The organism is Lentzea sp. NPDC051208 (genome assembly GCF_040682435.1).
In the GTDB taxonomy this organism is placed as follows: Bacteria; Actinomycetota; Actinomycetes; order Mycobacteriales; family Pseudonocardiaceae; genus Lentzea; species Lentzea kristufekii.
This window is the reverse complement of record NZ_JBFBAW010000004.1, coordinates 314,819-372,489: the sequence shown is the minus strand read 5'-3', so window position 1 is coordinate 372,489 and position 57,671 is coordinate 314,819. Positions and strand designations below refer to the sequence as shown.

Below are 57,671 nucleotides of genomic sequence, written 5' to 3'. Positions count from 1 at the left end.
GGCCGCGGGGGTCGGCGCGATCTTCTCAGCTGGTTGAGCGGGTACAGCGGTTCCCGGCTCGGGCACCGCGGCTTCGGCCGGGGTCTGAGCGAGCGCGACGACCTCCTCGACCGGCGTCACCACCGGTGCGACTTCCTCCACGACCGGCAGCGACTCGACCGGCGAGATGACAGGCGTGACGACCGGTGCGGCTTCCTCCACCGGCGTGACCACCGGTGCGACCTCCTCCACGACCGGCAGCGGCTCCACCGACGAGTCAGCAGGCGTGTCGACCGGCTCCGCTGGGGGCACCGCCCACCTCTCCGCCGATGCCGAGGTCGCGCCGGACGCACCGCCGACCCCGCCGGCGTTCGGCGCACCAGCCCAAGGCTCGGTGAACCCGCCGAGCAGGCCGGACGAGTCCGGACGCTCCCCCGTCGCACCGGGCGGCTGACCACCCGCCATCGGCGGAGGCATCATCGGCGGCGGAACCTGCGACCCCAGGCCCGCACCGGCACCTCCGCCCAAGAGCTGCTGAGCCACCGGCTCCGCGGCCTCCGGGGTCTCCTCCATCACGGGCGGTTCCGTCGCGGTGGGTCCACCGACCACCGGTACGCCGGCGCCGATCCCGGCGGAGTCGCCGGTCGCCGCGGCCCACTCCTCCGGCTTGATCGACGGCGGCGGCGAGGCCGCGTCGAGATCGGCGACGGGCAGCCCGGGCCCTTCCCACGGCTCCTTCTCACCACCGAGCAGGCCGGACGAGTCCGGACGCTCCCCCGTCGCACCGGGCGGCTGACCACCCGCCATCGGCGGAGGCATCATCGGCGGCGGAACCTGCGACCCCAGGCCTCCGCCCAAGCCGCCGCCCGTGCCCGTCGACGGTGAGGCGGCCCAGTCCTCGGGCTTCGCCGCGGGCGGTTCGGTCCCGCTGGGATCGATCGCGGGAGGCGAACCCGCAGCCCACGGCTCGGTGAGTCCGCCGAGCAGGCCGGACGAGTCCGGACGGTCCGCGTTCCCACCTGTCGGCGCACCGCCTGCCGGAGGCATCATCGGCGCGGCAGGAGGCATGTTCATGCCACCGCGGTCGTTGCCGACACCGGCACCGGGCGGCGCTTCGATGTCGAGCTGCGGCGGACGGCCGGCAGAGTCGCCGCCCAGCCCGGAGTCGACACCGGCACCGGGCGGCGCTTCGATGTCGAGTTGCGGCGGACGGCCGACAGAGTCACCGCCCAACCCGGATCCACCTCCGGCCGGCGGGGTGATGGACAACGGCGGCGGCTTCGGCAGAGCTGTGCCACCACCGGTGCCACTACCCGTACCGGCACCCGTACCACCGCCACCACGAGTACCGCCGTCCGTCACGGGGGGCGGAGGGATGTTCAGGCTCGGAGGCAGTCCGAGGCCGCTCCGTCCACCGCCGGTGTCACCGCCGGCACCGGGGGGCGGGTCCAGGTTCAGGCTCGGCGGCGGACGCAACCCGGTGTCGGCACCGTCACCGCCCGACAGGTCCAGCCCGGGCGGGGGCTCCACGTTCAAGCTCGGCGGCGGACGCAACCCGGTGTCGGCACCAGTACCACCACCAGAACCACCGTTCGCGTCCGTGCTGGGCGGCGGACTGATGTCCAGGTTGGGCGGCGGGTCGTCCCCCCCGGTCCCGGCACCATCGGCGTTGTTCACGTTGGGCGGCGGACCGATGTCCAGATTGGGCGGCGGCTTGTTGTCACCACTCGGCAGGTCACCGAGGTCGGGCCCGCCCGGCTTCGGCTGGAAGTCGACCGCACTGGGCACCACCACGCTCGCGGTGCTGATCTCGTACTCGCTGGCGAGAATCCGGACGACCTTCTTCATGTCCTCGGTCATCTGCGCCACGATTTCGGGGTAGTCCGACATCTTGGTGAGCGCGTTGGGCATCCGCACGCCGCCCTGCGACCTGACGTAGCGGGCGTACTCGCCGTCGATCCACTTGATCGTGTTCTGCGCCCACTCCAGGTAGTTGCCGGCGTTCCACAGCTGGGCCGGAACGCTCCTCAGCCCCATGACCTCGCCGCCGTTGATCTGATCGGCCTTGGCCTCGAGGTTCGCCGCGAGGTGGAGGTTGATCGACCGGAACACCTCGGAGGCGGGACTTTTCCACGCCCCGTTCTCACCGGCGAGCGCCTCGACCTGCAGCCGGAGGTTGTCACTCACGAACTGGAGGGTCTCGCGCGCACGGTTGAAAACCTGAGCCGCATGACGGATCGAGTTGGGATCGGCGTGGGGCACCGAGGTCGGCCGGGACTCACGAGGCGTGGCGGCGTGACCGACCACGGCCGCCCGGATCTGCTTCCAGTCCCAGCTCTCGAAGTCCCTCGAGTCCGTCATCTCGGCCTCGGGGTCCGCCCAAACCCCGCCACCTGGGCCGGGCTTGAACCCGTCTTTGTCATACACGCCGGGAGGCATCGCGCACACCCACACCTTTACTGAGGAAGAGCCAGCACGGCTGGCGACGACTCCTGGCAAGCACGGACTGATCACCGCCCGGAAGCAGATGCCGGGCTCGACCCGGCAGAGAAACCCCCGGGCCCCGGTCGAGGGGAGGATCAGCCGCCGGTACCGAGGTTCATTCCGGCGACGCTTCCCTTGACCTTGCTCACCATGCTGTTGAACTCCTTGGCGTCGAGTTCGGTGAGCTCTTCCGCCGTCCGATAGGACTTCACGATCTCGTCGCACCTCAGGCAGATCGACTCGAGGATGGAGTGCGTGTCCTCGAGCACGTTGAGCGTGGAGGCGTGGAGGGTGGTGGCGTTCTCGGTGCCTCCGAAGACCTTGCTCCTGAAGTTGTGCGCGGCACCGAAAGTGCCCGGACCGAACGGCTTCAGCCCCTTCAGTTCCGCGATCGCCTTCTCCACCTCGGGAATCAGTTGTCTCACGCTCTTGCCGAAGTAGATGACGGCGTCGACACTGATAGTCGTCACACCCTTGCCCGGGGTGTCGACACCTCCCGGAACCTTGGGGCCCTCTCGAGACGGGTCCAAGCCCAGCTTGTTGTCCCACTCGATGGGACTCGAACTGCTGGTATCTGGCTGCCAGTGCGGATCCGGCCGCTCCACCTCGGGAGCGTTTTCGATGACCTTGGTACCGTCGTTGTAGGTGACGAGGGTACTGCCGTCCGCCTGGAGCTCCCTTTTGACGCCAGCGTCGCGCGCGGCGTAGTTGAAGGCATCGTTGACCATCGTCACACCTTCCTGATCTTCGATGAAGGGGATGCGAAAACGACGACCGGAACGAGCAGCACGTGGACCCCGGCCGGGAGGACCGGGCTCCGGCCGCGGTTCCACGCACCGTGCGAATGCTCAACCGGCCATCGGCGAAGCTATCCCTCCCAGCCTTGGGTGAGAGAGTTCTCGGTGTTGTTCATGCGGGTCGTGATGTTCTGGAGCGTGTTCGACGCGGCCTGCAACGAAATCGGCATCGAGTTCGCCGCACTGTCCCAGCGCGCCTTCCGCGATTCGTACTGGGACTTCGAGGTGGGAGACTGCCAGAGACGCAGGAACTGCTGGAGATCGGCGTGCATGGTGTCCAACTCCGTCTTGACCCGCGAGTTGGCGTCCATCATCTCCGCGGCGACGTTGTTGTTCATCGCGCCGCTGTAGGTGTACGTGGCCTCACTCATTGAACGATCCTTTCCGGATGTGGGAGCTGTGCGGGAGGTGCTGCGGTCACAGGTTGCCGAGGCCGACCGGGCCGGCGGTGATCCGGACGGCGCCCTCCGCCGCATCGGCTTCGGTGTCGGCATTGCTCTTGCCGACTGCCGCAGCGCTGTCCCGCATGATCCTGATCATTTCGGACAGTGCGGACTCGATCTCCTGAACGTTGTTGTACCAACCGTTCATGGCCTGCCGGTACGTCGTCGCCGCGCCGCCGGTGAAGGTTCCGAAAAGGGCGGTCACACTGCTCTCGACCTGGCCGCGCTCGGACTGCACGAGGCGCAGCGTCGCCTCCATGCGGTCTGCCGCCCGGACCATGCCCTCCTGAGTGACCGAGGTTTCGGCACTAGTCATCGCCACTCAACTCCTCATTGTGATTTCACGAAATTCTCAGATCAGCGTGCAGTACGGACAGGAGCCGTCGGAACATCATTATGACGCAAACCCAGGCATTCGGTCCGACAAAGCGACACGGAGGGCCACCACCACAGACACGCTTCGATGACAGTGGTTTACCACACCCGGAAATAGACGGTAATCACGAAAAAGGCAATTCGCAACGACAGTGCCCCGAGGTGACATGATTGTGGGCACCTGCGGCCCCCTGTCCCTCCCGACCGCTCGACACGTCCGGCTCGTCGGGCGGGGCACCGCGTTCGCCTGTGGCAACGGACCTCCGACCACCTGCCGTCGTCTCAGTTGGCGCTTGATCGCGGATCGTTTCTCAGCCGTGATGACGAACAGAGCGCAGGACGTGCATGGCCCACTTGTGGTCGTCGGGGTCGGTGTAGAACGCGCCCATGCTCAGTGCGGTGCCTCGGCGCACCACGTGCGCGTAGAACTCATGCTGCGAACGCCCGTCCGCCGCCGTCTCCACCCAGAAGGCATGGGTGATGTCGTCAGCGGTGGGGACGTACAGCGACTGGTCGCGCGGCACCTCGGGGGCGTTCTCCAGCAGCCCGCTCAGGTAGTCGCCGGCGGAGCGCTGCGAGGCATCGGTCAGCACGTCGACGAACACCGAACGACCGGGACCCCCGAACCGCCAGCCGCCCTTGCCGAGCCCTGCCACCATGCCTTCGCCGCGCTCGACGCTCCAGTGCTCGCCGACCCTGACCTGGATCGGTAGCGGCAGCGGGCCGGGGAACCAGCTCAGCAAGCTGTCACGGTCCCACGCCTCGGTGAGTATCCGGCGGATCAAGGGGTGTTCGGAGTTCGTGATCGTCGGAGGCTCGTCCGCCGCGCGCACGGTCGCCATGACCTCCGTGCCGCGCAACGCCTCCGTCCACGGCTTGAGGTCGTTGCCCAGCTTGCCGTGCAGAACCGTGCCGTCCCAGGAGGAGCCCTTCCAGGCTTCGACCGCGCGTTGGAAGTCGGCTTGCGGTGTCTCCATCCACGCCATGTAGACCACGGTCGTGCCACCGGTGAGCGCGACGGGCAGCAGGCACCGCACGAACGCCTGCCCGGTGGGAACCCGCAGGAAAGCCGCGTTGACGTTGGTCTCCTCGGTGGGAACGACGCCGTCGGGGAGCCGCACGGTGACGTCGACGCGATCGGGGTTGCTGATCGCGGCACCGCAGCAGGCGCACCGCTCACCAGTTCGTGTGGTCACTCCGGCGAGGCTATGGCGGGGTCACACGACTCCCGTTCGCCTCACAGGCCAGGGGACCCGGAGACCATCGGACGATGCCCTTTCGTGTCGTGACCAAACCCAGGCCGCCCGCTGCGGAAACATCTCACGGAGTTCCAGACTTCTTCGTACTGCACACGGAGACCACCAGGAGAAGGACGAAGATGACGACCACACCCAAGATCATCGAACGGTACTTCGAACTCGCCCCGTCACAGGACACCGAGGCCTACTTCGCCCTGTTCGCCGACGACGCGGTCGTCGAGGACGAGGGCGAGGAGCACGTGGGCATCGAGGCGGTCCGCGCCTGGCGGGCCGAGGTCCCCCGCGTCGAGTACGCGATCACGGACGTCGCCCCCGGTGAGAAGGGGGTCGTCGTGACGGTCACGATCACCGGCGACTTCCCAGGAAGCCCTTTCGCGGGTCTCAAGCACCACTTCGAGGAGTTCGATGAGGAGAGCATCGGCGTCCTGCGGATCCGCGCGTGAGACGGGAATCTCGGCCAGGACAAGACGATCCGGCGCCACCTCCATGAGGAAGCACGTCGGGCAAAGCGCAGACGCCGCCATCATCTGTCCTTGGCGGACTTCGACACCGTTGTTGCGGAACTGTGACACGCTCACCTCACGGCGCGCACACGGGTGCACCATGTTGGAGCGCATGCGAAATCGCCTTCTGTTCCTCGGCGTCGTGCTCACGCTGCCCGTGATCGGCACGAGCGCTCCACCGGCACAGGCCATCGTGGGCGGCACCGAGTCCGCCCACGCCTACTCGTTCATGGGCTCGTTCCAACCCTCGTTCCCCGCGCCACCGCGTTCGGACGGGCACGGCTGTGGTGTGGAGGTCCTCGCGCCGCAATGGGTGCTGACCGCGAGCCACTGCGCGGGGAAGAACCCGACCGGCGCGAAGGCGGGTGTGCCACGGGGCTGGAAGGTGCGAATCGGTTCTCTCGACACGACTTCCGGCGGCGAGGTCGCCGAGGTCGACCACTACTACCGTCTCGCGAACTACCAGGACGGACTCTGGGGCCAGGACCTCGCCTTGATGCACCTGAAGACGCCGGTGAAGGCCAAGCCGATCCGGGTCGCCTCGCGTACACCAGAGGAGAACACCCCTGTTCGCATGCTGGGCTGGGGCATGACGTGCGCAGAAATGAAGCCGGAATGCTTCCCCACGCGGCTGAGGGAGGCCGACACGGTGGTGCAACCCCTCTCGGTCTGTCCGTCAGCGTCGCCCAGCGGAGAACTGTGTGTCGGCAGTCGCGACGGCAGTGTCAGCGCGACGAACATGGACTCGGGAGGTCCGGCCCTCGTCCGCGAGGGTGACGACTGGGCGTTGGCCGGGGTGGTGAGCACCGATGGCGGGGCCGGCGCGCCGGCTCTCTACACCGACGTGACGAAGCACGCCGGCTGGATCAACGGGATCATCTCTGGCACCGACGTGCCCCCCGACGACCAGATCCCGAACGTCGAGGGCGCCGTCGGCCTGTCCGGCTGCGCCGGCTCCGTGGTCCGCACCCCGGCCTCGCAGCAGGACGATCCCGCACTGCTGCTGACCAACGGTCACTGCGTGGAGGGGCAGCGACCCGCTCCCGGCGCAGCACTGGTGGACCAGCCCGCCGACCGCCAGGTGCAGATCGCAGATCGTCAGGGCTATCCACAGGCGACCGCCAGGGCCGACCGCCTCCTGTACGCGACGATGACCGGTACCGACGCAGCGCTCTACCGACTGGACAAGACCTATGGACAACTGGAAGCCGAAGGCGCCAAGGTCTTCCGGCTGGCCACCAGCCCGGTTCGCGCGAATGACGCCCTGAGCCTCGCCTTCACGAGCCGTCGCTTCGCCTGCACCGCGGAGGCCGTTGTCCCTCAGCTGCGGGAGGGCGGGTATGAGCAGCAGGATGCGATCCGCTACGCCAGCAGCAAGGACTGCGCGCCGTGGCAAGGCACGTCGGGCTCGGCACTGCTGGCCGAGGACGGCACCACGGTCGTCGGGATCCACAACACCCACAACGTGGCGGGTGAGCCATGCACCGACGACAACCCGTGCGAGATCGGCCAGGACGGTGGCGTGACGTCGGTGCAGGGTCGGGCCTACGGGCAGCAGGTCCACATGATCGCGGGTTGCGTGGGCGATCGGTCCGAAGTGGACCTCGCCCTGCCGGGCTGCGCGCTCACCGGAGCGACACCCAGGTCCTGACCGGCACGGCGGCCAGACGGTGCCCTGTCCCGGCTTCCAGGGCGGGGCACTCGGCATGGAGCAGGCCACCTTCGCACGAGTCCCTGTCGTCCGGCTTCGCCGTGGACGGACAGCGCCGGGTACTGCGCCATCGGTGACCGCCTCGACCTGTGAAGAAGCCAGAAGTGCACCAAATCCGACACCTCTGGCCACCGGGCGGCGCACACGTTGCTTTCTTGTTCGGCGCCACCTCACTCTCGGCGGCGTGAGGGAAACGCGCACCGACGACGCCGCAACAGGTCCGATGGTCTCCGACCTGGTCTGCTTCAACCTGTTCGCGGCAGCACGCGCCGTCACGGGCCTCTACCGCCCGGTCCTCGACCGGGCGGGCATCACCTACCCGCAGTTCCTGGTGCTCGCGCTGCTGTGGGAACGGGACCGGCGCCCGATCCGCGAGCTGGTGCGGGAGCTAGGCCTCGACTACAGCACCTTGTCACCGCTCGTCAAAAGGCTGGAGAGTCACGGGATGCTGCTGCGCAGGAGCCTGCCAGGGGACAAGCGCTGGGTGCTCGTCGAGCTCACCGACGAGGGCAACGCACTGCGGTGGATCGTCGCCGAGATGGTGGAGACGCTGCACTCGGCACTGGACATGGACGACGAGGAGCTTGTAGTTCTGCGCAGGGCGTTGCAAAGGCTTCAGCAACGCACCCCACGCTGAGAAGCCTTGCAACGCACCGCTGACGGGTACTCCCGCGTCAAGAAACAGAACACGTCACAGCAGAGCAAGATTTACACCGCTTTTCCCGCCCGCACACCAGGCACCACTTCAAAACGCATCATCACCGGCGAGCTTCAAGACTTCGCCGAGTCCGACAGTCCACGAACGCGGTGGGCTCGCGGCTCGTCGCGTCGCCTCAACAGGTTGGCGCGCACTACCATTGCGCGCATGTGGCCTCTCGTTCGATCTTCTGACGAAGAGATCGCTGCTCGCCGACCAGGTCTCGCGTTCACCGTGTTCGGCACGGTACGAGCATGGTGGGACGAAGCCGAGCTGGATCTCGGGTCACCGCAGCAGCGGCTCACCCTCGCTGTCCTCCTCCTGGCTGAGGGCCGCGTGGTCCAGGCACCAGAGATCATCCAAGCGCTGTGGGGAGAGAAGGCTCCTCAAGCGGCGAGAGGAACAGTGCGCACCTACGTCTACCGGTTGCGGAAGCTGCTGAACGGTGACGCCGATCCGGATGGCGCCGTTCTCCGGTCGGAGGGCAACGGGTACCAGCTCGTCCTGGCGGAGGACCAGCTGGACCTCAGCCGCTTCCTGGGCCTGGTCCGCGCCGCGGAGGCGACGGCCACCGCCCACGACCGTCACCGCGCGGTGACGTTGCTGCAGGCCGCCACGACCGAGCTGAGGGACGAGCCGCTGAGGGGGATCCCGGGCGACTGGGCCGACACGGAACGCCGCCGGCTCGGCCAGCTCGCCGTGCGGACCGTCGAGCTGCTGTCCGAGTACCAGCTCGATCTCGGCGCACGGGTCGGAGCTTTGGACCAGCTGACGGCCGTGGCGGAGGCGGAACCCCTCCGCGAGCGCGTGCACGAGCTGCTCATCCGCGCGTTGTGCCGCGAGGGAAGGCCCGCCGAGGCTCTCGCGGTGTACGAGAAGCTGCGCACGACACTGCGGAAAGAGCTCGGAGTGGATCCGAGCCCCTCGCTACGCGAGTTGCACGCCAGGGTCCTGAGGGAGGACCCTGCCCTGTCGTCCGCCACCGCGGCTTCTCCCGACCACGGTGTGCCGACAGCGCGTTCGGCGCTGATGCCAGCGGCGTTGCCGGTGTTCGCCGGCCGGGAAGCCGAGCTGGAGGAGCTGAACGCCGTCCTGGACGACACGACGGCACCGAGGACCGTGATCGTGCACGGTACCGCGGGCGTTGGTAAGACCACGTTCGTGGTCCAGTGGGCCAGCCACGTCGCGTCGTCCTTTCCGGACGGTCAGTTCTTCGTGAACCTGCGCGGGTTCGAAAGCGAGGACGCCGCGCGCGACCCGGCCGAGGTGCTCCACGAGCTGCTGGACGCTCTGGACCTGCCCTCCGCGAACAGGCCTTCCGGGCTGGACGGCCTGATCGCGCTGTACCGCCGCGTCCTGGCCGAACGACGTGCTCTGGTGGTGCTGGACAACGCCAGGGACAGCAAGCAGGTGGTCCCCCTGCTGTCGGCGGCGCCCGGCTGCGTGGTGGTGATCACCAGCAGGAGGGAGCTGACCTCGCTGGTCGCGTCAACGGGAGCGCATTCGATCATGATGGGTCTGCTCGACATGGAGGAGTCGGTGGCGCTGATGACGCACCGGCTCGGCGAGCAGCGCGTTCGGCGGGAACTGTCCGCTGTGCGGACGATCGCCACGATGTGCGCGCACTTGCCGCTCGCCCTGGCAGTCGCGACCGCCCGCATCGCGAGCAACCCGAAGCTGCGGCTGTCGGACATCGCGAACCAGCTCACCAGTGAGGTCGAGCCCGGCCTGGACTTCCTGTCCACGGACGATCCGCGCAGCGACGTCCGCACGGTGCTGTCGTGGTCCTACCGCGCCCTGAGCCCGGAGGCCGCGCGGACGTTCATGCTGCTCGCGCTGCTTCCGCTGAGCCAGACCACCACGCCCGTCGTCGCGAGCCTGACCGGGTTGTCGGTGTCCCGTGCCAGGGCGGTGTTGCGAGAGCTGAGCGCGCTGTGCCTGATCAACGAGGACGGGCCCGGGCAGTTCAGCTGGCACGACCTCCTGCGGGAGTACGCGGCCGAGGTCCTGGAGGAGACCGTCGGGGTCGAGGAGCAGCGAGCGGCGTGCCACCGCCTGCTGAGCCACTACCTCATCCTCACCCGGAGCGCGTCGTTGCAGCTGCTGTCCACCGACGACATGCCCGATCTCCCGCAGATCCCGCCCGGCGTGACGGCGCAATCCGTCAAGGACCTGCTGTCGGCCTTCGACATGTTCACGTTCCAGCGCGGCACGTTGCTCTCGTTGTTCGACTTCGCCACCAGGTGGGGTCTCGAGTCGTTGTCCTGGCAACTGGCGTGGTACCTGCGCTACTACCTCGATCTGGCGTTCCTGTGGGACGAGATGGCGGCGATCAACAAGCTCTGCCTGGCCTGGGCGAGGAACGCCGGCGACCAGCTGGCGGCCGGATACGCCCACAGGAGCCTCGCCAGGGCCGCCGCCATGCTCGGCGACGTGAAGTCCGGCGCGCGGCACCTGAAGGCCGCGATCGAGGCGTTCAAGGCGAGCCGCGACGGCCAGGCAGAGGGCTACGCGCACGTGCAGGCCGCCAACTGGCTGATCTACATCGGCCAGGCCGAGGCCGGTCTCGACCACGCCGCGCAGGCATGCGCCTTGTTCCGCAAGACCGCCTCCCACCACCAGGAGGAGGCGTTGAGAGAGGTCACCGCCCTCTCTCACGTCAAGGCCGGGCGCTACAGCGACGTGGTGAACACCTTGCGCAGAAGTTTGACCGCGGACTACGACTCCGGCGCGACGCTCAAGCTGTTGCGCAAGGTCGAGCACCTGACCGACGCGTACGAATGGCTTGGTGAGTACCGCAAGGCGGCCGACCTGCACGAGTCTGCGCTGAAACTGATCCTGGGACTCACCGACGCCGACTGGGTGCGACTCCCCTACAGCTTCGAGGAGCGGTTTGTCACAGAGAGCTTTCTGCTGGCCCGCACGCTCTACCTGGCCGGGGAGACCGACCGGGCGCTGACGGTACAACTCGAGGCGCTCAAAGGACTTCACTCTCTCTTCCAGAAACACCACATGTCCGTCGCCTTCCAGCAACGCGATGCGACTACCGCCAGGCAGGCGTTCGCCAGGCTCGAGAGCGTCCTCGCCGACCACAGGGCGGACCACCAGTGGTTCACGGCGAGTCTTCGTGCGCTGCATGAACTGGCTTCCGTGATGGCGCGGATGGGGACGTCTCGCTATCTCTTCGACCTGCAGGACAGGAACCAGGTTGCTCTTCGGGCTGCACCGGCACCCTCGGGAGGTGACGGGACCACCTAGGTCAGGCTCTAGCAGTGAGGCTTTTCCATCTTGTTTTCGCTGGTGAGCAGTGTGGGCGGCGCAGGTTTCGGGAGGTGTTCCCGCGCGCGGGCTGGATCTTCCTGGTAACGCTCTCACGGGTGGTCACCGGCAATTTGGTCACAGCCGACTCGGCCGCAACGCGTTGTGGAAGCGATCCCGCGTGTGACCGTTCGCCTGGGAGAAGCGCACGTCGGCGTTGCCCGGACCACCCCTGGACAGACGACCGCCCGAGGAAGCGTCAGAAGACGCGATCTTCTACAGCCAATTCACCGCCACGGCGGCGTAGAGCGTGCGTCCACGCCTCTGGGCCAGCCAGGACAGGATGGAAAAAGCTGGGTCTGCTGCACGAATTGGTGACATCTTGACCTGCGCCATCGGCCGGATCGACTTCCGCTTCCCGTCCAGCAGCCCAGGCAGATACGTCTCACCCTTGGCTCGCTGATCAGACCGAGCTGAGGGCGCGACACTTCCGCCGCGAAGTCCCCAAGGCGTTGCCGGGCATGAGCAAGCTCGTCAGGGGGTCCCTGGGACGTGAAACCGCCCAACCTGCGCCGGCGTCTCCACGACACGCCGAAACCTGACGAAGCACTACTAGTGTCCTGAGTTCTTAATTCGTGTGCAGTAGCGTGCGATGGAGTCGAGGATCTGGTCGGCGGTCTTGGTCAAGACGTAGGGCCGTGGTTCGTCGTTCCAGGTCTCGATCCATGCGCGGATGTCGCGGTTGAGGGCGCGGGTGCTGGTGTGGCTTCCGCGCCTGAGTTTCTTGGTCGTCAGCTCGGAGAACCAGCGTTCGACGAGGTTGAGCCAGGAACTCGAGGTCGGGGTGAAGTGCACGGTGAACCGCGGGTGAGCGGCCAGCCAGCGTTTGATCGCCGGGGTCTTGTGGGTCGAGACGTTGTCCATCACCGGATGCACCGCCAGGTCGGCGGGCACCTCTGTGTCGATGGCGATCAGGAACTTCTTGAACTCGATCGCGCGGTGGCGTGCGTGCAGCCGGCCGATGACCTTGCCGGTCGTGATGTCCAGCGCGGCGTACAGGCTGGAGGTGCCGTGCCGGGTGTAGTCGTGCGTGGCGCGCTGCGGTGTTCCGGGCATCATCGGCAGCACCGGGGCGGTGCGGTTGAGGGCCTGAATCTGGGACTTCTCGTCCACGCACAGCACCACCGCCCGCTCGGGCGGTGCGAGGTAGAGCCCGACGACGTCGCGGACCTTGTCCACGAACAACGGGTCCTCGGACAGCTTCCACGCCTCACGGCGATGCGGCTGCAGACCGAACGCGTTCCAGATCCGCGTCACCGCGGTCTGGGTCAGCCCGGACTCGGCGGCCATCGACCGGGTCGACCAGTGCGTGGCGTTGGCGGGGACCGACTCCAGGGTCTTGGTGATGACCGCCTCGACCTGGTCGTCGGTGATCGTGCGCGGACGCCCCGGCCGTGGCTCGTCCAGCACTCCGTCGAGCCGGTCGGCCACGAACCGGGAACGCCATTTCGCCACGGTCGCCCGCGAGATCCCCAGCTCCGCGGCGATCTCACTGTTCGAGCCGCCTTCGGCGCACCGCAACACGATCCGCGCCCGCAACGCCAACGCCTGTGCGGTCTTCCGGCGCCGCGTCCAGCCGCGCAGCACACTCGACTCGTCGTCAGACAGCACCAATACGGGCAGCTTCGAGTCCGGCATGCCGCCGAACCCTACGCCTGCACACGAACTAACGACTCAGGACACTAGTCGCCGGTGAGCACGCCGATCGCGATGCCGAGCGTGATCGTGTTGTAGATGAACGAAAGCACGCCGTGTGCCAGCACTCGCACCCGAATCGCCGGACCGTTCGTCTCGACGTCCGACACGGCGAACGTCGTGCCGACCGTGAAGGCGAAGTACGCGAAGTCGGCGTAGGTGGGCTGCGAAGATCCGGGGAAGACCATGAGCTCGTTCGGCAGAGCCGCGGAGTAGGCCTGGGCGTACCGCTCCGCGTAGCCGAAGTGCAGAATTGCCCACGCCAGGAGCACGGCCGGCACCGAGATGAGCTTGTTCACCAGGTCGGCCTCTTCTCCGGCGTCACCGACCCCCATGACGATGAAGACACCTGCGGTGATGCCGACGATGCCGCTGAAGACGGTGAACAGCATCCCCACACGCGGGCCGAGCGCCAGGTGCAACCAGTCGTCGGACTGCTTGCCCCGCCTGCTGGCGCGGACACGCGCAACGCGGATGCCCAGGTAGATGAGAGCGAAGACGTCCCACGCCGCCGTCCAGACCTGCTCGGCCGTGAGGAAGACCATGACGCCGAGGGCGATGAGTGCTACTTCGATCACGCGGGACAGCACGAACTTAACTTTCTTGATCACTTGGATTCCCAGCCCACACGGAAAACGACCTCCACAGTGAAGCGCGCTAGTGATCAGCAGAGTCCATTAAGGACACAAAGGGCCGCATATTCGTCGCTATAGGGCAGTTTCAAGTGCACGAACATGGTTTCTTAGATGGCACATGCCCTGTCGAGCATTGATCATGACCCGTTGCGGATACCACCTCGCCGGGTACTTGTGCGCGACTTCCCGCATTCGACAATTTTTACCACCTGCCCAGATGTCCTGCGCGCTGTTCCCCTCCCCTTGCAGCGCGCAGGGCTCGCGGGATGGAGCCGACACAACGAACTCCACCCCGCGTCACGAACTCGACCGCACCGTTCTCGCGAGAGGTGCACCGGCGATCGTCAGAGAGCGCGGAACATCCTCACCTCATGGCTCGGGTAGCTGTGGAAGCTGTTGGCGGGCTCGACCAGGATGAGCTGCGTACAGGCCGTGTCCTTGTAGAGGGCGATTCGACGCTCGGTGGCGTTGATGAGCGCCTTGGCGACGAACGGCAGAGCCGTGCAGCTGGTGCTCGGGTAGCTGTACTTCTTCGGCACGGTGTTCGCCCAGACGGAGTCGTAGAAGCAGGCCACACCGGACTCACAGGCCGTCGAGCCCGAGGGCGACGCCTGCGCGGTGGCAGGCGCGGCGACCAGCGCAAGACCCAGTGCGGCGAACGCGGCAAGAACTCGCTTCTTCACGTAGAACCTCCAGGTGATGTTGACAAATCCTTGTGCCCGTCAGCTGACTGTCGATGTGGACGGTCGCCTCCGAGGCTGTTGCCCTGCTTGAGGGCACGTGCGATACCGACGACACGGTTGGCTTGGTGGCGGTTGTCGTCGGCGGCGGAACCCGGTCCGGCACCGGCAAAGATGCCACCGAAGGAGTGAAAGGTCTTGCGCAGAGCCAACATTGTCGGCTCATGTTCGCGGTGCGGTCTGTCGACCGAGGAGAGGTGAGTGACAGCGAGGCAGACCGTGACAGACACCGGCAACCACCTCTAGTAGTTGAAAGTTCAGCTAATGCACCGTATCAGCGTCAAGCTGAAGTTTCAACAACGTGGAAGTGACCGGTGTCAAGGGCGAAGTGGTTGAGCGAGGACGAGTCGCGGACGTTGCGCGGTTTCGTGCTCAGTTACCTGTCGCTCCAGCCCCACCTCGAGCGCGGCCTGAAACGGAGTGCTGATCTCTCGTTCGCCGACTACGGCCTGCTCGCCCGGCTGCCGGAGGCACCCGGCCGGTCCATGCGCGGCCGACCTGACCGACGACGCCGTCCCTCGACCGCAACACGTTGTGCCACATAATCAACCGCATCGCGCACAGCGGCTGGGTCCGCAGGTCACGATGCGAATCAGATCACAGAGGCTGGCTTGCGGAACTGACAGACGAGAGCATGGCCGTCGTCGAACGGGCCGCACCGGCTCACGTCGAGTACATGCGGCCGTTGCTGTTCGACCGGCTCACGTCTGAACAGCGATGCTGGCAGCGGCCGTCACGTCACTCGCCCGGCCAACCCATCCTGACGAGCATCGCGTCATCGGCCATCCCGGTCGCCAGCACCGTGCTGATCTCCCGCAGCGACTGCTGCTGCTCGTGACTGAGACGGTCGAAGACGAGTTCGCGGACCTGCTCGACGTGCTGTTTCGCGGCACGTCTCACTTCTTTGACACCCTCCGCGGTGAGCACGGCGCACTGGCCCCTGCCGTCGCCCCCCGCCTCCTCGCGGCGGACCCAGCCGTCGCGTGCCAGGCGGTCGATCGTGTGGCTCAGCCTGCTGCGGTCGAACACGCACGCCGCGGCCAGGTCCGCCATGCGCATGGATCGCCCAGGAGCTTCGGACAACCTCGACAGCACGTCGTAGTAGGCGAACGAGAGCCCCGACTGCCGTTTGAGGTCGCGTTCGACCCGGTCCATCATGAGCTTGCTGGCGATGAGAAAACTGCGCCAGGTCGCCTGTTCCTCCTCGTCCAGCCATCGGGTCTTAGGCATGGTCGTCCTCCGCCGCCGGATCCTCCGTCTCGCGGAGGACTGTACCGCACCCGCTGAAGTTTCAATTACACGTCCGAAGGCCGGCGCCTCCCGGCTCGCGGACACGCCGCACCCTCGATCCATGCGCCTCCCGCCCCACAGCCCCCGCCGCCGCGCCGCGCGGGCGGATGACCGCGGCGAGCCCCGGTCATGGACAGTCGCCGGACAGCCGACACTCCGCAGATCAGACGGTTGCGGGCAAGCACGGTCCCAGGCGACGTTCCCGCAACCGCGGGTTAGGGCCTTGCCCTTCCGACCAGGCAGCGCCCGGAGTCACTCATGCCACCCGACCGGTGGCACGGAGACATCGCGGACCGCGTCGTCCTGCACTTCACCCCGCGGGGCGCGTGGCTGTTCCGGACGGAGGGCGAAGGCCTCCCGAGTGGATCCGGCAGACTGTGTGCACGGAAGAACCGCGCAGGACACGGCGAGACCTGTTCCCCCGATGGCGCGGTCCGAGGTATTCCAGGCACCGGCGGTCCTGCATGACCTCCTCCCATCGAGGGCTCCGCCCGCGCTCACAGGCGGACAGGCACGCGCGTCCTGCCGTTGAAGATGAACGTCGGAAGCGGCTCGAGAGCGTCGAGGTCTTCCGCCAGCCGGAGCCGGGGGAAGTGCTCGAACAGCGCCGCCAGGGCCAGTGAGGCCTCCAACCGGCCGAGCGACGCGCCGATGCAGTGGTGCACCCCGTGCCCCAGCGCCACGTGCGCCTTGTCCAGGCGGTGGACATCGAACCTCAGCGTGGTGTCACCGTGCAGCCGAGGGTCCCGCCCTCCGGCCCCGAATCCCATGAGGACCGGGTCTCCGCGGCGGATCACGACACCCTCGCCGAGATCGATGTCCTCGACGGCGTACCTCAGCGGCATGTGCTGCACCGGCGCGTCGAACCGCAGCGTCTCCTCGACGACCTCCGTCCAGGTCACCTCTCCACTGAGGGCGGCGGCGAGCTGGTCCGGGTGGCCGAGCAGGTCGACGATCGCGTTGGCGATCAGGTCGGTGGTGGCCGGAAGCCCTCCTGCGATGGTGACGGCCAGCGCGAGCACCCGTTCCTCGTCGGTCATCGCGGGCTCGTGCGCCAAGGTGCTCGCCATGTCCGCCGTGGGTGCGTTCCGCTTGCTTTCGACCAGCCAGGCGAGGAATCTCATCGCACTGTCGAGCTGACCGGCCGCCACCTCGGCGTCATCGGAAGGGCTGAGGAGGTCCAGCATCGCCTTCCGCGCATCCGCCCACTTCGCCTGCGGCACGCCGAACAGGTCGCACAGCGTTTCGGCGGCGATCACCTGGGCGAAGTCCGCCCGGAGGTCGACGACCCGGCCGGTTCCGCGCTCATCCAGCTCCGCCAGCAGCTCGGGCAGCCTCTTGGCCAGGTTCGCGCCGAGCTCCTCCAGGCGCTCCGGAGCGAACGCGGCCTCCATGACGTCGCGGAGGCGGCGGTGATCGGCACCGTACGCGTTGAGGACGGTCGGCGCGATGAGGAACGGAGCGAGCGGCCAGCCCTCAGGCACGGCCGCCAGCCCGGGCCAGTGCTGCCGCGCGTCGCGCGACAGCCGGTCGTCCTCGGTCAGCTGCTTCAGCACGTCGTACCTGGTCACCGACCAGGCGATCACACCGCCGGGCAGTTCGACGCGCGCGGCGGGACCGGAGGACCGCAAGCGCGCGATGTCCATCTGGGAGAGAGGGCCAGCCGGGTCGAGTGGACACACGTCTGTAGTCATGGAGCAACCATTCATCGAGTTCAGCGGGCTCATGAGCCACGTGGAAAGAAAATAATATATTGGATATCACGCCCGGTCGAGCAGATCGCTCATCCCGCTCGAACCACGACCTTCTGTCCCCGGTGGATCACATCGCCACCCGCCGGAGGGGACTGCCTGGAAGCCGCCACGCACATCCTGATCAACCTCACATCGTCTCGAAGCTTTCTGGTGACCACCGGCCTGCGGCTGGAGGCGGGGATACGTGGTCGAGCACGGTCTGCACCCGACGAAGTACGGACCGTACGAGCACCTGCGCTCCGAGGCTTGTACCTCTCTGCGCCAGGGATGCCGTACCGCCGCTTCACCGTATTCAGCACTCACCCTCGGTTACGGAGAAACGGCCGCCGTCTACAAGTGACCGATCATCGGCGACTGCCCGGACATCTCGTCCTCCTCGATCGCCTTGTGCGATCGACCACCACACGGGCAGGACGCCACTTCGGTTCGAACATGAGTTGAGAACGCGACGATCGGCCGACGCCTGAACGGGAAATCCTGAAATCCGTTCAATCTATTGAGGACTGAACGGGCGTCACCTTGGCTGCTGGCCTCCGGTCGTCCGGCGATGGGCAGCGCCGGAAACCGAAGACCGCGTCTCCCTGGGCGAGCCTCCCGGCGGATCGGCCGTGTCGAACCGAATGCGGGCTTCGGTCCCTTCGGTGCCCTGATCCGCGCACCGCAGCGCACAACTACAGGTGAGCCGGAACACCTCCGGCCGTCCCCTTGGCCACAAGGTAACTTCGGACCATGCTGGTCGACCGTGGATGTGAACTGCGCATGTTGACGCACGCGTTGAATCGGGCGATCGCAGGACACGGGATGTCACCGTGCTCACCGGTCCGCACGGTGCGGGCAGGACGTCCGTGGCCGACGCGGCGGTCGGGCTCCTGTCACAAGGGCTTTCTGTGCTGCGCGGGCGAACTGACCGCTCATGTGGGTGCAGCTGGCCAGGGACCACGGCGCCGGACGAGCTCCTGGCCCCTCCCCTGCGCTCGGCCACGCCCCTGGAGCTCGGCGACGTGGCGCGGCCGGTGGTGTCGAAGGACCCACTGCTGATCGTCGTCGACGACGTCGACCGCGCGGGCGGTGTAGAACTGCTGTCCGTCGTGGCGGACCGGGTGGGCGCGACCGGGACGTCCCCGAGGCCAGGCTGCACGCACTCCGGGACCCGTTCGCGGCGCAGGACCGCATCGACGCCGGTCAGCGCATCGCCGAGCTGGCGACTTCCGGTGCGGTGGCGGGTAAGGGTTTGTTCTGGCAGTTCATCGGTCTGATGGAGCTCGGCCGCGCGTCACCGCCGCCGAGTCCGTGCTCGGCCGCACTTCCGACGCCGCCGGCCACCTCAGGTCGGCGGCTGCCCAGGCGAGCGCGGCGGGTGCGTTGCCCGCGCTGGAGCGCGTGGAAGCCGCTCACCGCACTGCCCCTCGCCGCGGACGATCCCTCCCCCGGCAACTGGCGCCTGATGCGCGGGACGGTGAAGGCTGGCTGCTCATCACCGACGCCGAGTACGCCAGGAAATCAACGTATTCATCGACTTCTGGTGCATCGTCGACGGCCCCGGAGCGGGCACGTCACCGTTGCCGTTTTCGCTCGCTGACCGGAAAATCGTACGTCCCGATGCCGGCGAGGAGCCGTTCGAGCAGCTCCGCTTGGAAGGTGGCCGCGTCGTCGTCCCGCCGTTCCACCGCGGCATCCAGCTCGTCGAGCGCTACGCTGGCCGCGATCAGCTCCGCCGCGGCACCGGCGCCTTCGTCATTCCCGCGGCGAAGCAGCTCACTGTGCACCGCCTGCAAAAGCTCTTCCAGCGACATGTCGATCGGAACCCACCTCCACGTCTCAACGGGTGAGCCAAGAACAACCGGCGCCGGACGCGCGGGGCATCCTGCCGGGAAGGCACCTGGAGGCGCGCGGTGCGGCCCTGGCGAGCCCATCCGCGCGGTCCCGGCCCTCACGTGGTGTCACGCATGGCATCGGATGGGGCCGCCGTGCAGCTCCATCATGTCCTTCCACACGCCGGCCACGTCCAAGCGTTCCGCGAGCGGCTTGCCGTCCAGTTCGTGGTAGGCACGGTGCAGGTTGCCCACGAGGCGCTCGGACTCCCGCCACGCCGAGAAACGGGACACCCCTGCCTGTTCGACCACCTCAAGAGGCGCCTTGCCGGCCTTGTGCCCGGCCTCCGCGAGCTCGAGGACGTAGGTCGTGTACTCGTCGAGGTCGTCGAGCACACCGTTGATCTCGTCACCGCGCAGCAATGGTCCGTGGCCGGGCACGAGAACCGATGCACCGAGTGAGCGAACGAACGCCAACGACCTCGAGTAGCCTGAGACGCTGCCCTCTGCGAGGAACGGCTGCCCACCGGCGAAGACCAGATCGCCCGCGTACAAAACCTTCTCCTCCGGCAGCCAGACGACCGTGTCGCCGCGAGTGTGTCCCGCCCCGGGGTGATGGAGCTCGACCGTGCGGGTTCCGAGGTGGACGGTCAGGGACCTGGTGAAGGTGAGCGATGGTGGCCGTACTTCCAGATGCCCGTAGTCCGGTCCCGGGAACACGTGGGATGCGATCAGGCCCGCGTTCAAGACCTCCTCGCGGCAGGCCGCGTGCCCGATCACCGTGGTCGATTCTGGCAGGAGCCAGTTGCCGTAGGTGTGGTCGCCGTGGTGATGAGTGTTCACGACATACCTCGGTTCCAAAGCCGAAACGGTGGCGACTGAGGCAAGCAGCGCCCGGTTCCGCGCCTCGGTGGAGGTGGTGTCAACGAGGAGCAGGGAGTCGTCGGATCCCTGGACCACGCCGGTGTTGTTGATCATCCACGACCCGTCGGGCTGGACGTAGGCGTGGACTCCAGGCACGATCTCGACCAGTTCAGGCTTCACCCGTTGGAGCTTAATGACGCTCGGACGAGTTCGACGCGCTGACGTGATCGGTGCTCGGTCAGGCATCGTTGAGCACCCTTGGGGACACACTCTTCGAGTGTCGTGTCACATTTCCTGCGGACTCGAAGCCATGTCAGACGATCCGGTGCTCGATCGTACCCACGCCGTCGATGTCGAGGCGCAGGAAGTCACCGGGTTTCAGCCAGCGCCCGATCTCCATGCCGGAGCCTCCGACGAAGGTGCCCGTGGCGAAGAGCTCTCCCGGCAGCAATTGTTCGCTCGCGGACGCGTGAGCGAGCATCTCGCCAAGGGACCAGCGCGGACCGGAGGCGTCCGGCTTCGCGACGGACTTCCCATTGATCGTCACCTCGGACCGTAAGTCCGTCCAGTGTGGAAGGATTTCCGAGGCACTCACGGCCGTGCTGGACAATGACGTCAGGAAGTGCTTCGCCTTCTGCGGGCCGAAACCGCTGTCCATCTCCGGGATCTGCACGTCCCTGGCGCTGAAGTCGCACAACACGACGAACGCGGCGATGGCCCGCTCCGCCTCGGCGGGAGACGCGTTGAGCAACGGGCTGCCCAGCACGAACGCCAGTTCCAGCTCGTAGTCCAACGCCTTCGTGTAGTCAGGCGTCCGCACCGGCGTGCGGCTCGGCACGATGGTGGTGGCGTTGCTCATGTAGTAGATCGGTTGCCTGTACCACAGAGGCTTGGGCCGGAACGCCGGGAAGACCAAGCGGGTGACCGTCTCGTACACCCGCGCCAGTTTCGCCACTCCACGCCTGTAGCGACTGACGTAGCCACGGGCCGCACCGATGTTGTGCTGCTCGTAGAGCATGAAGTCCCGGAACGACAACGGCTGGAACGGCAGGACGAAGTCGCCTTCGACCACACCGAGGGCGAGCGCCCGCTCCACCTCCCAGGACGGCGTGAACGCGGACCGGTGGCCGAACACCGTTGTCGCATCACTGATCTCCCACTCGTCACCGGGTTGTTCCCTGGTCTCGAGCACGATCGACTCTTCCGCGGCAAGGCGGCGCCGGATCTGCATTGCACCTTCTCGACTGAGATGATCGTTCGAGATGCCGTGGAACCCACTGGCCGATACAGCTCGCGATCACGGCACCCCATCACAACGTCCTGACGACCGTCGAACACCACTATGGGTCTTCCGTCCAGTGCGCTCCCACGCGAGCAGCCCCAGCATGCACGAAGAGGCTCAGTTTGCGACCCTGGGCGCCTGCGGCCCCTGGACCGTCACGAGGTGAACCCCGGGAACACGGCCCGATTTTCGTCGGACACGTTGACCATGTCGGTCACGACTCCGGCCTCCTCCACTAATGCCGTGGTGGCGATGCCAAAGACCCTGACGCTCTCCACGAACCACTCCGCGTCCTGTCTGCGGTCCCCCGGCAGGACGTCGATGCAGGAGCTGGTCCAGCCGACCGCCTTCCAGCGGCCAGAAGTCGCTCCCGGACTTCGGCGCCGCGAGGAAGGAGCGCAGCCGCGAGAAGGCTTCCCGCTGAACCGAAGCCGCGCGATCGTGCCACCATGCAGGGAAGAGGAACCGGGCGAGCATGAACATCGCCAGGTTGATCATCTCGCCGAGGAAGGTGTCGTGGACGCCGCCGAAGACCTTCTGCTGCGAAGGACCGCGATCTCCCGTTCGTGTGCAGCGACCGACTCGTCGTACTCGCCGAGGCGTTCCTGGGCGTCGCTCAGCATGTCCAGCCGGAAGACGATGTGAGATACAGTCGCCGCGAACATGTCGGCGACGGGCACCATCCGCCCGTCCGCCAGCAATAAAATCGCCAGAGCAAGCTGTTGCTGAGGAATCGAGTTCGACCTCGCTCCTCCAGGCGCGCAGTATGGTCAGAACGCTGAAGGTCAGGCCGGAGAAGTCCGGTTCACCTTGCTCCGATCTGCGCGAGATGTGCTATACACCCAGGCTATCGACCTGAGCACAATCGCCTCACGACCGCTCCGCCATCGTCAATGGGATCTCGACCGGTATCCGCGTCATACTGCATTCCCGACCGCCTCGAAAGGCATGAGGGGGAACGTTTGCCGGCCCTCGCAGACATCTTGTGACATCAATTAGACACGTAGAGTTCCTGACTTGAGCGGGCAATCGAAGTGCAGTCCGACGACATTCGGAGCTCATAAATGCGTGTTCTGTTCACGGTCGTGCCCGCTGTCGGGCATCTTTACCCGACCCTGCCGCTGGCCCGCGCCTTCCGCGGCCGCGGCGATGCGGTCGCGTACGCCGGACCGCCGTCCTTCGGTCAGATCATCGCCGATGAGGATGTCGAGGTGCTCACCGCCGGCAGCGAGGTGCCCGACCTGGGAGCGGAGCTGGCGGCCAGAGTCGATCTCTCCCCCGTGCCCGGCGAGATGCCGCCCGCCACGGAGGCGGAGCTGTTCGCCGGGGTCCGGGTCGACCTGGACTTCGACGTCACGCTAGCCGCCGCCCGGCAATGGCGCCCGGACCTGGTCATCGGTGACACGTGTGACCACGTCGGTCCTATGGTCGCGGTCACGCTGGGCGTGCCGTACGGCAACGTCACCCTGGGCCAGCAGTTCGAGCCCGCACGCCGTGAAGCGCATCGAGCCAGGACCGCATCCCAGCACCGGCAACGCGGACTGCCTCAGCGTGCGCCGGCCTTCGTCGCCGACATCTGCCCGCCGGCGCTGCAGTTCGACGACTGGCGGGAGCCGGAGATGTGGTTGCCGATGCGACCCGGGGCGCATCGCGCGCCCGGAAAGCCCGCGACGGCACGCGCCACGGCCAGCCGGGGCATCCCGGAACGCCCACGGGTGCTGCTGACCTTCGGCACGCTGTACGCGGCCACGAACGTACTCTCACCGCTGATCAAGGAGATCACGACGCTCGACGTCGACCTGCACGTGACCGTCGGGCTCGCGGCCACCGCGGAGGACTTCGACGTCGACCGAACCCAGGTCACCTTCGAGCCGTTCACACCGATCGCGGAGCTGCTGTCCGGAGTGGACCTCGTCGTCAGCCACGCCGGGGCCGGCACCACGTACGCGGCGTTGTCCGCCGGCATCCCTTTGGTCCTGCTGCCGCAGGGCGCGGACCAGTTCTCGGTAGCAGATCGGGCAGTGACCACAGGAGCGGCGCTGCGGCTACTGCCGGACCAGGCAACGCCGGACAGGATCCGGCGGGCGATCACCACCATCCTGGCCGAACCTGGCCATCGCGATGCCGCGGCCGGAGTGGCCCGGCAGATCGCGGCTATGCCACCGGCGACCGCGGTCGCCGAGAGCATCGCGACGATCGTGAGCTGAAGGTCTCGAGCGGGAGGCATATGATGGCCGGGGGATACGAGGGCTTGCTTCGCGGCCGTGGCAACGCTGCTCTGCGGGGCGGCCGGTTCCGCCGGTGCGGATGAGTCCGATCAACAGTGCCAGGTCGAGCAAGCCTGGGCGGCGCAGAAGAAGAACGCGTTGCCGTTGAACCCTGTCGAAGAGCGCGGAAGCCAACGACACCTACTACGCGTTGCCCGCCGCACGGCAGGCGATGCCCCGGCTCGGGGCGCGGCGGAAGCACGGCGGCGTCGGGACGGACTATCTCGGAGCGGTCGTCGTGGCAACGGCGTCAAACTTGGCCGGCTCGGGCGTGAGGCTGGCGTCGTTGCCGCAGGGCGCGGGATTGGTGCCCATGATGGTCAAGGGAACGCGTGATGAGGTCGACGTCCTGACGCCGGCCGCGCTGGCCCGCTTGAGCACCTGGACACCGGGTGCCTGAATGTGACCGGTGCGGTGTACAGCGATCTGACCAGTGAGCGGCTCGTTCGGCCGGAGAGCCGGCGATCGCACACCTGCTTCTGGACGACGCGCCGGAAACCGGTCCGGTGGCAGGGCCGATCCTCCTCAGCGGGAAACCACCGACGTCCTCGTCATCGAACAGGAAACCGCTCGCCTCGCGGACCGGTTGAGCAGCAACGGCGGTTCGGTGACGTACCCGACCTACGCCGGGCTGGACCACAGCGGGGTGCTCATCCCGTCGCTGGCCGACGCACTGGCCTGGATCGCGGACCGCTTCGCGAACAGCCCCTCCGAGGTGAGATGGTGGACCGATCCGTCTCTTTCGGGCTGAGGACCGTTGAAGCCGCACGGGGACGAATATCGTACCCAGGCAGTCCGCTGCGCCACTTCCCCGTTCTGTCCCATGGTGAAATCCAGGCCATGCTCAAAAGCGTCCTGCTCGTCTCCGCACTCCTCACCTCGGCCCCGGCGCCGGCCGCGGCCGAGGAACCGGTGCGCTTCCTCGGTGAACACGTGCTGCCCATGGGCCTTCAAGTCGGTGGCAGCGCTGTCGGTGGCCTGTCCGGCCTCGACTACGACCACCGAACCAGGAAGTGGATCATCATCAGCGACGACCGGGTGTCGCCCAGGTTCTTCGAGGCCGACCTGTCGCGCAAGGGCGTGGAGTTCACCGGCGTCCGGCCCCTGAACGCCGAAGGCGGTCCCTACGCCCCAGGAGTCGTCGACCCTGAGGACGTGCGTGTCGACCGGTGGACCGGTGACATCGTCTGGAGCCAGGAGGGCAACCGGACCGCTGACGTCCTGTCGGACCCGTTCGTCCAGTTCACCAAGCGCGACGGCTCGTTCCGGCGCACGTTGCCGACACCGGACGACCTGAAGATGCGGCCCGAGTCCGGCCCGCGTGGCAACGCGTCACTGGAAGGACTCACCTTCGCCGCGGGCGGCACCCGCGTGGTGTCAGCGGTCGAAGGTCCGCTGCTCCAGGACGGGCCGCCGGCGGACGAGCGACACGGCGCCGTCTCCAGGGTGGTCGTCCAGTCACGACACGGCCACGTCCTCGCTCAGTACCGTTACCAGCAGGAGCCACTCTTCGCACCGGGCGCCGACACCGGCGTCGTCGCGATCCTGGAGAAGCGCGGCGGCGTCTACCTGGTGCTCGAACGGTCCTTCGCCCAGGGCGTGGGGAACAAGGTGCGGTTGTTCGAGGCACGACCGGACGGGTCGTCGCTGCGCAAGCGCCTGCTCGCCGACCTGGACGACTTCCCGCTCTCCAACGTGGACAACGTGGAGGGGATGGCATGGGGACCCGACGGCACGCTGTGGCTGGTATCCGACAACAACTTCTCCTCCACTCAGATCACACAGTTCATCGCACTCGACGTCCGCTGAAACGGGCCTGGACCGCCGCCCGTGCCGAAAAACCCGGACCAGTCGACGAGCGCAACAGCTTTCTCACCTGGGTGTCGCCGTTGTTGTCGCCACCTGCGGCACGGCGTTCGTGCTGGGGTGGAGCTCCAGCCCACGTACTGAACTGAGTCGACGAACGGGGTGTGCTCCTTGCGGACACACCCCGTTCTGCTCGACATGCCGGCCGGCACCGGTACGGTCCGCAAAGAACAGGGGGCGAACCAGTCGTGCGACAGCTCACGCGAGACGAGCGCCTGGGCGCGTTGTGCGACCTGGTGGCCAGGCATGCGATCCCCAGCGGGACGACGTCCATCGACGAGGTCCGCTTGGTCATCCGTGCGGCGCGGTGAATTCGTGGCAACTACGCCGTGCCGTTCCGGATCGCGGACCTTCGCCGAACTCGCAGGGCTGAGCGTCTCGTCCTTCCAGCGCGAGTTCCAGCTGGTCACGGGTCCGTCCGATCCAGTTCCAAAAGGCAGCTCAGGCTGTGCGACGCCCGCCTGATGCTGGCGACCCGCGCGAGCAACGTCACCGAGGTCGGGCGGAGCGCCGGGCACGTCAGCCCGGCGCAGATCATCCGCGAGTACCGGTGGCTGTTCGGCGCGTCCCCGAAGCAGGACGCCGCCCGTCTGCACGAGATGTCGTCGGGCTGGCAGGCGGCTTCGCGGACCGGTAGACGACGCGGTCTTCGACGAGCCACAGCGTGAGCGAATCGGGACAGTAGCGTCGGAGGAGCGGCACCTCAGGTCGGCGTGCGGCCTGGATCTCAACGGGCGTCCGCAGCACCACAGGTTCGGCGCCGAACTCGCACCGAACCGACTCCTCGAGTCGAGGACCTCCGCCGTGTCGATCTTCTACACGCGAGTACCGGCAGCAGCGGCGGTTCGCCGCGGATTTCGAGATCATCCGGACAACAGCGCGACCTGGGGATACCAGCCGCACCCTGCGGACGGTCGAGAGCGCGGGTCGAGACCGTTGAGCCGCTGCCCCGGTACCGGATCTCACCGGCCCACTCCGGCCGGTCCGCACTGATCACCCGCTCCACTTCAAGATCATCGATCTCACCGGGACAGCGTTACGGGACAACCTTCAATCTCCGCAAGTAGATGCGAACTGGTCGACTTCAACCACAAGATACTGGACCACAACGCAGCGGGGACCGAAATCGCCCCGGCGATCGCGATCGCCCAACTAGCCGTCACGGCTTCGGCGCCGATACCTGCCAAGCCGATCCCCAGGCCCTGGGCAGTGACGTTCATGGAGGAGGCAATCCCCATCCCCCTGGACCGATGGTCATCGGGCAACAGCTTTGCCAGGAATGAAGCCGACATCACCACCGACGCAGCCCAGAGAGCACCACTGACAGCGAACAACGCCATTGCACTATAAAGTTCACGACAAAACGGCACCAAAACCAGCGGCAAACCCGTCGTCAAGCAAAGAATCGGAAGTGCGACTCGCTGACGATCCGGCGCCACGAACCACGCAAAAAGCGGAAGCAGGATCACCGCACCGACACCGCAACTGGCCAGAACAATTCCAACGAACTCAGGCCGGTAACCCATTTCGTTCACATACGAGACCGCGATTCCTTCGGGAACCACGTAGAACAAGCCCAGAAAAGTCATGGCGAATATCGCGCGACGACGAGGATCCTGCCACACCAACCTGACACCGGTCGTGACGGGGCTACCAGTTGACGACAGCGACTCCGAGACTGGTCGCGAGCGGATGCACAATCTCATCACCAGCGCAGACACGGCGAACGTGAGCGCGTTGACCGCCAAGCAGATTTGAGGGCTCAGCGCAGCGGAGAGGAACCCTCCTGCCGCGAATCCTGCGATTTGCGCCGCCTGCGCGGTGATCTGACGCAGGGTCATGCCCACTGGATACCGCTCCGCGCCAAGGAGATCCCGCAACAACGCAAGCTGCGCGGCGCCGTAGGGGCCGCCAACGAAAGACAACGCCGACACCAGTACGCACAACCAGGACAGGCCGATACCGGGAATCACCATGACCGCGACCACGAGAGCACGAAGGGCATCCACGAAGACGATGACTTGACGACGTGAGCGCCGATCGGCCAACTGAGACAAGGTCAGCGCGCCAATTACACTGGGAACTAATGTCAGAGCGTAGGTCAAACCAGCGATCGCGGCAGAATTGGTGTGATCGAAAACCAGGACGACCAGCGCCACCCGCGCGAATTGGTCGCCCGCGAAGGACAGCATCTCAGCCAGCCACATCGCGCGAAACTCGCCGACGGCCAGTACCTCACGAAACGTGGCTTCATTCGCGCCTTCCACCGCTGCCACCCAACACCTTCCGACCTCACCCGCTTGGGCGATCACACCCACAGTGACATGCCCCGTATCTACAGGGCAGCTCCCGCAAATCCACCTCACGATCGATCAAAGGGCGCGGACGGCCATCTTCTACAACACTTTTCGCCACCACGGTTGCCTACACAGGATCAATGATCTTAGGTACTACCGCAGGACCAGCTGAGACAAGGAGGCCCGAGTGTTCGCAGCCGAACCGCCGCCGTGGATCTGACGCGGCAGAGCTCAAAGTGACAGGCGAGGCATGCGGATCTGACCGGTTCGCATGCCCAGCCCTGTCGCAGGCTCGACCTGCCATGCCCGCGACGATCTTGGGCTTCAAGCGCGCTCCCGATCCCAAGGCACGCGGATCTAAGCCATACCGATGTCGGACAGCATGGTTGTCGAGGGAATTCCGTTGTGCGAATCGCACGCCTGCGTCGTTCTCCGTCCAGGTTTGATCCTCGATACGTCAGTCCTATAGGACCGTCGCCCTGGATCGCGGGTCTGACATGCAGCGCCCCGCGGATGCGCTTACAGCCGACTCTGCCTTGCCACTGCGCGCCCAGATCGAGGCCGAGATCGCCGACGCTAGCGGCCACGTCAAGCGTGCGTGCGAACTGCTCCAGGTCTCCCGGCCCGTGTGCTGCAACCAGCCCACCGCGGATCCACGCCGAGTTCGCCGGCCAAGGGCAGCAGGCCTAGCCGGACGGGCGCCGAAACGCTGGCGCACCACCACGATCCCGAACCCGGCCGCGACCACACCCGCCGACCTGCTCGAGTGGGATTCTCTTGCAGCGCACGGGAAATGAACATTCGATGGCGCGGGGGACACCATCAACCTCCGGGAAGGCTGGCTCCACCTCGCGACCGTGAGCGACCTCGGCTCCGACGAGTGATGGGCCACCGCCGACCACCCGCGCGCACCGACCTGGTCGAACAGGCCCTGCACACGCCGTCGTCCAGCGCCGGCCCGCTCCCGGCGTGATCTTCCACTCCGACAGGGGCTGTCAATGCACCTTTGGTCGGTACGCGCGCGGCTGCCGACGCCAGCGTGCGGCTGTCCGTCGGCCGTAAGGGCCGATGCCGGCACAACGCGGTCACTGAGTCTTCTTCGCCACCATCAAAACCGAACTACTCGACCGGCAGCCTCGACTCACGAGAACCAAGGCGCCGGGCAATCATCCAATAGATCGAGGGCTGGTACGACCATCCACTCCGACGCTACCTCTTCCTCTCAGCTCCGCCTGGGAGCTGAGGCATGTGATAGCGCTTCAAGGGTTCGGCGATTGCTTCGAACTGCCGGTCGGACCACGGCACACCGATGTTGTCCTTTGTAGCTTCCTCGCCGACCTCCAGCCACAGTTCCTCCGCGCCACCAGGCGTGAAGAAGACGAGCAACTTCGCGGTGTCCTCGCCGACGTTGCGGTAGCCGTGCCGAGTGCCCCGGGGGATGAAGATGAAGTCGCCGGCGCCGCAGCGTTGGGTGGTGTTGCCGTTGATGATGTCCATCTCTCCGGACACGAGGTAGAACGCTTCGTCCTCGGCGAGGTGCGCGTGCGGTGACGCGCCGATGCCCGGCGGGACGTCCGCCTCGATGAAACCGAGCGAACCGGTCGTCACTGCGGATCGGAGCTTCACGGTGAACACATCACCGTTGATTACGACCGTTTTTCCCTCGTCAGCCGGGACGATAATAGCACGGTCCACCTCCCAATAGGGGTCGGCCGGATCAGCAGGAAAATCCTTGAATGTCATCATTTCTCCATCAAAGCCCAAATGTCGCATTTCTCATTGTGTTGCATCCTTCAGCGAAGCCGGGAAGATCTTTTCGGCAATATTCCTACGCAACCACAACAGATATCACACCAGCTTCCAGCGCGGCTGCCAACAGAACATGACTCAGCAGCAAAAATATCTCGTGACTGGCGCCGCAATTCTCGCCGCGGACCTCTGTGGAGTAAGGGCCCAGGCGCGGCGGGGCGGATCGGCGACGGGAGCCGGCTCTGCCAGATCGCAGAGTCGACGCCGACCGAGCACGCTCTGCCTTCTCGGCCTGACCCGGCCTAGCCGACCGGTTTCCTGGTGGCCGAGGGAGTGGTCGAGGACATCAGCCTCGAGGGCCGGGCGCGATCCCGCACAGGAAGAGCCCAAGTCGGTGCGGACACCGACCTGCGCTTCACGTTCCGAACAGGTGAACCTCGACTGATACGACATCACTCCGGTTGGAATGTGCCTACGGAACGGGGATCGCCACGATCTTGAAGGCGGCATCCGGGTTGCCGATGTTGGAGAGGTTCTCGCCAAGGTTGGCGTCGACCACGTAGAGGCGGTTTCCGAACACTGCCCCAGTGCTGGCGAACGCCGCTCCCGGCACCTCGCTGATGCCGATGATGTTTCCAGTGGTCAGTTGACGGTCAAGCCTGACCTCGATCACCCCGTGGTGCGTGATGACGTACAGTGTCCGCGCGATGAGGACCAAGCCGTCAGCTGACTCCAGCTGACCCCGCAGCGTGATCTTCCTGGCCTGGACCACCTCGCCGGTGGTGGCGGGCACGATATACAGGGCCGCACCACCATCCGCCGCGGCAGTCTGACCAACGATCAGGTTCTCGCCGTCAGGCGTTGCCGTGATGCCGTTGGCGTTGATCGCACCGCCGGGCACCCATTCCCCACCCAGCATGATCTTCCGGGGGGCACCAATCTTGCCGTTGACCCCGATCGGGACCCGCACGAGAGCGGCCGGATCGGCGCTGTCGGTGAACCAGGCCGCGTCGCGGGTCACCGTGACGTCGTTGACGAACTTCGCCTCGGGAACCGGGACGTCTGCCAGTTTCGCTCCGGACTTCGTGTCGTACACGCGGAAGCCGCCGAGGATGCCGGCAAGCGGTCCGCCGTCACCGCCGCCTGCCACCCAGAGGCGACCGAACCGGTCGATGTCCATCCCGACCGAGATCTTGCCGGGGCCAGGCGACGGGGCGAACTGCGTGGCCACGCCGGTCCGCAGGTCGATCCGCTGAATCGCACCGTTGGCCAGCGAACCGGTGTAGGCGGTCCTGCCCTCAATGGCGATACCTTCGGGCGAAAACCCGTTCGGAAGATCCAGTACAGCGGGGAACGGCTTCGCTGGGACCGGCGCGGCCGCGGCCGGCGCGACGAACAGACCCACCGTCGCCAGCAAGGCCAGAAGACTTCCCGTGGACTTGCGCATTCGTAAGCATTCCCTTCACTTCAAGATGCCAAACGACACCACACGGCTCAGTGTCCTTCGTGGATCGCTCAGTCGGAGTCAGGCAGCTGCCCGCTTGCGACGGTCGGACAGCGTCGGCAGATGTCCGGTCATGCCGCCGTCGACGTAGATCAGCTGACCGGTGATGAACTTGGACTCGTCCGACGCGAGGAAGACGACAGCGTTGGCGACGTCGGCCTGTTCACCGACGGTGCCAAGCATCTGGGAGTCCAGCACCAGCTGCAATGGCGCCACCTCCTCGAGCTGGTGCGTCCCGGCAACCGCATCTTCCGCTGCGGGTGGCGGGATCAGCCCAGGCGCGAGCGCGTTGCTGCGGATACCAAGATGCCCGAACGATGTGGCCACCGACTTCGTCAAGTAGTTGATCGCGGCCTTGCTCGTGCCGTAGGCAACAAGCGCCAGGTCGCCTCCCGCGGACTGGACCGACGAGGTGTTGATGATCGATCCACCCCCGGACCGCGCCATCACCGGAACGGCATACTTGCTGCCGAGGAACACGCTGACCAGGTTCACGTCCAGGGTCCGCATGAGGTAGTCACGACTGACTCCAACCACGTCGGTGTCCTGGTTGATCCATCCACCGCTCACCAGTCCAGCGTTGTTCCACAGGACGTGGAGTCCGCCGTAGGTCTTCTCGGCGAGTGCCACGACGCCGGCCATGTCGCTCTCGGAAGAGACGTCACCGACGTACGGAGTGACGTCAAAACCCTCTGACGCAAGCCCTTCCGCTCGGCCGCGGACAGCAGGGGACAGGTCCATCATCACAACGCGCGCACCCTCGGCCGCCATCGCACGCACTCCGGATAACCCCAGCCCCCCTGCCGCGCCAGTGACGATCACGACCTTACCTGTCAAGCGATCCACCGCGAACCACCTTCATGTAGTTGAAATTTCAGCTCTACATCCAGACTAGCACTGTCCGCTGAAATTTCAACTATTTTGCGTTCAGTGTGGTGCTATGACACACCGAACTGCCGCTGGGCGGATCCAACTGATCGTCGGAACACCCGCGGACCGGAGGTGGAGCGATGGCGTATGGGCCGAGACAGATCCCGTCACCTGGGCGGCCGACGGTTGCCTGACTGGAAGGGCGTGTCGCGTTCTGGGGCTCCATCGTCAGCGGCGTCCTTGCTGACGAAGCGTCGGAGGAGACTGGCGCGTCGGCACCGGTCGGTTACCGGTGGATCCGCCACGCTGGCGGGCGAACCCCAATTGTCCACAACGGTCTGCGGGCGGCACTTGTCGTTCGTCGAGCGCGGGAACATCATGCCGTTGCGCGCTCGATGCCTCGGCGTGCGCCTGATCGCCCGGTGGCTTCGCCGGAATGCCTCGACGTTTTCGCGGGAACGGCGCCACAACGCCTCAACCCGGACCTACGACCTGGGTTACAAGGCGTCTACGGCGCAATGGCATTCCGAGCGCCATGCGAAGCGCCCGGAGGTCACCAAACTCGTGGTCAGCGACCGGCCGAGCGACTACGTCCAGCGACGCCTATCCGGTGAGGTCCGTAACGGCGACGGCACTGTGATCGATCCTGACGGTCCGGCGTGGAAGGGACGGAACAACCGCATCGCGGTGATCGGACCTGGGTCCAGTTGCGCGAATCGCCGGTCCCGCAGCCGGTCAGGTCGTGCTTGTCATAGCCGAGGCGGTCGGTGAGCGCGGACTCCAGCGCAACTTGGTCGACTGCTGCAGCATCCCGCCCTCACCGCTCAGCTTCAGCCCGCTCGCCGCGGCACTACTCACCAGCTGCGCGACGAACTGCTCGCCCAGGCCGGTCGCGGGCTTCGAGTCCTCGACGTTCGCCACGCCGGACATCATGTCGGTCATCAGGTGCGCTCCATGGCCAGGAGTTACACCACTGTTCAAAGTCCCGGCCCGGCCACCTAACTACGTGGCATTGCGAGTTACACCGCTCGTTTCGCAGACCCCTGCTTGAGGGCACGCGCGATGCCGACTACACGCTCGGCCTGATGACGCGCAGCGTTGCGGGTGTCGTCGCCGATGTCACCCGGTTCGGAACCCGCGACGGCGTGGTGGGAAGTGCCATAGGGGTTTCCATCCACGAACTTGACCGGACTGGTGTAGCCCGGAGGCACGATGACACCGCCGAAATGGTGGAAGGTGTTGTACAAGGCGAGCAGCGTCGATTCGTGTCCGCCGTGCAAGGTGGCGGTCGAGGTGAAACCGCTGTACACCTTGTCAGCCAGAGCACCGGTCTGCCACAGCGACGACAGAGTGTCGAGGTGCTGCTTGAGCTGAGAGGCCACGTTCCCGAAGCGGGTCGGTGATCCGTAGATGATCGCGTCCGCCCAAGAGAGATCGTCCTCGGTAGGCGCCGGCACATCCGCCGTGGCCGCGTGGTGAGCAGCCCACGCCAGATTGGAGTCGATAGCCACTTGCGGTGCAAGTTCAGCCACCTTGCGGACCCGGACAACGGCTCCGGCCTCCTCGGCGGCGATCGCGATCTCGTTGGCGATCGCCGTACCTGTTCCGGTGGAGGAATAGTAGATGACAGCGAGGTTAACTGCGGTAGTCACCAGCAACACCTTCATACTAGTTGAAATTTCATCTTGCACACCACCGTAGCAAACACCATGCTGAAAGTTCAACTACCCGAGTTCGGCTTGCCGGAGCGGACGTGGGCCGCCCGATGAGGGACCGGGAATATGACGAGCTTCGCGCCAGCAGCCGGAGGCGCTCCAGCACAGGGACATGAGCTCCAGTCCCAACAGTCATCCGGCAACGAACACATGGCCGTCGACCGACGGGCCGCGTCAAGTCACGTCGAGCCGGTGCGGTCGCACGCCTTGGACCGACTCACTCCCGACCGGGGCAGTGCACCGTACGAGATCAGCGAAGCACTGCTCGCCGGCTGGTTGTCGCAAGACGCCCGCGCGGTCGACACACGGACCTGAAGAGCACGGCCCACCGCTCGAAGCGTTCAACTCAGTCTGACCAGCGTCGCTCATCGGCCATTCCGGTCGCCAGCACCGCACTGATCTCACGCAGCGCCTGCCGCTGCTTGCGACTGAGACGATCGAAGACCAGCGTGCGGACCTGATCGACGTGTCGGCGCGCGGCACGTCACACCTCCTTGACCCCTCGGCGGCGACTACGGCCAACTGACCCTGCCATCGGTGCCGGCTGCCTCTCTGCAGACCCAGGCGTCCCTGGCCAGGCGGTCGATCGCGTGACTCAACCTGCTGCGGTCGAACACACACGCTGCGGCGAGGTCTGCCATCCGCATCGACCAGCCGGGCGCCTCGGACAACTTCGACAGCACGTCGGTCGTAATAGGCGAAAGAAAGCCCCGATCCTCGTTTCAGGTCGCGATCCAACCGTCCATCAAGAGCTTGCCAGCAAGCAGGAATGCGCGCCAGGTCGCCTGCTCCTCTTCGTCCAACCACCGGGTCTTCGGCATTACTGTCCTCCGGTTTCATTTTCGCTACCCGGACGATTCTCCCGCTGTCGCTGAACTTTCAATTACCCGCCCCGATAGGCGAGGCGGCGGTCGAGGATGCAAGAAATGATCACGCGGTTGTCGCGGTCCGGGCCAGCACGGGTTCGATGACGTCACCTCGGGCGACTTCACCGAAAGCCAGGCCGATCTCGACGGAGGGAGTAGCGCCGGGTCAGGAACCTGGGACCACCCGCCCTCCAGCCACCCCGGCGCCGCCTCGCTCAGAGGCGCACCTGCACCTGCCGTTGAAGATGGAGGTGGGGAGGGGCTCCAGAGTCTCGGCACCCTCTGCCACGAACGGGCCGATGCCGGTCGACACCTCGGCCATGCGAAGTACTGGACCGACCACCGAACAGGACGCTCCGGCAGACATCGCGTGATCACCAGCCTGGTCGGCCTGTGATGGAGTTGCCCGTTGCGAAACGGCCTTCCACGGCCTAACCTCGGGCTGTGCAATATATTGGATATGGCTCACTGAAGGAGCGTGCAGCCGCAGAGATCCGATCTGCGATTGTGCGTGGTGAACTGGAGCCGGGCTCCGCGATCAAGGATGTAGAGCTCGCGGAGAAGCTGGGCCTGTCCCGCACCCCCGTGCGGGAGGCGCTGGCGAAGCTGGCTGACGAAGGCCTCGTCGAGAGCAAGCCCCACAGCTACACCAGGGTGACCGCTCTGGACGTGAAGCCGGTCCGTGATGCCTTCGTCGTCGTGAAGGCGATGCACGCACTCGCCGCAGGCGTGGCCGCGCCGATGACGACGCCCGACGACCTCGCCGCGATGCGCGCGGCGAACGACGCGTTCACCAGGGCACTCGACGCGAACGACGCTGCCGCCGCACTGGCGGCGGATGACGAGTTTCACGCCGTGGCAGTGCATCGCTGTGGCAACTCGGCCGTCGAGGCGACGATCGACCGCTTCACACCGCTGGTGCGCCGTGCCGAATACCAGCGTTTCTCCTCGCCTGCTGCGCGTCACTCCGTGACGCAGCACCAGCAGATCATCGAGGCATGTGAGCAGCATGACGGCCAGCTGGCGGCCCGCCTGGTGGACGAGAACTGGAGTACCTTGGTGGAGGAACTGTGAACAAGTTTCCGCTGCTGCACGGCCCCTCTCCGGTACATGAGCTGGAGCGGCTGACCGCCCATCTCGGTGGTGCGCGGGTCTGGGCGAAGCGCGAGGACTGCAACTCGGGCCTCGCCTACGGGGGTAACAAGACCCGCAAGCTCGAGTATCTGGTGGCCGACGCCTTGGCACAGGGATGCGACACTCTGGTGTCCATCGGCGGCGTCCAGTCCAACCACACCCGTCAGGTGGCCGCCGCGGCGGCACGCGCCGGCCTGAAAGCCGTGCTCGTGCAGGAAAGCTGGGTCGAGTGGACCGATGTCGGCAGCGACCGAGTGGGCAACATCCTGCTCAGCCGCATGATGGGAGCCGATGTCCGGCTGGTGAACGCCGACTTCGGCATTGGCGTGAAACCGGCCTGGGAAAAGGTGGTCGAGGAGGTCCGCGCTGCGGGTGGCAAGCCGTACGCCATCCCCGCCGGCGCCTCCGACCACCCGTTGGGCGGATTGGGGTTCGCGTCGTGGGCCGACGAGGTCCGCGAACAGGAAGCGGCTCTCGGGGTCTTCTTCGACACGATCGTCGTCTGCTCGGTGACCGGTAGCACCCAAGCCGGCATGGTGGCGGGTTTCGCGGGAGATCCTCGCCGCCGAGTCCTGGGCATCGACGCCTCCGCCAAGCCTGCCGAGACACTGGCGCAGATCACCCGGATCGCACACAACACCGCCACCCTGCGGGGTGTCAGCGTGTCCGACGAGCACATTCTGCTGGACAGTCGATTCCACGCAGGAGTGTACGGTCTCGCTGACGAGTCCACTGTGGAGGCGATGCGCCTAGGTGCGAGCCTGGAAGGCATGATCACCGACCCGGTGTACGAGGGGAAGTCGCTGGCGGGTCTCATCCACCTGGTGTCGTCCGGTGAAATCAACCGCGACTCCACCGTTCTGTACGCCCACTTGGGTGGCCAGCCAGCGCTCAACGCGTACAGCTCGCTCTTCCAGTAGTCCCCATCGGCCCAGGTGACGACCACGCGGTCGGACCGGTTGGCCGCCTTCCGGCGCGACATCGTCCCAAACGGCCCTTCGTGTCGGTCGAGGAGATGCACGGCACACTGGAAACAGATCTGTTTCCTCTGTGCTAGCATGGTTTCATGCCCGCCGAAGACACGAGGAGCCGATTGGTCGCCCACGCCACCAGTCTGTTTCACCGCGAGGGGTTCCACGCAGTGGGTGTGGACCGCTTGGCGGCGGAACTGGGCATCTCGAAGAAGACCCTTTACAAGCAGTTCCGGTCGAAGGACGAGCTCCTCGCAGAGGTCCTGGACCGTTGCGGCGACATGGCCGTGCAGGACTTCCCCGACGAAAGCGATGACGCTTCGCCGCGGGAGCGGCTGCTGGGCGTTTTCGACGCCCAGCGCGCGTACTGCGCGGCCCCGGAGTTCTCCGGGTGTTTCTTCATCAACATCGCCACCGAGTTCCGGGACCCGTCGCACCCCGCGGTGCGCCAGGCTTGTTTCCACAAGAGCCAGTTGCACGGCTATGTCCGCCGTCAGGCGGACATAGCCGGTGCACACGATTCGGAATCGCTGGCCGAACAGCTCGTGGTGCTGCACACCGGCGCCGCCGACTACGCCCTGCTGACCGGCCACTACCCGGCCACGATCCGGCAGGCGGTCGAGGCGCTCCTCGACGTTCACGGCATCCACTGAGCCGCTGCGCCGCCGGCACGACGAAGTGCCTGGCGACAACCTCACATCAACACCGATCACGGACGGCCGACGCCGCCTGAAGGGACAGCCATGCCTACTCTGCGCGATTCACTCAGCCTGCCCGCCTTCAGCACCACCAACCGAGTCTTCATGGCTCCGATGACCCGCATGCGTTCCGCCCAGCCCGGCGACGTTCCCACCGACCTGATGAGCGAGTACTACACCCAGCGCGCCGGCGCCGGCCTGATCGTCACCGAAGGCTCGCAGATCAGCCCTCAGGGCAAGGGCTACTTCGCCACGCCCGGCATCCACACCGACGAGCAGATCGCCGGATGGCGCCGAATCACCGACGCCGTCCACGACAAGGGGGGCAAGATCGCTCTGCAGCTGTGGCACGTCGGCCGTGTCACCCACTCCGTCTTCCAGGGTGGCGAACCGGGCGTCTCCGCCAGTGCCGTTCCCTTCAGGGGCACCACCACCATCCAAGGCCCCGACGGAGAGCTGGTCACGGCCCCCTGCCCGACCCCGCGTGCGCTGACCGTCGAGGAGTTGCCCGGCATCGTCGAGGACTACCGGCGCGCCACCGTCAACGCCCGGAGCGCCGGGTTCGACATGGTCGAGATCCATGGCGCCAACGGATACCTGCTGCAGCAGTTCATGTCGATCAGCAGCAACCAGCGTGACGACGAGTACGGCGGCAGCATCGACAACCGCGCCCGGTTCCCGCTCGAGGTGGTCGACGCCGTCGTGGACGCCTGGGACGCGGCCCACGTCGGCATGCGCATCTCCCCCATGATCAAGTTCGGTGGGCTCGACGACTCCGACGGTCTGGAAATGGGCCTGCACATCGCCAGCGAGCTCAACCGCAGGGAACTGGGCTACCTCCACCTGTGCGAGCCCGACTGGGCCGACGGCCCCGAGCTCGACGACGACTTCCGCATCAAGCTGCGGGAAGCCTTCAACGGCGTCATCATCGCCGCCGGCAACTACACCGCCACCAAGAGCGCTCGGGTCTTGGAGGCCGGCTGGGCCGACGCCATCGCCTTCGGTCGCCCCTTCATCGCCAACCCCGACCTCCCCCACCGCCTGTTCAACGACACCCCGCTCAACGAGCTGCGGCCCGAACTGATCTACGGCGGCGGCGCCGCCGGCTACACCGACTACCCCGCTCTCACCGACTGACAGCGCCAGAACAACCCGTTCGGCACGGCTACCGACCCGGTGCCGAGGTACGAGGAGAACGTCGTCCTACGGCTCGTACAGCGAGGCACAGCACGACAAGCAGTTCCGTCGGCCCGCACCCCTAATAACACGGGTCGGCGCCGATCTTGCGGCCCAACGCCCCGTCAGGGCAAGGCGGCACCACCGGTCACCGCGGTGGTGCCGCCTCCAGCGTCTCCTTGCCACTCGTGTGAGACCCACCTCTGACGACGAAGTCCTGATGAGAACCAACACCTCACCGTTGTGTTTCAACGCGAGGTGTTGGTTTCGCGGCTCCCCGGCCGGATCGTGCGGCGACACCGCCAGGCACATCCTCAGTTTCTGCCTGGCCAGCTTACGAATGGCCTTGAAGACGACATCGGGCAGACGGTCACGGCTGCCTGACAGTTGATCATCTCGCACATCGCCGCCGCGATGGAGCAGATCTCCCACACGGCCCGCCGGAACAGAAGACGGGGTGCGGCCGATTCCTACCTCCACGCCAACCTGCGACGGGCAGCACCGTCGGCTTCTCGCTAGAACTGGCAGTCGGGACCGGCCTCCGCTTACGCACTCTCGCCCATCGATCACAGCCCACGCGAAGAGCACGCAACTCGTCAAAACTGCTACCTACACAAAGGAACTCGATCTCAAGGTGCGAAACAGTGAGCACAAGTGTCCTTTGTGGCCGGAAGACCGTCCGCCGGCTTGGCAACTGAGTAAACCTGAACTGAACGACCAGGCTGGCTGGTAGAAGGGTCGAAAGACGAGGCGATGGTCCACGCACGTAGTTCTCTGGCCGATGAGGTGCTCATTCGCTGGCTGTTCGAAGAGCATGGAAGAGCGGTATTGGCGTACGCGACACGGCTATGTGGTGATCGCACGACCGCCGAGGATGTCGCCCAGGAGGTGTTCCTCAGGGCATGGCGGAACCCGGAGGTGCTGGGCGACAGCAAGAGATCAGTTCGTGGTCGGCTGCTCGCAGTGGTGTACAGCATCGCGATCGGCCGGAGGCGCACCGGCGAGAGTGACGGAACACCGCCAGCCGGCAGAGGTTCTCCGCCCGGCGGCTCGACGGAGTCGTCTGGCAAGCGTTGCAGTTCCCTGCGTGTCAGGGTGAACTGAGTTCAGTGGTCCACAGTGCACCGGCCTGACGCAGGGCGAGCTTCGGCGATGAAAGTGCGTCAGGAGGCCTGAACGGTACATGCCACGGCCATCCGCAAGGTGCCGGAGACATGACACAGCCAGGCAACGGTCGGAGCCGCGTCCGTGCCCTTCACCTTGTCTTCCGAATCGGCCGTGCCGGCGACCGACGACAGAAAGAACTGGATGGAACTCAACCACGGATCCGCTTCACTCCTGGACTGAGCGTTTTTCATCCTGCGGTGATCTCGTAGTTCTGTAGGACGTGGATGGCTTTGGCGATTCGGCCAGTTCGGCGGGGGCAGCAGCGGAGCTTGTGCAGCACGCGCCAGGTCTTGAGCTGGGCGTTGGCGCGTTCGCCGGGTCCGCGCAGGCGGGCGTGGGCGCGGTTGGCGTCCTTCTGTGACTCGGGTTTGTTGCGGCCCTTGTACGGGGGTGATCACGTGGCGGCCGGTCGGGTCGTAGCCGTGGTAGCCCTTGTCGCTCAAAGCGATCAGCCCTGTCTCGCGCAGGGCGGAGGATTGTTCCAGATCCGGGCCGCGGCGGTGTCGTGGGTGCTGCCGGGCAGGTCACCGGAGACCCGCAGGATCGTGCCGTTCGGGGAGGCGATCACTTGCAGGTTCACCCCGTGGATATTGTGCTTGCCGGAGTAGAGCGGCCGGTCGGCGGCGATCCGGTCGATCGGGATCAGCGTCCCGTCCAGGACCACGTAGGCCCAGCCCTGGCGCTTCGCCGTGCACAGCGCCTGCCGCAGCTTCGGCGACGCGGACGCGAGGAGCTCGACGGTCTCGTGGACATACCGCCAGCACGTGGAGGCCGAGACCCCGAACCCGGCGCCGACCTCGGCGAACGGCTCTCCTTCCCGCAGGTGAACCAGCACCAGGAGAGCCTGCTGGGCGGGATCGAGACGGCGCCACCGCGATCCCATTTTCCTGCGGTGCGCGCGGATCAGGCCGGACACGTATCTCAGGGTCCGAGGTGACAACGGCAGCGCGGCACGATAGAACAGCATGTGAGCCCCTGGTGCTGCGGAGCGGTCTTGGTCGATGGCTCTGTTACCAGAGGCCTTCGCCAAGCCCAGGGTCCGACACGCCGTGACCGCAGCAACCCGTCCCGACCGCAAACCCTTGCCCACCAACACATCCAGACCAGGATGAAAAGGGCTCACTGCAGGTACACCACAATGTCATGTGCGGACAGCGTGGATGACATGAGTCGCAACGAATCCCGCGCTTCGAGAAGGCAACACTTCGCCTACCGAGAGTACCCAGTCCGGTTCGCCCTTGCCTAGCTTGTCTTCAAGGACCGCGCCGATCCCGGTCCTCGGCCACCGCGGTCGGCACGCGCACTTCGCTATCGGTGACCGCCGTGTACGACCTGGGCGATGTTCGAGCTGAAGCTGTCGCATAAGCAGAGCCGCCCTGAGGCAGTTACACGAACGTGAGCGCGTTGCAAGAGACCGAAACTCGGCCCGTCAGGGCGCCGTGGCGTCTTGACGGGCCGCGTGCCTCTCCGAAACCCGGAGGGCACTACAGAACCTCTCCTGACTCTCCTTCTCCCGCAACCGGTTCGTGGTGCGGCTCGCGTAGACCGGTGCGATCAGGCCGGTGACTGCCGAAGTCGAGCAGCCCTGAAGCACCCACGCCACGGTCTGACACAAGCTCGGCATCTCCACGCCAACGCTGCAGTGGGCGGCGAGGCCGTATTCCATCGGTTCTTCACGGTGAACGGCAGCTGCCCCGCACTCATCGCCGGAAGCGAAATTCCTGGTACTGGCCCTGCCGCAGGAGCGGGGACCATGTCCGATCCGTGAACTTCTGCACAAGCTCAGCCTCTACTACACGTTGTCACCGATGATCGACCGACTCGGCAGCAGCGGGCTGGTGATGCGGATGAGACAGCCGAGTAACAAGCACTCCGTTCTCGTGGAACTTACTCACGACGCCCGCGACTTGTGTGAGATCCACACGAAGACGGCCACCCGGTTCCAGGCCACGTTGATCATGGACGACGAGGAGTTCCTCATCATCCGCAGTGCCTGCGGCAGGGATCAGCAGAGCACCACGCGCTGAGGAGAGCCACAACACGTAGCGAGCAGCGGACCCTTTCGGTAAGTTCCATCGTGCAATATCTAATCGTGCTCGATCTACTTGCACTCGATGCACCTCCTCGGAATGGTGCCCGTGAAAGGAACACAATGCGCATCCGGAAGGCGCTCACGCTGGTAGCGGCCGTGCTCGCGATGACGGCGGTGGTGCCGTCGGCCACAGCGGATCAGAAGCCAAAGCCCCCGAAGCCGACAGTCGTCCTCGTGCACGGCGCGTTCGCAGAATCGGCCAGCTGGAACGGCGTCGTGAAACGCCTGAAGCGCAAGGGATATCCCGTCATCGCGGTCGCCAACCCGCTGCGCTCGCTCAGCGGTGACGCCGCCTACGTGCGCCAGGTGCTGAGCACGATCAGCGGGCCCGTCGTCATCGCCGGACACTCCTACGGCGGCATGGTCCTGTCCAACGCCGCCACCGGAAATCCCAACGTGAAGGGCCTCGTCTACATCGCGTCCTTCGCACCGGAACCTGGTGAGAGCACGTTCGACCTGGCCAACAAGTACCCCGGCAACGTCCTCGGCGAGGCGCTTGACAAGATCGAGCTGGGCGACGGCACGTTCGACCTCGTGATCCAGCAGGACAAGTTTCGCTCCTATTTCGCCGCGGACGTCGCTCGCGACACAGCGGAACTCGCCGCCGCGACACAGCGCCCCGTTCGTGACGCCGCGCTGGCCGAGGCCTCCGGCCCACCGGCCTGGCACACAATCCCGTCCTGGTTCCTGCTGACCGGCAAGGACAAGACCATCCCGCTGGAGGCACAGCAGTTCATGGCGAAGCGAGCCAAGGCACGTGGCGTCGTCGAACTGCCTCGCGCGTCGCACGCGGTGACGGTGTCCGAGCCGGAAGCCGTCACGGACCTGATCATCCGCGCGGCCCGCTGACCACCCTCCCTGAGGCCGGGACGCCACCAGCGTCCCGGCCTCCCCGCCGGAGAGAACCATCGGTGGCTGCCAATCCAGGCACACGCTGGGCAACACTGTCTCAACAAGCCGCGCGGTTCTTCCTACAGGTGAGAATTCTGGCAACTGACAGCTCGACCACGCCGAGATTGGCCTGAGATGCTGAGGTTCCCCCGGTAGCTCGGAGACTGATCCTCACCCCGTTTGACGGAGTCGGGTTACTGGAGTTCAAGCTACGGGAGCGATCTTGGCGTGTTGGAGTTCGTACTCGATTGGTGTGAGCATGCCGAGTGCGGTGTGACGCTGGCGGCGGTTGTGTAACATCTCGAGGTACTCGAACAGGGCGTTGGCCAACTCGAGGCGGGTGCGCCATCGACCGCGGTCAAGCAGCTCGGTCTGTACGCGTCCCCAGAACGATTCGATCATGGCGTTATCGAAGCAGTCGCCGATCGAGCCCATCGACGGCAGAAGTCCAGACTCCTTGGCGTCACGGCCATCGCACGCGCCAACGCGTCGTCCGCGCGGTTGCGCTCCACTTCGGACGGATCGTCGGCGCTCGGACGAACGCTGGCCTCGTCGGCGCCGACCTGACCGGGCTGGCTGCTCGTCCACACCTGCTGGTTCGCGAGCACGTCGGTGTTGACGACCAGCGTGTTCACATTGGCTTGACGCAGTGCGTGCGTGACCGCCGCGAGCCCGTCACGGCCGAGCTCGGCGCGAAACCGCTCGACCACCTCGGCGTCGTGCTGCTGTTGACGCTGCGCGACGAAAGCGCACACGACCTTGTCGAACACCTCGTCGTGGGTGCCCCCTGCCAGCCCCGCGCCTTCAACCTCCACGATCAGGTCGTCATCGAGATCGAGCTCACTGCGCACCGCCGTGCGCGCCTGCACCTCACCGCCGAGCACCACGAGTTCGGCGCGCACCTCGCTTGCCAGGCGTCGCACCTCGTCGGCGACCTGCTTGACGTTGTGCTTGACGGTGTCCTCCATACGCTGCTGCAGCCGCCTGTGGGCATAGCCGCCGCCACCGGTCTTGTGGAGCGGGTGCTGCTTGCCGCGGACGGCTTCCACCAGTTCGAATTTCCGTCGGAAGAGTGAATGTCGGCGCCGGACGAGTCGGCGACCACGACGACGTGCGGTACCGGCGGAGGGAGGTAGGACGCGAGTGGCAGCAGGCCCGGCAGCGAGGAGAACCGCGCGACATCGGCCGGCGGCGGCACCGGCAGCGTCTGGTCCACCAGCACGCTGGACCCCGAAGCGATCAGCACCCGCCCGGCCTTGCTGGCAGGCGGGTCGGCCGCGGACACCGCCTCGTCCAGCGCGGCGAGCGTTTCCTCCGGAGCGCCCTGGTCCGCGAGCTGGTCGCGTAGCCCGCGCCAGCGCAGTTCGGCGACTTTGGCCGCGTCCTCCGTGTCGTGCGACGCGTCGAGGTAAACCGACGCGAACGGACCTGGAGCAGTGGCTATTTTCTGCAACTTCGACATGTCCATACACCGGGTGTTCCCGCTGACTGGACGCCTACACGACGAATTCGAGCCGATCCGACGCGTCCCCGAACCAAGATCCTTCTCAGGCGAAGAAGACGCAAATTCCTTGTCCTGAGCGCTCCCTGGCCAACGGAGACGTCGTCCCGATGAAGCCGCTTCGGTCAGGCATCACGCGGATTGCGTGCCCATGCGTGATCGTGCTGCAACGCTCGACAGAACCTGCTGACAGTGAACCTGCGGACAGGGCGCATGTCTATGACGAACAGGGTTGCGAGGAGACGACGCGATCCGTCTCCTCGCAACCCGGCGATCACAGTCGGACGTTGGAGAACGCGCGGCAGGTGTTCCACAGGACCTGCGGGTTGGACGAGGACCACTCACCCTTGCAAAGCCGGCCCTCCAGCACGACGTTGTCCGCGAATTGGGTCACGGTGGTGACCGAGCCCGGCCCCTCGGCACCGGAGGAGTCCCAGTAGGTCCAGGACCGTCCGTTGCTGGGGTTGCGCAGGTGCAACACCAGCGAGTGCCCGTCCTGCTCCTGGTCATCGATGTTCAGATGGTTGCCGGAGTCCCAGTAGCAGGCCTGGCCGATGTTGTTGCCGCCCGCCTGTTCCCACAGCCACCGCTTCTCGTACCCGCCGTTGGCGCAGACCGGGCCAGCAGCTGCCGAGGCGGGACTCGCCACGAGAACCGACCCGACGCTCGCGACAGCAACCACCACGGCAGCAAGAGAGCGCTTCAGGATTGAGTGCATGTTTCCCCTTTCGTCAAGATGCGAATCGTCGCCATGGCCGGACCGTGTTACGCCTCGACAGGAGCCGCTATTTGCTTGTTAAAAACTCATCAGAGCACCACCTTTTCGGTGGTGTGCGCGGGCTGCGAACAACATGAACCAACGCTGCCTGCGGGACAGCGCCACAGTCAGTGCCGGACGTGCCGTTCACTTGGACGACCCTGACGTTGATCCTGCCGTACGCGATCGCCTTCGCCCTGGTGGGGCTGATGGAGTCGCTGATGACGGCGAAGCTGGTCGACGACATCACCGACACCCACTCGAACAAGACCCGCGAGTCGATCGGCCAGGGCATCGCCAACGTCGTCACCGGCTTCTTCGGCGGCATGGGCGGCTGCGCCATGATCGGCCAGACCATGATCAACCTGAAGACCTCCGGCGCCCGCACGCGGCTCTCGACGTTCCTCGCCGGCACCTTTCTGATGATCCTGTGCATCGTGTTCGGCCCGGTCGTCTTCGACATCCCGATGGCCGCACTCGTCGCGGTGATGGTGCTGGTCGCCTTCAGCACCTTCGACTGGCACTCCATCGCCCCGGCCACGCTCAAGCGCATGCCCACCGGCGAGATCAGCGTCATGGTCATCACCGTCGCCGTCGTGGTCGCCACCGACAACCTCGCGATCGGCGTCATCGTCGGCACCATCACCGCGATGGTCATCTTCGCCCGCCGCGTCGCCCACCTGGTCACGGTCAAGCCAGTGCTCGACGCGCACGGCGAGCAGGTCGTCTACACCGTCACCGGCGAGCTGTTCTTCGCCTCCAGCAACGACCTCGTCACCAGTTCGACTACGCGAACGACCCCGGCCGGGTCGTGATCGACCTCGGCGCCGCCCACATCTGGGACGCCTCCTCCGTCGCCACGCTCGACGCAATCACCACGAAGTACGCCGCCCGCGGCAAGACCGTCGAGATCGTCGGCCTCAACACCCCGAGCGCGACCATGCACGGCACCCTCAGCGGCGAACTCACCGGCAGCCACTGACACAAAGGTCCTGGTGCTGGAACTATGGCCATTCCAACCGAGCCCGCAGGCAGCCAGGTCGATGCCTGGTGGAGCGTGTTCGGGAAGAATCGCGGCCCGCAAAGGGAGGAAGGCCGTCTCGCAGGTCAATGACGACCTGGTCCGGCACGACTTTCACCGCCGAAGGCGAGCTGCATCGATGACCCGCTGCGCCCCCGCGACCGGGCCGGGCCGGGCACCACGAGATGCCGGGCCATGCCCGAATGACGCAACGCCACCCCGGCTTACGTCTGTGAAGCACGTCCCGAACCACTGCCGCCACGGCAGGCCGCCTTCCGGCAGCGGGATTTGCGCGCCCACGCGCTGCCCCACCGAGCGCACGAGCTGCCGTCGGCCCCAGTGGTGGTGCACGACCGCCTGCGCGACCTCCAGTTCGTGCGCGAGCGCGCGGATCGTCCAGCCGTCGATCCCGTACCGAATCGTGAGTCGCACGGCAGCGTCCACGACCTGCTCCTGAGTCCATCGGCGGAGCCCAACCGCACTCAGTGAACTCGGGGGGATGACACGTCATCAGAGCCGCGGGCGTCATCCGGAGGAACAGCCGTCCACACCAGATGAGGATTTGGACTGGCCCGTGGCCCCAAGGAGGAAGGGTTCAGCTCGCCGGGCCATCGCCGCTACGCCTCGGTCGCGACGATCCCGCCGGACGCCCCACCGCGCCCCAGCCTGCGATCTGCGTCGATCGCGAGCACGTCGCGCGGACCGCCTTCAGCGACGAGCCGGCCGTCCTGGAGCAGCAGGCAGTGGTCCGCGTTCGACGCTGCGCCCAAGTCGTGCGTGACGCAGACGACCGTCACGCCGCCGGCGCTCGCGTGAGTGATCGCCGCGGAGATGTCGTGACGAGCCTGTGCGTCGAGACCGGCGTCCGGCTCGTCGAGCAGCAGCAGGTCGGACTCCTGAGCGAACGCCTGCGCCAGCAGAGCACGCTGGCGCTGTCCTCCGGACAGTGAGCTGAGCCGCCGCTGCGCCAGATCGTCGATGCCCATCCGTTCCAAACAGGAAGCGACCAGACTTCTGTCCTGGTTGGACAAACGGCGCCACCTGCCGCGATGCGCCCACCGGCCCATGGCGACCGTCTCCCACACCGTCATGGGCAGCCCGGCCGGGACGGCACCGTGCCGCACCACGAAGGCTGGCCGCCTCGTTCCGATCTCCACGTCGCCAGCGGCAGGGGCGATGACGCCGGCGAGCACACCGAGCAATGTGGACTTGCCGGAGCCGTTCGGGCCCACGATCGCCGTCACCTTGGCGCGCGGCAGTTCCGCTGTCACCTGGTGCAGCACGGTGCGCCGGGCGTAACCGGCGGACAACCCGCGAATCCGCACGGCCGACTGGTTCGAGGTGTGCGCCATGACACCCTTCCATCCGATTGTAATGATAATCGTTACCAATATACGGTGCCGGGCGTGGAGTGGTTGCTAGCCCCTTTTGAGGTTTCCTTCGTACAGCGCGCGTTGTGGGCCGGAGTGCTCGTCTCGTGCTTATGCGCACTAGCTGGGACATGGGTCGTGTTGCGCGGCATGGCGTTTCTCGGTGATGCGATGTCGCACGGGATGCTGCCCGGCGTTGCGATCGCGTCCTTGCTGGGCGGAAACCTGTTCGTCGGTGCCGCGGCGAGCGCGGGCGCGATGGCGTTCGGTGTGACAGCGCTCGGACGCACCAGACGGTTCTCCCAGGACACCAGCATCGGCCTGCTGTTCGTGGGAATGCTCGCGCTGGGCGTGATCCTCGTGTCTCATTCCGAGTCGTTCGCGGTGGACCTGACCGCGTTCCTCTTCGGCGACGTGCTGGCGGTGCGCACACAGGACCTCGTGCACCTGGCGATCGCTCTGGCCGTTGCCGCACCGGTGGCCCTGTGGGGGCATCGCGCGTTCGTCGCGATGTCCTTCGACCCGCGCAAGGCGCAGACGCTCGGTCTGCGGCCGCGGTTGGCGCATGCGGTGCTGCTCGGCCTGGTGACGCTGGCGATCGTGGCCTCGTTCCAGGTGGTCGGCACGTTGCTCGTGTTCGGTCTGCTCATCGCGCCACCGGCCGCCGCGACGTACTGGGCGAGCCGCATCCCGACGATCATGCTCGGCGCGGCGGTGCTCGGCGTGACCGCCACGGTCGCCGGGCTGCTCGTGTCGTGGCACGCGGGCACTGCCGCCGGCGCGACCATCGCGCTGATCGCGGTCGCGCTGTTCTTCCTGGCCGCGATCGGCGCCCAGGTCCGCGACCGGGTGCGGATCTCCGGCGCCGGAGGGCAGCACGCGGTGATGATCGCCGCGATGCTCCTCGTGCTGCCGGTGGCCGGCTGTGGCACGGAACCCGCACAGGAGGACGTGCCGCACGGCTACGTCGAGGGCGCGGAGGAAACCGCGGAGGCGCAGCCCCGGCTGGTCGTGGCCGATGCGCGCACCGGTGCGGTGCGCGTGGTCGACCTGATCACCGAGGAAGTCACCGACGCCGGCCGGGTGGACGGCGTCCAGGCGGTCACCGGCGACGGCCGTTACGCCTACCTGACCAGCAAGGGGTCGGCGCGGATCGTCGACAGTGGTGCCTGGATGGTCGATCACGGCGACCACGTGCACTACTACCGCGCCCAGGCAAGGGATGTCGGTTCCGTCGCGGGTGACCGGGTGCTGAACGCGGACAGCGATCCCACCGTCGCGGCCGTGACCTTCGACCGTGGTAACTCGACCCTGTTGGACCGTCAGGCCCTGGACAGCGGCTCGGTGACCGCACGCGGCGAGCTGAAGGGCGGAGTCGCGGTGCCGTACGCGGAACATCTGCTGGTCGCGGAGGCCGACCGCGTGGTGGTCAAGGCGAGGGACGGCAAGGACGTGACGCGGATCGAGCAGGCGTGCCAGAGCCCACGCGGTCAGGCGGTGACCCGGCGGGGCGTCGTCTTCGGCTGCACGGATGGAGCCCTCCTCGTCTCGGGGAAGGACGGTTCCTTCACCGGCGAGAAGATCCTGTATCCCCGTGCCGTGTCCGAGGCCGAGCGCGCTGCCGAGTTCCGCCACCGGCCCGGCAGCACGGTGCTCGCCGCCAAGGCGGGCGAGCTGGGTGTCTGGTCGCTGGACGTGCGAGCGAGGAAGTGGACGCTGCTGGAGACCGGGCCGGTCGTCGCCGTGAACGCGGTCGGCGAGGGAGGGCCTCTGCTGACGCTGACCGCGGACGGTGTGCTGCACGGCTACGACACCAAGTCCGGCAAGCAGGTCGCACAACGCCAGGTGCTCTCCGCGCCGATCACCGAAGGCAGCGTGCCGCCGGTGATCGAGGTGGACCCGAACCGCGCGTACGTCAACGACGCCGGTGCGCGGGCGGTGCACGAGATCGACTACAACGACAACCTGCGAGTCGCCAGGACGATCAAGCTGGAGATCGAGCCGGCGCACATGGTGGAGACCGGACGATGAAGCGACTTCTCGCGGCGACCTGCGCCCTGCTGCTGGTGCTCACCGGATGCGGCAGCGCACGAGGCCAGGGCACCGGAATCGTGGTCACCACCAACATCCTCGGCGACATCACGCGCAACATCGTCGGCGACGCTGCTCCGGTCACGGTGCTGATGAAGCCGAACGCCGACCCCCACTCGTTCGCGATCTCGGCACAGGAGGCGGCGCGGCTGGAAAGCGCCGCGCTCGTCGTCTACAACGGACTCGGCTTGGAGGAAGGGGTCCTCCGGCATGTCCAAGCCGCCGAGCAGGCCGACGTGCCAACGCTGTCGGTAGGCGATCAGATCGACCCGATCCGCTACACCACCGAAGAAGCGGCCGGACAGCCGGATCCGCACTTCTGGACCGACCCGAAACGGGTGCGCAAGGCGGTCGAGGTGATCAGCGAACGCGTCATCGAGCACGTCGACGGCATCGACGCCGATGCGGTCAGGGCGAACACCGCGCGCTACCTCGGCGAGATCGACCAGCTCGACAGCTGGACGGGTGAGCGGTTCGCGACCATCGCGGCGGAGCGCCGCAAGCTGGTCACCAACCACCACGTCTTCGGCTACCTCGCCCAGCGCTTCGGCTTCCAGGTCATCGGCGCCGTGATCCCAGGCGGCACAACGCTCGCCTCACCCAGCTCGTCCGACCTCGCCTCGCTCGCGGAAGCCGTCCGCACGGCGGGCGTCGGCGCGATCTTCGCCGACTCCTCCCAGCCCGACCGCCTGGCCCGCGTGCTCGCCGAGCAGGCAGGGGTGCACGTGAAGGTCATCCCCCTGTACTCGGAGTCGCTCACCGCGGCAGGCGGTGGAGCGGCCACCTACCTGGAGATGACCCGCGCCAACACCGAGGCCATCGTGCGCGGCCTCGCCCACGACTGACTGACCCGAACCCTGAACAGGAAGTTGAGAAGCAATGAAGAGCTGGTCGCGAACGCGGACCACAGCCATCGTGTCCACTGTGGTCTCCGCCCTCGCCCTGACCGGTTGCGGCGCCGAACAGGCACAGCAGCCCGCCTCCGGCGGCGGTTCGGTCGCCGAGCCGGTCGCCGTCACCTATGACGGCGGGATCTACGTGCTGGACGGCAAGACGCTCGAGATCAAAGCCGACGTCAAGCTGGCGGGCTTCAACCGGCTCAACCCCGCCGGTGACGACAAGCACCTCATGGTGTCCACGTCGAGCGGATTCCGGATGCTCGACGCCGCCGGCGGCAAGCTGACCGACGTCGAGTTCCCGGGCGCCGAACCGGGTCACGTCGTCCGGCACGCCGGACGCACCGTGCTGTTCACGGACGGAACCGGCGAGGTCCGCATTCTCGACAAGTCCTCCTTGGCCAGCGCGGAACGTGAGGTCAAGACCTACAAGGCTCCAGAACCGCACCACGGTGTGGCGATCGAGCTGGCCAACGGCGAGCTGGTCTCCACCCTCGGGAACAAGGACAAGCGCGTCGGGATCCAGGTCCTCGACGCCAACCGCAAGGAGATCACCCGCAACGAGGACTGCCCCGGTGTCCACGGCGAGGCGACCGCGAAGGACGAGGCCGTGGTCATCGGCTGCCAGAACGGTGTGCTGATCTACCGCAACGGGACCATCACCAAGGTGAAGAGCCCCACGGAGTACGGCCGGATCGGCAACCAGGCGGGCAGCGACCACTCCCCCATTGTGCTCGGCGACTACAAGCAGGACGCCGACGCCGAACTCGAGCGCCCCACGCAAGTCTCGCTGATCGACACCACCACCAGCGGTCTGAAGCTCGTCGACATCGGCGCCAGCTACACCTTCCGCTCGCTGGCCCGCGGCCCGCAGGGTGAAGCGCTGGTGCTCGGCACCGACGGCAAGATCCATGTGATCGACCCCGTCAAGGCCGAGGTGACCCGCACCATCCCGGTCACGGACAGCTGGCAGGAGCCCCTGGAGTGGCAGCAGCCGAGGCCGGCGATCTTCGTCAGGGGTGGCACGGTCTACGTGTCCGACCCGAACAAGCAACAGCTGCACCGGATCGACCTCACCGACGGGAAGATCACCGCGACGGCGTCGTTGTCGCAGAAGCCGAACGAGCTCAGCGGCGTCACCGCCTGAGATGGAGGCGGTGATCCGTGCGAGCCGTCGTACGGATCGTCGCCGGACGTGCCCGTGATCGGCCAGGCACCGCACGACTGGCTGTTCCTCGCGTGGACGCGGTGGTATACCACGGTGGGATGCGGAACGACGGCGGCGGCGCTCGCGGCGGGCGTCCCACAGGTGGTGTGCCCGTTCGTGGCGACCAGCCGCGCTGAGTTCGGCGCAGCACGCGACGGGGGTCGCTCTGCCTCCGTTGTGGCAGGCATCCGATCGGCGGTCGGCCTGGGCCAGCCGCTGCCGATCGGCGCCGACCAGTCGGTGTTCGTTGCGTCGGCGCCGGAGGCGTGGATCCGGGCGAAGAAGTCGTCACCCAGGGACAACACGCCGCGGAGTTTGCCGGCCTTCAGCACCACCAGTTCGTGCGAGTTGATGATGAAGGTCAGCTCAACCTCGTTGACGCGGCGGACGTACTGGGCGGGTGCACCGCACCAACGTGATGCAGCGTCGATGGTGGCCGGGACGCCATTGGCTTTTGCACCAAAGAAGCGTCCATCGGTGCCGGTGTTCAAGGGCGGCGCCAGCGGGTGTGTGGTTCCGGTGTGGGCGAGTCGGCGACGGCTTTGTCCCAGCGATCTTGCAGTCCGGTGATGAGCCGGTGTTCGACTTCGGCGGCGATGTGGGAGTAGACCTTCTGCATCTTGTCTTCGAGGGTGTGCCCGAGGCGCGCGGCTTGGGCGATTTCGGGGACGCCGTCGGCGATCATCCATGTCTTGTGGCTGTGCCGGAAACCGTGGAAGGTCAGTCCGGGTTGGACCGGTTCGATGCGCACGGGCGGTACGGTGCGGTTGAGGTTGCCGTCGGCGGCGGGGCGCATGGCTCGGCGGGAGAAGTTGGAGCGGCGCAAGTACTCCCGTTCGGCGGTGACGAAGACGTGGGTGTGGTCGTGGCTGTCGAGGTGTCGGCGCAGCAGGGGGATCAGGAAGGGCGGGAGGGTGATGGTGCGGGCTGATTCGCCGGTCTTGGGTGGGCCGAGTTCGAAGTGGCCGTTGATCTCATGGAGCGCGCCGATGTCGGGGTCGATGACGATGCACGCGTCGTCGAGGTGGGTGTTGTGGCGTTGCAGGCCGGTCAGCTCGCCCCAGCGTGCCCCGGTCCAGGCGGCGGTGATCATGAGGACACCCGCCCATGGGCCGACGAGAGCGGTCGCGTTGTCGGCCACGCGCAACGCTTGCTGCTGGGTGGCCCAGATGCGCTCACGAGGTTTCGCGCGGTGACGCCTGCCTCGACGGCGGGGACGGATCGGGTTGGCGGCGATGAGTTTGTCGTCGGCAGCGTCGGCCAGCATCATCGACAGCACCTTGACGATCGTGGTGATGGTGGAAGGCGCGCAACGGGCGGAGAGCTGCTTGCGCCAGGCGGCCACCGCCAGGCCGGTGATGTCTGCCAGGGAGGTCTCGCCCCAGCGGGGCAGGATGTGGTTGGTCGCCAGACTGCGGTATTGGGTTTCGGTGTTGCGGGACAGATCGAGCGCGTCGAGCCAGTCGTCGGCCCATTCCCCCACTGTGATCCGACCAGCCGCCGGGTCGATCCAGCTGCCGCGGCGTTGGTCGGTTTCGAGGGTGTCGGCGTAGTTGTCGGCCGATGACTTGTTGGGGAACCCAGGCACCGATCCCAGCGTGCCGTCATCTTTGAAGTAGCGAACCCGCCAGGTCTTGCCGTGTTTTTCGGACCAGGCCATGGTGTCCCCCGGTGGTGACGATGTTCGAGCTGTCGGCGGCTAGTTGGTGTGACATGCCCATGGACGCTCTGTTGGCCGCGAAGGGCAATAGGTGTCGGCGAAGTTCTTTCGTGTCAGCGGGTTCGGCGTGAGCGGTTGTGGTGTGTCTGGGGTGTGTGGTTGCCGGAGTCGGCGATATCGCGCAGGTTGGCGGCCGAGAAGCGCAGGTGCTTGCCGAGGAAGGTGCACGGGATGGTGCGTTGTCCGGCTTTGCGTCGCAGCCAGGACTCACGCACGGCGAGGAGTTCGGCGGCCTGGGCCGGTGTGTAGAGCCGAGTCACCGACTCCGGCGGTGTGGGTGGCTCTTGGTGGTGGCCAGACGGCGTAGGTGTCGAGCGGCGGGCGGTCATCGTGTCTCCGGCCGGTGACGGGATCAGCGGCGGTCGGCTGGATCGCGGATCGGGCGGGACTCGACCGTGCCGACGAGAGCTGCGGAGGTGGCGTGGCTCGGCGCTCATGCAGCACGCTCGCGGTGTCTCTGATCCATAGTGCTGACCGGTTCGCCGGAACGACACGACCACGGCGAGCAACCATCAGGGTCACCGTCCTCCTCGACGCCGTTTGCCGAGTCGGTGGTGATCAGCCGTAGGTGTTTCTTGGTTCTCGACTTCGGTGTGTCGAGATCGACCTGGTCCAGCGGGATGCAGGAGCGGTGCAGGAAGTATTGCCCGCGCAACTCCTGCCCCTGCGTGGTGGCGCGCGGGTAGCCGTGGCGGATGGCGCGGTCGAACTCGACCGCCTCGGCCCAGCCGTCCGGGTCGTTGTCGCGCACCCAACGCCAGCCCGCGTTGCCGTGGAACGGGCAGCCGACACAGGCTGACTTCACGGTCTCCCCGAAGCCCCGTTCGGTGAGGAACTCCATGCACCGGGCTCGGTCGAAGCCGAGATCGATCAGCGGGAAGACGTTGCGCAGGAACCGAAGCCGGGAGTCCTTGGCGCGGGTGAACTCATCGGTGCTGATCCCGATGGCCTGCTCGGCGTACACCCCGCGCGGCACCCGTCGCGGATGCGGATATCCGAGCAGCTCTCGCGCGGCTTTCTTCAGCGGGGTGATCTTGTACTCCGCGGTGCATTGCCTCCTCGCGAGCCCTCGCGTCCCGTCGGGGTTGAGGGTGTGCAGGGGCATAGACACGAAGCGGTGCTTAGGGTCCAGGGCGTCGGCGCGAATGTTGCCGGCCGAGACCTGACGCACCGGGATGCCGTGTCTCTCCGCGTGCGCCGCCAGGCGGTCGAGGTTCGCGTAGACGGCGCGCGGCTCCCAGCCGGTGTCGGCGAAAAGTGCGACGTCGAAGCGCGGTATCTCGCCCTCGCACGCCAGCAACAGCACGGTCGTGCTTTGCACTCCGGCGCCCAGGGACAGCAGTCGCAACGCGGGCCCAGAGTCGGGCACCGCGATGGTGGTCGTGGTCATGCCGCGGTCACCTCCTGCCCGGTCGATGACCGGTGGTCGGTGTCGGTGTTGATGCCGAGGAGTTCGGCAAGGTCGTTCAGCAGCAGGGCCACCGCGTAGGCGGCTTGCTGGGGGACCACTCCGTTGCCCAGCGCGCGGAGCTGCGCGGTGCGGGGCAGGGAGAGGTCGGTGACCCAGCCTTCGGCCAGCCCCATCAGGTGCTCGACGAAAGCGGGCGCAAGGACCGGGCGGCCGTGGTTGCCGGGCTGGGTCGGGTGCGGTGTCGGGCGGCCCAGCACCGCTTCCCAGCGGCGGATCGCCGCCTCGTAGACACCCCATTTCACCGGCGTCGACTCGACGCCGGATGCCGAACTCGTCTCGGTGTCGGGGTCGGCAACCGCTACGAGATGTCGTCGGTCTCGCTGTCCTCGGCCCGGTGGTGCGGCGGCGGGGTGAGCAGGCGGATGACCGCCGAGGGCAGCATCAGGTCGCCCTTGGATCCCCGCTGCGCCGGACAGCCCTTCGTCCCGTCCGTCGCTCGCGGCGTCGGCAGGAATGCCTCGGGGTCCACCAGCGGGAGCACCTGCTGTGACAGCGGCGGCCGGAACCCCGCTCCGGCCCTGCGGCCCGCCGTGCCGGTGTCCGAGGCTCGCGGAGTCGGCAACAACCGAAGCCGATCCAGCAGGGACGGACCGCCCTGCCTGCTGGCGGCGCTGATGCCATTGGACGAGCCGTCGTGCGCGGTCGGCGTCGGCAGCATCTCCGCCTCGTCGACCGGGGCCGGGCTCGCGCAGCCAGGCGAGCAGGAACACCCGCTCGCGGCGGTGCGCGGCTCCGACGTCGGCGGCGCGGACGCTACGCCAGAGCGCGTCATACCCCGCTTCGGCCAGGTCGCCGAGTACACGGTGGAGTCCTCCGTTACGCCAGCGAAGCGCGGCGACGTTCTCCACCACGATGAGCGCGGGTCGTAGTACGCGAAGGCCCGCCACGATGTCGGCCCACAGCCCACTGCGGACTCCCTTCTCGATGCCCGCCCGCTTCCCGGCGGCGGAAATGTCCTGGCAGGGGAACCCCACGACGAGCACGTCGACCGGCTCGATGGAGGCCCAGTCGATGTGCCGCAGGTCGCCGAGGTTCGGGATGCCCGGTGTCCGGGCGCCGAGGATCTGGGCGATGTGCGGGTCGGGGTCGGCGACCCAGGCGATCCGGCCACCGCCCAGGGCGGCCAGCACCCCGAGGTCCAAGCCGCCGTAGCCGGTGCACAACGAACCCATGACCGGGCCCGACTCGGGGACAGGGCGGGTCCGCCGTTCCGGCCCCGGCGTCACCGCCGGGGCCGGGACGAGCGTGAGCGGACGGGCCGCCTGCTCACGGCGCGAGCGCGGCGAACGGCGTGTCATGCCGCCTGGCCTCGCTCACTCGCACCGTCACGCGCGGCGCCCGCGGATCGCGCCGAGCGGTACTGCCCGAGGTCGACCACGTCCCCCGCCGAGGCACCGGCCGCGGCGCCGGTCGCGGACTTGTGCAGGGTGGTGCGGAAGACGAGGACGTCCTCGTGGGCGATCAGGTGCAGCGGCAACCCCGCTTCGCGCTGCTTGCGGATGAAGTCGCGCTGGAAGAACGACCCGCGGGCCACGAGGTCGGTCTCGGCGGCGCGGGCGAGCAGTGCGACGTTGCGCTCGACCGGGATCAGGCCGGCCGCGCGCCCGCACGCGAGGATCTGCGAGGGGAGGTCGATCAGCTCGGCGTGTTCGCGCCACGGCCGGATGGTGATGGCGATGTGCCCGCCGGGCTTCAGGAAGGTGCGCAGCGCGGCGAGGATCCGGGTGAACCCGGCCAGCAGCCGGTGGTGGCCGATGTTGGCGAGGTTGCCGCGGTCGAGGGTGTTGCCATAGAGGTGGTGGTACTTCTGCACTCCCGCGCCGGGCGACACCGACACCTGCCCGTGGGTCGAAGGACCGTAGGGCGGCGAGGTCACCACGAGCGCCGCCTGGCCGACGTACTCCGGCGGCAGCAGCGTCACGAGCTGGCGGGCGTCGCCATGAAACACCCGCGCGTCGATCCCCTTCTCGCCGCCGACGCCCTGCTCTCGCGCGACGTCAAGATTGGCGTTCGCAACCTCGACCCAGTGAGGTTCGTACTCCACCCCGACCGCGCGGCGGCCAAGACGGACGGCTTCGACGAGCGTGGTGCCGATGCCGCACATCGGGTCCAGCACCAGCTCGCCCGGCTTCGTGTAGTGGGTGACGGCGTGGCGGACGACCTCGGGCAGCATCTTGGCCGGATGCGCGGTCGACTCGGGCGTGTACTTGTTCTTGCGCTGGGCGGCCGGCGAGTACTGCGCGGTCGTCCACACCGACACCGCAGGCGGCTCCGCGCCACCCTCCTGCTCACCGCTGTCCACAGAGTTGTCCACAGCGGTGGGCGAGGTGTCGAGCGCGGCGATGAGCGCGCGCGGGATGCGCTGGGTCGACTCGTCGCCGACCGCTGCGGCGGTCGGCTCGAAGGACTCGGCGGTGTGCTGTCGAGGGGCGTCGTGCGTCACGGGTGTGCCTTCCTGGCAGTGCGGTCCGAGGTGGCGAAGTCGTCGTTCGGCGCGGGGCGAGGTGCGGCCGTCATCGGATGTCTTCGGGCTGCGAGACCGCGTCTCTCGCCGCACCCGGCACCGCCGTGGACGTCGGCTGATGGTCATGCGGCTGAGCGAAAACGAGGACGTCGGAGTGGATGCGCCGATGCGGCACGGGCAGCCCGCGCACGACGGCACGGTGGCGCGTTCGCGCGTCGGCGTCGGCGGTGTCGCGGCCACCGGAGTCGCCGTCGAGGTGGTCGTCGGACTGCG

General features: G+C 66.8%; 52 protein-coding genes and 4 pseudogenes (2 of these 56 running past the window's edge). 22 read left to right on the top strand and 34 right to left on the bottom strand.

The annotated features are described in order from the left end of the window. The 5 genes from AB0M48_RS12140 to AB0M48_RS12120 form a co-directional block, all read right to left on the bottom strand. Positions 1-2,340, bottom strand: partial view of a hypothetical protein gene (locus tag AB0M48_RS12140; protein ID WP_363839537.1) — the 5' portion only. Its footprint begins 834 nt before the window's first position; only the first 2,340 of its 3,174 coding nucleotides appear in the window; its start codon is at positions 2,338-2,340; the stop codon falls past the left edge of the window. A gap of 218 nt (positions 2,341-2,558) precedes the next feature. Beyond that, positions 2,559-3,191 carry a hypothetical protein gene (locus AB0M48_RS12135; protein ID WP_363839534.1) on the bottom strand — a complete coding sequence of 211 codons (633 nt, stop codon included), beginning with the start codon at positions 3,189-3,191 and terminating at the stop codon, positions 2,559-2,561. 140 nt (positions 3,192-3,331) lie between these two features. Further along, positions 3,332-3,631, bottom strand: a complete 300-nt coding sequence (locus AB0M48_RS12130) for a hypothetical protein (protein WP_363839531.1) — start codon at positions 3,629-3,631, stop codon at positions 3,332-3,334. A 46-nt stretch (positions 3,632-3,677) separates the two neighbouring features. Beyond that, positions 3,678-4,019, bottom strand: coding sequence for a WXG100 family type VII secretion target (locus AB0M48_RS12125; protein ID WP_363839528.1), 342 nt, complete (start codon positions 4,017-4,019; stop codon positions 3,678-3,680). A 370-nt stretch (positions 4,020-4,389) separates the two neighbouring features. Next, the gene (locus tag AB0M48_RS12120; protein WP_363839525.1) at positions 4,390-5,274 is read right to left on the bottom strand and encodes a DUF2199 domain-containing protein; all 885 of its coding nucleotides are present in this window, start codon (positions 5,272-5,274) and stop codon (positions 4,390-4,392) included. A 182-nt stretch (positions 5,275-5,456) separates the two neighbouring features. On the opposite strand from AB0M48_RS12120, the gene AB0M48_RS12115 reads away from it, so the two are divergent. The 4 genes from AB0M48_RS12115 (at position 5,457) to AB0M48_RS12100 (ending at position 11,506) form a co-directional block, all read left to right on the top strand. Next, positions 5,457-5,780 (top strand): nuclear transport factor 2 family protein, encoded by a 324-nt coding sequence (locus AB0M48_RS12115; RefSeq protein WP_363839522.1) that lies wholly within the window; start codon positions 5,457-5,459, stop codon positions 5,778-5,780. A 172-nt stretch (positions 5,781-5,952) separates the two neighbouring features. Further along, positions 5,953-7,491 carry a trypsin-like serine protease gene (locus AB0M48_RS12110; protein WP_363839517.1) on the top strand — a complete coding sequence of 513 codons (1,539 nt, stop codon included), beginning with the start codon at positions 5,953-5,955 and terminating at the stop codon, positions 7,489-7,491. Between the two features lie 244 nt (positions 7,492-7,735). Beyond that, complete coding sequence (locus AB0M48_RS12105; protein WP_363839514.1) at positions 7,736-8,188, top strand: MarR family transcriptional regulator; 453 nt, start codon at positions 7,736-7,738, stop codon at positions 8,186-8,188. 228 nt (positions 8,189-8,416) lie between these two features. Next, entirely contained in the window at positions 8,417-11,506 is a 3,090-nt protein-coding gene (locus tag AB0M48_RS12100) for a BTAD domain-containing putative transcriptional regulator (RefSeq protein ID WP_363839511.1), read from the top strand. A gap of 612 nt (positions 11,507-12,118) precedes the next feature. Here the strand turns inward: AB0M48_RS12100 and AB0M48_RS12095 are convergent. The 9 genes from AB0M48_RS12095 to AB0M48_RS12055 all read right to left on the bottom strand — a co-directional run bounded on the left by AB0M48_RS12095 (position 12,119) and on the right by AB0M48_RS12055 (position 22,320). After that, a complete protein-coding gene (locus AB0M48_RS12095; protein WP_363839508.1) occupies positions 12,119-13,204 on the bottom strand; it encodes an IS630 family transposase in 1,086 nt (361 codons plus the stop codon). A 44-nt stretch (positions 13,205-13,248) separates the two neighbouring features. After that, on the bottom strand, positions 13,249-13,872 hold the full coding sequence (locus AB0M48_RS12090) for a DUF1345 domain-containing protein (RefSeq protein WP_363839505.1): 624 nt from the start codon (positions 13,870-13,872) through the stop codon (positions 13,249-13,251). Between the two features lie 368 nt (positions 13,873-14,240). Beyond that, positions 14,241-14,579 (bottom strand): hypothetical protein, encoded by a 339-nt coding sequence (locus AB0M48_RS12085; RefSeq protein ID WP_363839502.1) that lies wholly within the window; start codon positions 14,577-14,579, stop codon positions 14,241-14,243. Positions 14,580-15,374: 795 nt separating this feature from the next. Continuing rightward, positions 15,375-15,866: a MarR family transcriptional regulator gene (locus AB0M48_RS12080; protein ID WP_363839499.1), complete on the bottom strand. Its 492-nt coding sequence runs from the start codon at positions 15,864-15,866 to the stop codon at positions 15,375-15,377. A 557-nt stretch (positions 15,867-16,423) separates the two neighbouring features. Continuing rightward, positions 16,424-17,572 carry a cytochrome P450 gene (locus tag AB0M48_RS12075; RefSeq protein ID WP_363839496.1) on the bottom strand — a complete coding sequence of 383 codons (1,149 nt, stop codon included), beginning with the start codon at positions 17,570-17,572 and terminating at the stop codon, positions 16,424-16,426. 1,661 nt (positions 17,573-19,233) lie between these two features. Beyond that, positions 19,234-19,473 carry a hypothetical protein gene (locus tag AB0M48_RS12070; RefSeq protein WP_363839493.1) on the bottom strand — a complete coding sequence of 80 codons (240 nt, stop codon included), beginning with the start codon at positions 19,471-19,473 and terminating at the stop codon, positions 19,234-19,236. A gap of 147 nt (positions 19,474-19,620) precedes the next feature. After that, a complete protein-coding gene (locus AB0M48_RS12065) occupies positions 19,621-20,535 on the bottom strand; it encodes an MBL fold metallo-hydrolase (RefSeq protein WP_363839490.1) in 915 nt (304 codons plus the stop codon). Between the two features lie 133 nt (positions 20,536-20,668). After that, entirely contained in the window at positions 20,669-21,586 is a 918-nt protein-coding gene (locus tag AB0M48_RS12060) for a fumarylacetoacetate hydrolase family protein (protein WP_363839487.1), read from the bottom strand. A gap of 545 nt (positions 21,587-22,131) precedes the next feature. After that, entirely contained in the window at positions 22,132-22,320 is a 189-nt protein-coding gene (locus AB0M48_RS12055) for a hypothetical protein (RefSeq protein ID WP_363839484.1), read from the bottom strand. A 381-nt stretch (positions 22,321-22,701) separates the two neighbouring features. Between AB0M48_RS12055 and AB0M48_RS12050 the strand changes: the two genes are divergently transcribed. The 6 genes from AB0M48_RS12050 (at position 22,702) to AB0M48_RS12025 (ending at position 26,438) form a co-directional block, all read left to right on the top strand. Beyond that, complete coding sequence (locus AB0M48_RS12050) at positions 22,702-23,844, top strand: glycosyltransferase (protein WP_363839480.1); 1,143 nt, start codon at positions 22,702-22,704, stop codon at positions 23,842-23,844. Positions 23,845-24,055: 211 nt separating this feature from the next. Continuing rightward, positions 24,056-24,304, top strand: a complete 249-nt coding sequence (locus AB0M48_RS12045; protein WP_363839477.1) for a hypothetical protein — start codon at positions 24,056-24,058, stop codon at positions 24,302-24,304. A 207-nt stretch (positions 24,305-24,511) separates the two neighbouring features. Next, positions 24,512-24,655, top strand: a complete 144-nt coding sequence (locus AB0M48_RS12040) for a hypothetical protein (protein WP_363839474.1) — start codon at positions 24,512-24,514, stop codon at positions 24,653-24,655. 89 nt (positions 24,656-24,744) lie between these two features. Continuing rightward, positions 24,745-25,713 carry an esterase-like activity of phytase family protein gene (locus AB0M48_RS12035; protein ID WP_363839471.1) on the top strand — a complete coding sequence of 323 codons (969 nt, stop codon included), beginning with the start codon at positions 24,745-24,747 and terminating at the stop codon, positions 25,711-25,713. Positions 25,714-25,958: 245 nt separating this feature from the next. Beyond that, the gene (locus tag AB0M48_RS12030) at positions 25,959-26,081 is read left to right on the top strand and encodes a hypothetical protein (RefSeq protein ID WP_363839468.1); all 123 of its coding nucleotides are present in this window, start codon (positions 25,959-25,961) and stop codon (positions 26,079-26,081) included. 153 nt (positions 26,082-26,234) lie between these two features. Next, complete coding sequence (locus tag AB0M48_RS12025; RefSeq protein ID WP_363839465.1) at positions 26,235-26,438, top strand: hypothetical protein; 204 nt, start codon at positions 26,235-26,237, stop codon at positions 26,436-26,438. A gap of 354 nt (positions 26,439-26,792) precedes the next feature. Here the strand turns inward: AB0M48_RS12025 and AB0M48_RS12020 are convergent, their stop codons facing one another. The 4 genes from AB0M48_RS12020 to AB0M48_RS12005 all read right to left on the bottom strand — a co-directional run bounded on the left by AB0M48_RS12020 (position 26,793) and on the right by AB0M48_RS12005 (position 32,166). Continuing rightward, entirely contained in the window at positions 26,793-28,046 is a 1,254-nt protein-coding gene (locus tag AB0M48_RS12020; protein WP_363839462.1) for an MFS transporter, read from the bottom strand. Between the two features lie 1,230 nt (positions 28,047-29,276). Next, positions 29,277-29,840, bottom strand: coding sequence for a cupin domain-containing protein (locus AB0M48_RS12015; RefSeq protein WP_363839459.1), 564 nt, complete (start codon positions 29,838-29,840; stop codon positions 29,277-29,279). A gap of 448 nt (positions 29,841-30,288) precedes the next feature. Further along, the gene (locus AB0M48_RS12010) at positions 30,289-31,263 is read right to left on the bottom strand and encodes a hypothetical protein (protein WP_363839456.1); all 975 of its coding nucleotides are present in this window, start codon (positions 31,261-31,263) and stop codon (positions 30,289-30,291) included. A 78-nt stretch (positions 31,264-31,341) separates the two neighbouring features. After that, entirely contained in the window at positions 31,342-32,166 is an 825-nt protein-coding gene (locus AB0M48_RS12005; protein ID WP_363839453.1) for an SDR family oxidoreductase, read from the bottom strand. 164 nt (positions 32,167-32,330) lie between these two features. On the opposite strand from AB0M48_RS12005, the pseudogene AB0M48_RS12000 reads away from it, so the two are divergent. Next, positions 32,331-32,897: pseudogene (locus AB0M48_RS12000) on the top strand (helix-turn-helix domain-containing protein); the annotation flags it as partial. 28 nt (positions 32,898-32,925) lie between these two features. Here AB0M48_RS12000 and AB0M48_RS11995 read toward each other — a convergent pair. From AB0M48_RS11995 to AB0M48_RS11985, 3 genes are all read right to left on the bottom strand, one after another. After that, positions 32,926-33,132, bottom strand: a complete 207-nt coding sequence (locus AB0M48_RS11995) for a hypothetical protein (RefSeq protein WP_363839450.1) — start codon at positions 33,130-33,132, stop codon at positions 32,926-32,928. Between the two features lie 77 nt (positions 33,133-33,209). Next, positions 33,210-33,842, bottom strand: coding sequence for an NAD(P)H:quinone oxidoreductase (wrbA, locus tag AB0M48_RS11990; protein WP_363839446.1), 633 nt, complete (start codon positions 33,840-33,842; stop codon positions 33,210-33,212). 575 nt (positions 33,843-34,417) lie between these two features. Continuing rightward, on the bottom strand, positions 34,418-34,600 hold the full coding sequence (locus tag AB0M48_RS11985) for a helix-turn-helix domain-containing protein (RefSeq protein WP_363839939.1): 183 nt from the start codon (positions 34,598-34,600) through the stop codon (positions 34,418-34,420). A gap of 615 nt (positions 34,601-35,215) precedes the next feature. Here AB0M48_RS11985 and AB0M48_RS11980 point away from each other — a divergent pair. The 5 genes from AB0M48_RS11980 (at position 35,216) to AB0M48_RS11960 (ending at position 39,854) form a co-directional block, all read left to right on the top strand. Further along, a complete protein-coding gene (locus AB0M48_RS11980; protein WP_363839443.1) occupies positions 35,216-35,845 on the top strand; it encodes a GntR family transcriptional regulator in 630 nt (209 codons plus the stop codon). Continuing rightward, entirely contained in the window at positions 35,842-36,825 is a 984-nt protein-coding gene (locus tag AB0M48_RS11975; RefSeq protein WP_363839440.1) for a 1-aminocyclopropane-1-carboxylate deaminase, read from the top strand. Before AB0M48_RS11980 ends, AB0M48_RS11975 begins: the two co-directional genes overlap by 4 nt. Before the next feature lie 146 nt (positions 36,826-36,971). Further along, positions 36,972-37,529 carry a TetR/AcrR family transcriptional regulator gene (locus AB0M48_RS11970; RefSeq protein WP_363839437.1) on the top strand — a complete coding sequence of 186 codons (558 nt, stop codon included), beginning with the start codon at positions 36,972-36,974 and terminating at the stop codon, positions 37,527-37,529. Between the two features lie 90 nt (positions 37,530-37,619). After that, positions 37,620-38,711, top strand: a complete 1,092-nt coding sequence (locus tag AB0M48_RS11965) for an alkene reductase (RefSeq protein ID WP_363839434.1) — start codon at positions 37,620-37,622, stop codon at positions 38,709-38,711. A gap of 792 nt (positions 38,712-39,503) precedes the next feature. Next, a complete protein-coding gene (locus tag AB0M48_RS11960; RefSeq protein WP_363839431.1) occupies positions 39,504-39,854 on the top strand; it encodes a sigma factor in 351 nt (116 codons plus the stop codon). 250 nt (positions 39,855-40,104) lie between these two features. Here AB0M48_RS11960 and AB0M48_RS11955 read toward each other — a convergent pair. Next, positions 40,105-40,800, bottom strand: a pseudogene (locus AB0M48_RS11955) (transposase family protein). An 838-nt stretch (positions 40,801-41,638) separates the two neighbouring features. Here AB0M48_RS11955 and AB0M48_RS11950 point away from each other — a divergent pair. Continuing rightward, positions 41,639-41,944 (top strand): hypothetical protein, encoded by a 306-nt coding sequence (locus AB0M48_RS11950; protein ID WP_363839936.1) that lies wholly within the window; start codon positions 41,639-41,641, stop codon positions 41,942-41,944. Positions 41,945-42,114: 170 nt separating this feature from the next. Further along, entirely contained in the window at positions 42,115-42,858 is a 744-nt protein-coding gene (locus AB0M48_RS11945) for an alpha/beta hydrolase (protein WP_363839932.1), read from the top strand. A 246-nt stretch (positions 42,859-43,104) separates the two neighbouring features. Here the strand turns inward: AB0M48_RS11945 and AB0M48_RS11940 are convergent, their stop codons facing one another. The 3 genes from AB0M48_RS11940 to AB0M48_RS11930 form a co-directional block, all read right to left on the bottom strand. Continuing rightward, positions 43,105-43,302 carry an IS3 family transposase gene (locus AB0M48_RS11940; protein WP_363839428.1) on the bottom strand — a complete coding sequence of 66 codons (198 nt, stop codon included), beginning with the start codon at positions 43,300-43,302 and terminating at the stop codon, positions 43,105-43,107. Further along, complete coding sequence (locus AB0M48_RS11935; protein ID WP_363839424.1) at positions 43,299-44,372, bottom strand: Vms1/Ankzf1 family peptidyl-tRNA hydrolase; 1,074 nt, start codon at positions 44,370-44,372, stop codon at positions 43,299-43,301. Before AB0M48_RS11935 ends, AB0M48_RS11940 begins: the two co-directional genes overlap by 4 nt. A 303-nt stretch (positions 44,373-44,675) precedes the next feature. Further along, positions 44,676-45,119 (bottom strand): hypothetical protein, encoded by a 444-nt coding sequence (locus AB0M48_RS11930; protein ID WP_363839421.1) that lies wholly within the window; start codon positions 45,117-45,119, stop codon positions 44,676-44,678. Between the two features lie 170 nt (positions 45,120-45,289). On the opposite strand from AB0M48_RS11930, the pseudogene AB0M48_RS11925 reads away from it, so the two are divergent. After that, a pseudogene (locus tag AB0M48_RS11925) lies at positions 45,290-46,140 on the top strand (SulP family inorganic anion transporter); the annotation flags it as partial. A gap of 153 nt (positions 46,141-46,293) precedes the next feature. Here the strand turns inward: AB0M48_RS11925 and AB0M48_RS11920 are convergent. Together AB0M48_RS11920 and aztA are read right to left on the bottom strand one after the other, a co-directional pair. Further along, positions 46,294-46,611 carry a hypothetical protein gene (locus AB0M48_RS11920; RefSeq protein ID WP_363839417.1) on the bottom strand — a complete coding sequence of 106 codons (318 nt, stop codon included), beginning with the start codon at positions 46,609-46,611 and terminating at the stop codon, positions 46,294-46,296. Between the two features lie 185 nt (positions 46,612-46,796). Beyond that, positions 46,797-47,531 (bottom strand): zinc ABC transporter ATP-binding protein AztA, encoded by a 735-nt coding sequence (aztA, locus tag AB0M48_RS11915; RefSeq protein WP_363839414.1) that lies wholly within the window; start codon positions 47,529-47,531, stop codon positions 46,797-46,799. A gap of 54 nt (positions 47,532-47,585) precedes the next feature. On the opposite strand from aztA, the pseudogene aztB reads away from it, so the two are divergent. The 3 genes and pseudogenes from aztB to aztD form a co-directional block, all read left to right on the top strand. After that, positions 47,586-48,404, top strand: a pseudogene (gene aztB, locus AB0M48_RS11910) (zinc ABC transporter permease AztB); the annotation flags it as partial. A gap of 1,172 nt (positions 48,405-49,576) precedes the next feature. Then, positions 49,577-50,485 (top strand): zinc ABC transporter substrate-binding protein AztC, encoded by a 909-nt coding sequence (aztC, locus tag AB0M48_RS11905; RefSeq protein WP_363839411.1) that lies wholly within the window; start codon positions 49,577-49,579, stop codon positions 50,483-50,485. Positions 50,486-50,519: 34 nt separating this feature from the next. After that, a complete protein-coding gene (aztD, locus tag AB0M48_RS11900) occupies positions 50,520-51,683 on the top strand; it encodes a zinc metallochaperone AztD (protein WP_363839407.1) in 1,164 nt (387 codons plus the stop codon). On the opposite strand, the gene AB0M48_RS11895 is transcribed toward aztD, so the two are convergent. The 7 genes from AB0M48_RS11895 to AB0M48_RS11865 form a co-directional block, all read right to left on the bottom strand. Further along, entirely contained in the window at positions 51,566-52,234 is a 669-nt protein-coding gene (locus AB0M48_RS11895; protein ID WP_363839404.1) for a hypothetical protein, read from the bottom strand. The genes aztD and AB0M48_RS11895 overlap by 118 nt on opposite strands. Beyond that, positions 52,231-53,403, bottom strand: a complete 1,173-nt coding sequence (locus AB0M48_RS11890) for a tyrosine-type recombinase/integrase (RefSeq protein ID WP_363839402.1) — start codon at positions 53,401-53,403, stop codon at positions 52,231-52,233. The genes AB0M48_RS11895 and AB0M48_RS11890 overlap by 4 nt, the downstream gene beginning before the upstream one ends. A gap of 113 nt (positions 53,404-53,516) precedes the next feature. Next, positions 53,517-53,723, bottom strand: a complete 207-nt coding sequence (locus AB0M48_RS11885) for a helix-turn-helix domain-containing protein (RefSeq protein ID WP_363839400.1) — start codon at positions 53,721-53,723, stop codon at positions 53,517-53,519. Positions 53,724-53,896: 173 nt separating this feature from the next. Continuing rightward, entirely contained in the window at positions 53,897-54,853 is a 957-nt protein-coding gene (locus tag AB0M48_RS11880) for a hypothetical protein (protein ID WP_363839397.1), read from the bottom strand. After that, a complete protein-coding gene (locus tag AB0M48_RS11875) occupies positions 54,850-56,232 on the bottom strand; it encodes a DNA cytosine methyltransferase (protein ID WP_363839394.1) in 1,383 nt (460 codons plus the stop codon). The genes AB0M48_RS11880 and AB0M48_RS11875 overlap by 4 nt, the downstream gene beginning before the upstream one ends. Continuing rightward, a complete protein-coding gene (locus tag AB0M48_RS11870; RefSeq protein WP_363839929.1) occupies positions 56,229-57,248 on the bottom strand; it encodes a DNA methyltransferase in 1,020 nt (339 codons plus the stop codon). Before AB0M48_RS11870 ends, AB0M48_RS11875 begins: the two co-directional genes overlap by 4 nt. Before the next feature lie 199 nt (positions 57,249-57,447). Next, positions 57,448-57,671 carry the final stretch of a hypothetical protein gene (locus AB0M48_RS11865; RefSeq protein WP_363839391.1) on the bottom strand. The gene runs 901 nt beyond the window's last position, so 224 of the gene's 1,125 nt are visible here — the last part of the coding sequence; its start codon lies beyond the right edge, outside the window; its stop codon occupies positions 57,448-57,450.

Coding starts and splice junctions, on each gene's coding strand:
- AB0M48_RS12100 (WP_363839511.1), top strand. CDS start 8,417: ATGTGGCCTCTCGTTCGATCTTCTGACGAAGAGATCGCTGCTCGCCGA.
- AB0M48_RS12055 (WP_363839484.1), bottom strand. CDS start 22,320: ATGGTGCCCGTCGCCGACATGTTCGCGGCGACTGTATCTCACATCGTC.
- AB0M48_RS12110 (WP_363839517.1), top strand. CDS start 5,953: ATGCGAAATCGCCTTCTGTTCCTCGGCGTCGTGCTCACGCTGCCCGTG.
- AB0M48_RS11930 (WP_363839421.1), bottom strand. CDS start 45,119: ATGCACTCAATCCTGAAGCGCTCTCTTGCTGCCGTGGTGGTTGCTGTC.
- AB0M48_RS11965 (WP_363839434.1), top strand. CDS start 37,620: ATGCCTACTCTGCGCGATTCACTCAGCCTGCCCGCCTTCAGCACCACC.
- AB0M48_RS12080 (WP_363839499.1), bottom strand. CDS start 15,866: ATGCCTAAGACCCGATGGCTGGACGAGGAGGAACAGGCGACCTGGCGC.
- aztD (WP_363839407.1), top strand. CDS start 50,520: ATGAAGAGCTGGTCGCGAACGCGGACCACAGCCATCGTGTCCACTGTG.
- AB0M48_RS11940 (WP_363839428.1), bottom strand. CDS start 43,302: ATGATCGAATCGTTCTGGGGACGCGTACAGACCGAGCTGCTTGACCGC.
- AB0M48_RS12015 (WP_363839459.1), bottom strand. CDS start 29,840: ATGCGACATTTGGGCTTTGATGGAGAAATGATGACATTCAAGGATTTT.
- AB0M48_RS12075 (WP_363839496.1), bottom strand. CDS start 17,572: ATGGACATCGCGCGCTTGCGGTCCTCCGGTCCCGCCGCGCGCGTCGAA.
- aztC (WP_363839411.1), top strand. CDS start 49,577: ATGAAGCGACTTCTCGCGGCGACCTGCGCCCTGCTGCTGGTGCTCACC.
- AB0M48_RS12070 (WP_363839493.1), bottom strand. CDS start 19,473: ATGTCGCTGGAAGAGCTTTTGCAGGCGGTGCACAGTGAGCTGCTTCGC.
- AB0M48_RS12010 (WP_363839456.1), bottom strand. CDS start 31,263: ATGCGCAAGTCCACGGGAAGTCTTCTGGCCTTGCTGGCGACGGTGGGT.
- AB0M48_RS12050 (WP_363839480.1), top strand. CDS start 22,702: ATGCGTGTTCTGTTCACGGTCGTGCCCGCTGTCGGGCATCTTTACCCG.
- AB0M48_RS12135 (WP_363839534.1), bottom strand. CDS start 3,191: ATGGTCAACGATGCCTTCAACTACGCCGCGCGCGACGCTGGCGTCAAA.
- AB0M48_RS11890 (WP_363839402.1), bottom strand. CDS start 53,403: ATGGCCTGGTCCGAAAAACACGGCAAGACCTGGCGGGTTCGCTACTTC.
- AB0M48_RS11995 (WP_363839450.1), bottom strand. CDS start 33,132: ATGACCGACATGATGTCCGGCGTGGCGAACGTCGAGGACTCGAAGCCC.
- AB0M48_RS12095 (WP_363839508.1), bottom strand. CDS start 13,204: ATGCCGGACTCGAAGCTGCCCGTATTGGTGCTGTCTGACGACGAGTCG.
- AB0M48_RS12125 (WP_363839528.1), bottom strand. CDS start 4,019: ATGACTAGTGCCGAAACCTCGGTCACTCAGGAGGGCATGGTCCGGGCG.
- AB0M48_RS12130 (WP_363839531.1), bottom strand. CDS start 3,631: ATGAGTGAGGCCACGTACACCTACAGCGGCGCGATGAACAACAACGTC.
- AB0M48_RS12060 (WP_363839487.1), bottom strand. CDS start 21,586: ATGCAGATCCGGCGCCGCCTTGCCGCGGAAGAGTCGATCGTGCTCGAG.
- AB0M48_RS12035 (WP_363839471.1), top strand. CDS start 24,745: ATGCTCAAAAGCGTCCTGCTCGTCTCCGCACTCCTCACCTCGGCCCCG.
- AB0M48_RS11880 (WP_363839397.1), bottom strand. CDS start 54,853: ATGACCACGACCACCATCGCGGTGCCCGACTCTGGGCCCGCGTTGCGA.
- AB0M48_RS12025 (WP_363839465.1), top strand. CDS start 26,235: ATGCTGGCGACCCGCGCGAGCAACGTCACCGAGGTCGGGCGGAGCGCC.
- AB0M48_RS12115 (WP_363839522.1), top strand. CDS start 5,457: ATGACGACCACACCCAAGATCATCGAACGGTACTTCGAACTCGCCCCG.
- AB0M48_RS11970 (WP_363839437.1), top strand. CDS start 36,972: ATGCCCGCCGAAGACACGAGGAGCCGATTGGTCGCCCACGCCACCAGT.
- AB0M48_RS11960 (WP_363839431.1), top strand. CDS start 39,504: ATGGTCCACGCACGTAGTTCTCTGGCCGATGAGGTGCTCATTCGCTGG.
- aztA (WP_363839414.1), bottom strand. CDS start 47,531: ATGGCGCACACCTCGAACCAGTCGGCCGTGCGGATTCGCGGGTTGTCC.
- AB0M48_RS11945 (WP_363839932.1), top strand. CDS start 42,115: ATGACGGCGGTGGTGCCGTCGGCCACAGCGGATCAGAAGCCAAAGCCC.
- AB0M48_RS11875 (WP_363839394.1), bottom strand. CDS start 56,232: ATGACACGCCGTTCGCCGCGCTCGCGCCGTGAGCAGGCGGCCCGTCCG.